This is a genomic window from Pseudoalteromonas citrea (genome assembly GCF_000238375.3).
Classification (GTDB): domain Bacteria; phylum Pseudomonadota; class Gammaproteobacteria; order Enterobacterales; family Alteromonadaceae; genus Pseudoalteromonas; species Pseudoalteromonas citrea.
The window spans coordinates 1-57,671 of record NZ_AHBZ03000027.1 but is presented as its reverse complement, the minus strand read 5'-3'; the positions used below and the strand labels follow the sequence as shown (position 1 = coordinate 57,671).

Here is a 57,671-nt window from a genome sequence, read left to right as displayed (position 1 = left end):
CAAACCAAACTAAAGTTGTGCCGAGTTTACTCTTGGATCAGTTGTGTCAAAGCGAGGGCGAATAATCTTTTATCGGTAAAAAGCGACTTCGCTCTATGATGCTTGCAGCAAATGTTTGAGCAACCCCACATTACACAGTTAACGGTTTTATTTATCAATTAGTAAGACCTTATGAAAAATCGGCCATCTCATATGCCTCAATTATACAATTAGATTGCTAACCAAATTTGCTCGTAGTCTACTCTGCTTGAGTGACCGATATTTAGTATCATATCTCGATCACTCAAAACCTTGCTAAGTCTTTAAAAGTTCTCGTACCTTGCTGAACTTTTACCAAACTCAAATATGTTAATTTTACCGCACTGTGCAAAGTGATTATTACTCGGGTAAGGCGTTTGTGCTTGGTTAATGTCACCTTCCCATCCTTGGCCATTTTTGATGAATGCTTTTACCTCAAACCAGCCATTTACAGCTTGCTCACAGTCAAGTTGTACATCTAACATCCAGTAATGCGCGCCAAAAGTATTTAAAGGACTAACGCCAAAGCCATCTTTGGCGACTGTACGCTCAGCACCCCAACTACGTGGCCAGTCATTTGTCGTCCAATCAAGAGGAGTCCCCTGTGCACCGGCCCCTTGCTCTACCTCAGCACCGCTCCAATCTAAGTAGCTGTCCCCTGCTTTCCAGCTTTTCGTCGTGGGATTATTAAGGTTATTGTGTGTCATACTCAGCGCGCAAGCAAACGGGTCGACGTCACAGTCTCTGCCCAACTCACGCGCATAATTATGATCAATTCCCCCTCGAATAAACATATCTTGCCCTGATGAGGTGTTTGCTTGAATGAATATGACAGTTCGCTGCTTAGTAGCAGGTGCCTGATCCTGTTCTAATTTAGTCTGGCGATGAACAGCCAATGCACTCATAGGCTCCACTGTGATCTCAGCTAAACCATTCTCACCTATTCGCAATTGCTCACCCGTACAATGAGACTTATCATCACTGAGTTTGCCCGTTAACGTATCGCAATAAACACCTGGCTCAAGGCCTGTTTGCAAAGCTGCTCGTAACGTATCGCTTTCTCGATTAATCACGACAAAGCCTTCACTCCCGCGAGAAAAAGCAATTTGGTTAGCACCATTATCCCACCAATTATTCACCCGCCAAGCACCCACGGTGTTATTCCTAAACGCCACAGCTCCTGCAATATAGGGGTTTCGATGCTCGCACTGCCACTGCTGCGCCGTGCAATTTAGTTGCCCATTATGATGAACTGGGACATTAGGTGCCCCCGCATCAGTATCACCATTAAACTCAAAACTCGACATCACTTTCGGATAGCCATATGGAAAAGCAAGCATAAACACATTGGCTAAATCATACAGTCGACCATCGGCATATGTTACAACATTACCCGCGCCTCCATGCCCTCTTTGATTGTCGTGGTTATCGATAAATACCACCGCTTTATCGCTTGGCATCAGGCCCCATGGCTCCCCAAAATTACTTAGCCATGCCAACTTACCATTTTTGAACGTCTCTCCAAGCTTAGTGGTATATTTGAACTCCGTGACCAAACCATTATTAAAGTATTCACTCGCGCCGACAGCCTCAAAACCTTGGTCAATAACTTCTTGAAATACCAGAGGAGTACCTGCTACATTCGCTAAGATAGAGGCAATATCAGATGCCGGCATATGCTTACTCGCATCTAACCTAAACCCAGCAACCCCCACATCAACTAAATGACTTAAATACCCTGACAATTGAGATTGTACATATGTTGAGTCCGTATCAAGGTCGGCTAAGCCCACTAACTCACAATGCTGTACGCGCCATGCATTATTGCCGTAGTCTGAACCGTTAATTGCACAGGTGCTATGAAAATCTTGCTCACTGTACATGGGGAAATTCTTGTAAGAAAACGTTGATCCTGCAACGCCCTGCCCGCTTCCTGCTGCCATGTGATTGATCACCGCATCAACATAAATATCAACACCTGCCTGTTTACAACGCTGTACCATGTCTTTGAATTGTTGAGCATTACCTCCTCTGCTTTGTAATTGATAACTGACAGGTTGATAGCGCGTCCACCACGTATCGCCCACAATATGTTCATTAGGCGGTGAGACCTGTACTGCAGCATACCCATTGGGCCCTAAGAATGTCTCACACTCATGGGCGATGTCAGGCCAAGACCACTCAAATAAGTGCACAAATGTTGTCGGTTGGGCAGCGACAGTGCCCGAAAGATTCATTAGTGTTGCACCACTAACAAGTAAACACTTTGCCGCGCTTGATCGAATATTACGAGATAATCGTGTTGTGAATAATGTTGTCATAATTGGCTCTTTTGTTGTCGAAAGTTTATTTACAAACCGATAACAATGTAGAGCATGATTTATTTATATCCTATTGAATACGTATGCAATAGGATATGTGCACTATTTTGATTTATTAATTTCTTCCTGTAACTGAGTTAACGAGTCGAGTATCGGCAACAACTTATAACCCAGTTCGGTAATGATGTATTCAACACGAGGCGGGATCTCGGGATAACTCATTTTTTTTAACAGGCCAAACTCAATATTACGCTTGAGGCACTGATTTAATACTTTGGTAGATAACCCTTCTGTAGCCCGGACCATTTCTCCCGGGCGATTAATCCCTTGTACCAATAATTGATAGACCGTCAAAGACCATTTACAGCCCACAATGGTCTCAACCATTCGTGCTGATTGCGCGGGTCCAATAATTCGTTCAATTTTTTTATCTTTATTTATCATAAATATATACCAGTAGGTACCTACCTAACCAAATTGTGCTTACTTTTTATAACTCGCTCTAAACCGTATTCTAGCGTTGAAACAGCGCGGTTGTCGCGTTTAATTAATCAGGAGTTATTATGTTACTTTCTCATTCAGGATACGCTATGGTCGTTGGTGGAAGCAGTGGTATTGGCCTTGCTACTGCTAAGCAACTCATTGAATATAACGTACCCGTCGTCATAATTGGTAAAGACCCCGTAAAACTAAAGAATGCCATTGCCCAGTTAGACTCCTCATTGGTGCAAGGAATACAGGCTGACCTTTACAAAGACACTGACAGGCAACGCATCGAAAATTATATAACTTCAAAAACAGAGGCTATATCGTATCTGGTGAACGCCGCTGGCTATTTTAGCCCGAAGCCTTTTACAGAGCATTCTTTTGACGATTATGAACAATACATGGCACTCAATAAAAGTCTATTTTTCATAACGCAAGCAGCAGTCAAACGCATGAAACAAGTTCAACAAGGAGTAATCGTTAACATCGGATCAATGTGGGCCCATCAAGCGATTAAAGCCACCCCATCTTCTGCCTACTCAATGGCAAAAGCGGGGTTGCATGCTTTAACACAACATCTGGCTATGGAACTCGCCGAACATAACATTCGCGTGAATGCGGTCGCACCTGCGGTTGTTAATACACCAATCTATAATCACTTTATTGAGCCAGCAGAAGTAGCCGATGCACTGGCAAGCTTTGACCAATTACACCCATTGGGCCGTATTGGTACACCAAACGATGTTGCACACAGTATTATTTACTTACTCAGTGAACAAAGCAGCTGGGTAACAGGCACCATACTCAATGTGGATGGTGGTGTAATGGCTGGCAGAAATTAGGTAACACCATGACTTCAACAATACAAAAATTAAATGTCGATTTTGCACAGCGTGTACAAATTGATACACCGGCTCAGCCTTGGTTGCCTAGCCCACTCAATGGTGTTGAGCGTAAACCACTAGCAAGGGAAGGTGCAGAGTCAGGCCATGCAACCAGCATTGTTCGATACGCACCCGGGGCGTCTTTCTCAGAGCACACACATCCTCTAGGGGAAGAAATACTGGTACTGGAAGGCACTTTCTCTGACGAACAGGGTGACTACCCTGCAGGCAGTTATATTCGAAATCCGCCAGGTAGTAAACATGCCCCTTTTAGCGATACTGGCTGTACACTTTTTGTTAAGCTCAATCAATTCTCAAGTTCAGACTCGCAGGCTGTGCGCATTAACACCCACAGCGCAAAGTGGTTAGCAGGGCAAGGGGGTCTGCACGTTATGCCACTGCATTCTTTTGGCACGGAGCACACGGCGTTAGTTAAGTGGCCAAAAGGAGAAACTTTCGTGCCACATCGCCATTATGGTGGTGAAGAAATTTTGGTATTAAGTGGTGTATTTAAAGATGAATATGGTCACTATCCACAAGGCACATGGTTGCGCAGCCCGCACTTAAGTACACATCACCCTTTTGTCGATGACAACACCATAATTTTGGTTAAAACGGGTCATTTACCTGAATAGTACTGACTTGAATAGTACTGACTTGAATAGTACTTACCTGAGTAGTACTACTTAGGTCATACACTTATTCTAGTGCCCTTGCCTCTAGGCATGTTACGTTCCATTTTCTAGTAATTAGGGGCTATACAAATACACGTCTTGAACACCAGCACTGCGCTATAACGTTAGCGCAGTGAAAAGGTTCATTGAGCAAGTAAGCTTAGATAACTCTAAACTGGCTACTTTGTTGTTCAACTGTTCATAACTAAGGTCAACTGCCAGCCACCATGATCCCTATCTGCCTATTATCTATGTATTTATGTATTTATGTAGTAAGAAATAATAGAGTTATATCTTATTGTAGCCTCGTGCAACACATCAAAAAAAGTTACTATATAACCTCAGTTTTGGATAAGGGTTTTGGAATAGAAAATGTTTTGAAAACAAACTTAACTACAATCCAATGATGATATTTTGTTCAATATCAAGGCGCTTTCATTTGTAATAGCGAGCTATTACAAATGAAAGCAACGCCGAGAGTGAGAAAAATAGCTTTATTGGACAAATTCGCTTATCCAGAGCTGAGGTTACATAGCTAAGATCGCACACTGTACCCTGCCATCTATTATTTAATCTCCATCCATGATCATTTTGCTAATCTGATTAGTACTGATCAAAATAAAAATAACGGCCTTTAATACATAAATCATGACTATAAATCCAAATTTACCACTCGTTTATCATCCAAACTACTCATTTAGTTTCGACCCAAAACATCGTTTTGTTATGAGTAAATTTGCCAACTTATATCACTATGTACAACAACAGGGTCTGATCACCAATAACCTATATCAGCCTGAGCTCGGTGCGCCTAGCCACTTAGAATTAGTACACTGTGAATCCTACCTATGGGATCTTTGGCACAATCAGCTGTCTGATAAAGTAATGCGTAGAATTGGCTTACCTTGGTCAGAAGCGCTCATGGCAAGAACTTTCACCGCACCGCTTGGTACTTTAAAAACAGCAGAACTGGCATTAGAGCATGGCATAGCATGCCATTTAGCAGGCGGTACACATCACGCACATTATGATTTTGGCTCAGGCTTTTGCATGGTGAATGATCTCGCTTTTACTGCAACCACGCTCGTTAAAAATAAGAAAGTAAATAACGTGCTAATCTTCGATTTAGATGTACATCAAGGCGATGGCACAGCGGCAATGTTAAAGCATGATCCCTACGTTTTCACCTGTTCTGTGCACTGTGAGAAGAACTTTCCTTTTCGTAAACACGACAGTGATTTAGATATTGGGCTGGCAAATAATTTATCCGACACCCGATATTTAGACATCGTAAAAAATACCTTAGAGGGGCTAATTTCAGATCTTAACCCAGACCTAGTACTCTATGATGCTGGCGTAGATGTATGGGAGCACGATGGACTCGGTAAACTTGATATTACTTGGCAAGGTCTGGAAAAGCGCGATGCTTTAGTACTTAGTACCTGCCAAAATGCAGGGATCCCCGTTGCAACCGTAATTGGTGGTGGTTATGACAGAGACCATAAAAGGCTAGCTCAAAGGCATGCGATTGTGGTTGAACAAGCAGCTCTTCTGTAAAGTAGACTCTATAACGGCTAACAGTAACAGCCCTCTACTGATGCACAACTAAGGCCCTACGTAACGTAAATTATGTCGTTTTAAAGCAGCTCGTACTTTTTCAACTAAGTCCCTATCCGTATTGTGACTAAAAGCGACACACGCTTTGTTATTATTGGTATTAGTGACCTCTAGTGCAATTTCAATTTTATTAAATGGCACATCAAGTGCTTTTAAGCTCTCAAAAGCGGTGTACTCTGTGGTCATTATCAAGTCTGTGTAACCTGCTAAAAGCTTCCTTGGACTCGAACTAGGATCTGCGGTGATATCTATATTAGTGCCATTTTCAAAGCCATTTTTTATTAAAAATTCATTTGATACACTGCCTCGTACCACTGACACCAAGTATTGTTTAGCATCATCTAAGGACGTTAAACTAATGTCTTTTCTAGTTTTTAATTTAAATAAGTATTCTTTGACGGGCTGTAATAACGGACAGGCCCATTGAAATAGTTTTTCGCGTTCAGGTGTGCGGTATATTGAATAAATCATGGTGTTACGATCCGTTTGTGCTAACTTCATGGATCTTGCCCACGGGTAGCTTTGAATATCGTAGCTTATACCTGCGTCTGCTAATACTTCACGGATTTTTTTTGTTGCCCGACCATCAATTTCACCATCATTATTAGTAAAATTATAAGGCACCCACTCCTCTGTCACCACTTGTAATTGCGGTTCATCAGCATGCGTAAAAAAACAACAAAGCCCAATAAGTAATGTTACTCGCATTAGTCCTACACCTGTACTCGCACATTATGAATTATGAGCTGTAATACACGTTAAAGCAAAATCAAAAGACAGTTTTACAATATCCTTTACATTTTACCTCTATCTGTAGCACCATGCATTCATTCAGTTTTTCGGGTATTTGCAATTATGAAACACATACTATTTCTTGTTACACTTTTATTATTTAATTATAGTGCGTTAGCGCAACAAACTACAGATTCAAATACCACTGATGTATACACTGTTGAACATGTTAAAAGCCCACTTTACCAACCCCTCATTGAGCGCTATATACTTGATGAGTTAAAAGCTGTTCGTCAAGACCAACAACAGCTACGTGAAGATGTGACTAAACAAGTAACCCATACCCAGCTCGACGCAGCTGACCGTGCACTGACTTATACTACTGATACTGTTAATAATATTTTATTTATTATCACTGCAACAGCCTCCATCTTAATGCTGGTAGGATGGAACTCTCTAAGGGATATAAAAAGTAAGGTAGAAGACATAGTTAATCGTCGTGTGGGAGATATTACCGATGAATACGAACAACGTTTGCAAGTACTTGAATCTAAATTAAAAGAACGTTCAGAAGAAATATTAAATAACCATAAAAAAATCACTATAACCAATGAGGTCCATTCATTATGGATGCGGGCAAATCTTGAAAGTGATATGAACTCTAAAATAGAGATATATGATGAAATACTCAAACGTAAACCAGATGAAGTAGAGGCTATCGCCTATAAAGCGGATGCACTCTTGGAACTTGGTCAAACTGGCATTGCAATTCAGCTGTGTAATCAAGCCATCGAGTTAGACAATGATTATGGCTATGCATTTTGGCAAAGAGCTTGTGCATTCGCCATGCTGCATCAGCATACTGATGCATTAGCTGACATCCGTATGGCACTTGAGTACGCACCGCACCTGAAGAACGAATTATTAAATGAAGCGGCATTTACGAGCTTGCACGATAACGAAGGTTTTAAAGATTTAAGTACATAGCCATTCTATGCACGTGCATTTCTCAGCTAGTAAGCGGTTATTACTTTTGGTAGCAGTAGTCTATCACTGGTAAGCTCTAATCAAACTTTACGCATGCATATTTAAAGTCGGTTTAAATATGCATCGATAGCATGTGAAAGCAACTCGTCGATCTGTTCTTCAAAATCACTCTTTTCTTTATCAAACTTGTCTAAAAAGGCGATAACCTGTGTATCTGAAAGGTTTTTATTACCAACAGTATACTCTCTTTCTGGTAAAGCTTTATCGTATCGTGGCACAAAACCAAACTGAGCATAAACAGGCGCTTTTATTTTCTTTTGAGCAAATTCACAAAAGCCCTCAACAAAATCAATACCGGTTGGCCCTAAGCATCCAGGTTCAACCCGATACAACAAGTGTAATCTCTTATCTTGACTCATAAAAATGTGCCTAATCTTTAAAAGGTTATCTGAAAAATACGACTTTACGTATTTTTCCATCCTCAATCTGGTAACTTGTTACAAACTCAGAATATTTATCAACGGTATTTTTATCCTTAAAGCACACCTGCGATGACTCATGATCAATAACAATATTCCCATGTGTAATGCGCTTTAATGACGTTGATTTTAAACACTTTGTTTTCTTAAACATTAGTCCATAGCGTTCAATCAACTTCTTTTTTCCAGTAAACATCAACGTCTGTGGATACATATAAAACTCGACATCCTCAGCGTATAATGCAAGAAATGCTTCAATATCTCTTTTATTGTAGGCCAAGATCAATTCATCAACAACTTGCGAAGCCAGTCGTTCTTGTTCTGTCGTCACCACATCGGTTGGGTTAACGGCATTTTCTAACGCGGGGTTTGCACTGCATAAAAAAGACGTAAAAATAACAGCAACGAAAATAATATATTTCATGATAACCAAGTAGGGTACAAATTCACGTTAACATAACAGACATATAGTTAATTTTAAAGCTCACCAGTACTGTTCGACGGTTATATGGCCAGATCCCACTCTTCTATGTCGAGTAAAGCCTTGTGCCAATAAAAGCTGCGTTGTGTCTTTAACCATTTCGGGGTTACCGCAAATCATAAAGTGACTATTGTCGGGGAATTGGGTCATTTTACAATGTGCTTGTAAGCTGCCTGAATCAATTAACTCTGTAACACGGCCTCGTAATCCATGTTCGGGGTCTTCTCTTGTTACGAGCGGTATATAAGTAAACTGCTTGAAAAGCGCGGCCGTGGCATGAATACTATCCTGATACGTTAAATCTGTATTATATCTCACTCCATGGACTAAAATAACACGCTCGAACTGCCCCCAAATCTTACCTTCCGCTAAAATAGACAAAAAGGGCCCAATGGCAGTCCCAGTGCTGAACATCCACAATACATCCGCTTTAGGCACCTCATTTAACGTAAAAAAACCATGAGCATCAGCTTCCACATCAACGCTATCCCCTATATCTAAGGTTGCTAAGTGCGACGATAACCGCCCGTCAGGCACTTCTATTAAGTAAAATTCAAGCAAAGGGTCTTGCGGTGCATTAACAAATGAGTAAGCCCTCGCCACCCGCTTTCCATCAATGTTCAGCGCCAGTTTGGTAAATTGGCCTGCTATAAACGGCTTTACATCCGCCGCTACTTTTATACTAAACAGGCTAGGTGTCCACCAGTTAAACTCTACAATTTTACCCGTAACCCACTGTGCCATAATGCTACTCGCATCTTTATTGTGATACTTTTAACCATGGCAGAAATGCGAATAAAGTCAAAGCTGTTCACACCAAGGTTTGCCAAGCTTTTCAGGCAATTTGTAAGCGCTAAATTTCACTGTTTTATTCTCTGGATATAAATCCTCGGCCTCTATATGCTTTAACTGGGCGACCATAGAATCACCAAAGCCTAGCTCTACAAATGTCACAACATGTTCCTTAAGCCATTGTTGATGCACCGCATTAAGGCTCCCTGCCTTATAGGAATAAGCCATAATATCTAACCATTCTAAATAAGCTAATAACTGGGGGTAATATTCACGCGCTTTGCTATCAAGACCTTGTCGATACTGCTCAAATATTTTTAGTTCATTTGCAGCCAATGCCACACTTAATATATTGCCTGTTACGCCAACTTCTGCACTACGATTATCTAAGTTCAAATATAGCTTGTGAGCACGCTCAAAACTTACGAGCGCTTCTTTAAAGTACCCAATCGACTGCTTTATGTTACCGCGTACAACCCAGTACCCTGCTTTGACGCGCTCTGATAACTTATCAATATCCACACTTTCAAGTAGTTGAAAAGCCAACGCAGGCTGATCTAATAAGCGAAAAACAATCGCCTGATTGACTTTCAACTGTGCGAGTTCAATATTGTTCGTCGCAGATGAGAAAGCACACTGATAATGTTTTTTTGCCTGTTCAAGTTGCCCATTTACTCGATAAGCAACCCCCACCTTAGACAATATTTGTAATCTTTCTTGATCAAAATAAACTCTGAGTTTTTCGGAAAAAATTTCATCAAGTATATTTAAAAACACAGGCCACTCTTTAGCCCTAGCTGCGGCAGAGAGCGCATGATAGTGCAACATCGCAACTTGCTTTGTATTATAGCTGTGGTAACGCTTAACTAAGATAGGGTATTCAATCAAAGCTTTCTTTGGATTATTAACTGACAACCCTTTGAAATCACTTAACTCAGCAATTGATATAGGCAACATTAACCAAGAAGATAACACCAAAAAAGAAACCGACATGCCTACCACTCTGAATTTTTAGTGATAAGACAATAATAGACACGAATGAACAGAAAATGAATAAAACAACGACACGTGATAGTAAAAGAGCAAAATAAGTAACACACGAAACATTAGAATGTAGTGCTGTATGCATAAAAGCATTAAGTGTATTTTAGGTATTTACCCCAATCCTCAACTTAAAATTTAGCGTACAAATAACGACTTCTCTTAATCATTATTTATATTAGTAATTGCTACTAACCTTAAGAAAGTATCCCAATTTTCAGTATACTCTATACATTTAAAGTAAAAAAAAACCGCACTAGGTGCGGTTTTTTGGGTGTGATTCGCTTTGTTTTAGGCGTGTCTCCAAAACTCTGCGATTACGTTACCAAGGAACTGGTTTGTTTACCGAATCATTTCAGTAAACATAAATTTTTAAATTGATTCTAATGCAATTTTTACCATTTCATTAAAGGTGCTTTGACGTTCTTCAGCAGGCGTCGCTTCACCTGTAATAACATGGTCACTAACGGTAAACAAAGCCATAGCTTTAGCACCGTATTCAGCGGCTACGCCATACATACCAGCAGTTTCCATATCGACTGCCATAATGCCAAGCTTATCTAGCTCTTTATAAAACGTATCATCCGCTTGATAAAACGTATCCGTCGTAAATACGTTACCTACTTTTGCTTCAATACCAAGTTTACGCGCAGAATTGATGCCATTTTCAAGTAACCCAAAATCAGCTATTGCTGCAAAATCATAGCCACGTACACGTGCACGATTTACATTCGAATCTGTGCTTGCACCTTGTGCAAATATGACATCACGTATTTTGATATCTTGGCTAATTCCACCACAAGTACCGATACGAATAAGGTTCTTAACGCCATAGCTCACAATAAGTTCACGAGCATAAATAGACATCGATGGGATCCCCATACCAGAGCCCATGATGCTCACAGGTTTACCATTATATGTCCCTGTAAAACCAAACATGTTACGTACACCAGTTACCTGGCGTGCATCTTCTAAAAAATGCTCTGCAATATATTTAGCGCGTAGTGGATCACCAGGCATTAATACCGTTTCAGCAAAATCACCACTGTTTGCGTTAATATGAGGAGTGCTCATCACCTATTTCCTTCTTTATGCTTTGTTAAGTGAAGTAATAAACCCTTCACCATACTCAAGCGCAGATAAATTAAACCACTGGGCAAGGGTTTGACCTATGTCTGCAAAACTTTGTCTTTCTCCCAAGGGAGTATTTTTCATACCCGGTGTATATGCCAATACAGGCACGTACTCTCGGGTATGATCGGTACCGGGTGCTGTCGGGTCACAACCATGATCCGCAGTTATGATAAGCAGATCATCAACACCGAGTTTACCTAGTATAGTTGGCAAATAGTCATCAAACTGCTTAAGTGCCTCAGCATAACCAACGGGCTTACGTCTATGACCAAATTTCTCATCGAAATCGACCAAATTAGTAAAGATCAAACTATGATCAGGTGCTTCATCCATCACCTCTGATGTTTTATCTAGTAAATTCATCAGCCCAGGTGCTTTATGCTTTTGTGTAATACCTTGATGAGCATAAATATCCGCTATTTTGCCAATACTTATAACTTCACCACCATCAGCAGCTAACTTATCCAATAATGTTGGTGCTGGTGGTAACACAGAATAATCCCTACGATTACCTGTACGAATAAAGTCGGCACTCGAAGTGCCTATAAACGGCCGCGCAATCACTCGTCCTATATTCATTTCATCAAGCAGTGCCCGTGCGATGTCACATACTTGATAAAGTTTGTCAAGGCCAAATGACTGCTCATGAGCAGCTATTTGAAAAACGCTATCAACTGAGGTGTAACAAATTGGCATGCCAGTATTTACATGCTCCTCACCCAGTTGCTCTAAAATAGTTGTTCCTGAAGCGTAACAATTACCCAGAATCCCGGGAATATTTGCGCGCTTACATAGTTCATCAATAAAATCTTGTGGGAAACACGGTGTCGTGTTCGGAAAATAGCCCCACTCGAATAAAACAGGTACACCTGCCATTTCCCAGTGGCCAGATGGTGTATCTTTACCGCTAGAAAGCTCTTTGGCGTAACCCCAAGCAGCTTCAGGTGCTTGACGTTGTGAAACGCTGCATACTTCTTTTCCTGCTGCTTCACAGGCATCTACTAATCCGAGCCTAGTCAAATTAGGTAAAGGAAGTGCATTACCAGTCTCTGTTTTATACGCTTGTAAAAGGTGAGCAAGTGTATTGGAACCTACATCGCCAAACTTTTCTGCATCCGGTGCAGCACCCACGCCCAGGCTATCTGCCATTAGTATGATTGCTCTTGCCATAAATCACCTCTTTAATAAACTATCTGAGTTTTGTATTTTGCGTAATTAATCCTGTAACGCTCTCAGAGATTGCTACTTTATTGTTGCACTGCAATAATTTACAGGACATAAGTCCGCTGTCATAAAAGCATAACAAAAATCATCAACTGCGGGGAATACCTTGTTTTGTCTCACAGGACAAAAGTCCTGTTTTGTCGGCGTCAAAGTCGCTAAATTTGCAACCTAAGCGAAGCAAAAGAGATTAATCGTGTCTTTTTTGCTATTGTGATCTTCCAACGTTAACGACAGCTGGGTGTGAACTTTAGTGACACGAACAATTATAGCTATTGCTGGGGCGTCTGCTTCTGGCAAATCTCTCTTTACACAAACAATTTATAATGAGCTAGTAAATGAGCTTGAAACAGGTGCTATTGCCATTATAGAAGAGGATGCTTATTACAAAGATCAATCGCATCTTCCGTTTGAACATAGAACGCAAACAAATTATGACCATCCGGATGCGTTTGAACATGATTTACTACGACAGCATTTAGAACAGTTAAGGCAAGGTCAAACAGTTGAAGTGCCTACCTACGATTATGCTCAACACACACGTAGTAGCGAAACGCGTACAGTAATACCTGCAAAAATTTTAATTATTGAAGGTATATTACTGCTTAGCGATTCAGCACTTAGTGAAGAATTCGATATCAAGGTGTTCATTGATACACCACTAGATATCTGTTTACTGCGCCGAATGCAACGAGATATCGAGCAGCGCGGTAGAAGCTTACCGTCAGTGGTTGAACAATACCAAGCAACGGTAAGACCTATGTTTTATCAGTTTATTGAGCCATCAAAGCACAATGCTGACTTGGTAGTAACCCGTGGCGGTATGAATCGCGTTGCGATTGATATAATTAAAAGTAAAATAAAATATTTACTGCAAGAATAAAACGGGACTTTCTGGCATGACAACAATAATGAGCTTAGTCGGCATGTTTATGCTACTAAGCGTAGCATATGGTTTTTCAACAGACCGTAGTGCTATAAATAAAAGAACGGTTAGTATTGCATTTGCAATGCAAGTACTTATCGGCGGCTTTATTCTGTTTGTAGAAGCAGGCAAAAACGTACTAGCCAGTATATCTGCAGGTGTATCGGCAGTCATTGGTTACGCTAACGATGGCATTGGCTTTTTATTCGGCTCGTTGGCTGATAAAGAAGCATTGGGCTTTATATTTGCAGTGCAAGTACTGCCAGTGATTGTTTTCTTCTCCGCTTTAGTCGCTGTGTTATATCACATTGGCATTATGGAGTGGATGATTAAGATACTTGGTGGTGGGATGCAAAAATTGCTGAAGACATCACGTCCAGAGTCACTATCAGCAACAGCAAACATTTTTGTTGGCCAAACTGAAGCGCCACTGATTGTAAAGCCATTTATACCAACAATGACCAAATCTGAATTGTTTGCAGTGATGGTTGGTGGCTTAGCAACCGTAGCAGGATCGGTTATGGCTGGCTATGTAGCGATAGGTGTTGAGTTAAAATATTTGATTGCAGCAAGCTTTATGGCGGCACCAGGTGGTTTCTTAATGGCAAAAATGATAGTGCCAGAAACTGAAACTCCTAAAGAAAACTTAGCCGATGTTAGTGCAAATGATGAAAAGCCAGTCAATGTTATTGATGCAGCTGCAGGCGGCGCATCAAGCGGGATGCACCTTGCCCTGAATGTTGGTGCAATGCTACTCGCATTCGTTGCATTAATTGCTTTATTAAATGGCCTGTTAGGCAATATCGGTGGCTTGTTTGACCACCCAACACTGACATTACAAGAGATTTTGGGTTACATCTTTGCGCCAGTAGCTTGGCTGATTGGTGTACCTTGGCACGAGGCGGTTACCGCAGGTAGCTTTATCGGCCAAAAATTGGTAGTTAACGAATTTGTTGCTTACCTAGATTTTATGAATTATCGAGATACGTTAAGTGAACACACACAAGCGATTGTCACATTTGCGTTATGTGGATTTGCTAACTTATCATCGATTGCTATCTTACTAGGCGGACTTGGCGGTATGGCGCCGAGTCGAAGAAAGGATATCGCACGCTTAGGGCTCAGGGCGGTTTTAGCAGGGTCAATGGCTAACCTAATGAGCGCCGCAATTGCAGGGTTTTTCCTCTCGCTAGCTTAGAAACTTAACGAGATAAACTGACACAGTTGCAAAACAATTGGTTGATAGCCTTAAGGGGTTAAGGCTATCACACTAACTTGAACGATACTTCACCAAAGGGCCGTAAGGCCCTTTTATCGTTTTAATCACTTGCATATTTACCCTGTAAGTTCTGCCATGCTTGACTAAACATGCCCGTCACAAACCCAACACCAGTAAGTATCAATATACCGCCTACCACAGTATAGCGAGTCAGGATCTCGCCAAGTACTAAATATCCCCATAACATACCAAATAATGGGATCAAGAATGTCACAGATAACGCTGATTGTGCGCCCATGGTCGCTATCAATTTAAAATACAAAATATAGGCCGCACCAGTACAAACGACACCGAGTAATAGTACTGGCCATAAGGTATCTGCATTAAAGGTTACATCATATGGAAATAGTAACAGCAAAGGAAAAATGAGTATCACTGAGCCCCATAGACTGCCATGAGCATTGTTTAAAGTACCACAGTCAGGCGCTAATTTAGTGTAATGTGAAGCAATAGCATAACTCAACGTCGCACCAAGTGTTGCACATATGGCACCAGCCGAATACCCCGTTGACACATCGATATCAGCCCAAACAAGAGTGATCACACCTAACAAGCCCAATAAGCACCCTAGTATTCTTACCTTACCCATTTTATCTTTAAAATAAATGGCACCGATCAGCACCCCCCAAAATGGGGCTGTTGAATTTAAAATCGCTAACAGTGATGCGTTTAATGTTTGAGCTGCGTAAGCAAATAATAAAAAAGGCAATGCTGAATTAAAGCAGCCCAAAATCAAATAATGTTTTTTATAATGCCACAACTGCGGCTGCTGTTTTAAGAGACCTCCAACAACACACAGAAATAGCGCTCCGAGCAAAACGCGTAACTCCATCAATAAAATTGGTCCGAGATCTGTCACCAATATGCGTATAAATAAAAATGATCCACCCCAAATTGCTGCCAGCAATAATAAGCCAAGAATACTTTTCATGGGAAACTCCAAAAATCACGTGGTACCCACATTGTCATGGATAATGACTTAGTTCGCGCCATAACTGGAAGTAACTATCAAAACACACACAAATAAATACTTATAACTGATATGATTGATAACACTTAAGAACTGAAAGCATACTTAATAAGTCGTTAATATTACTCATGAGCTGCTATTGAATGCGCCGATGCGTATGAGCCGAGATCTACTGTGCTCTATAATTGAGGAAGTTGAGAGAGTTGAGTATGCACTGTGGATATTCGCCCATCCTCAGCCGGAAAAGAGGTTATAAGCCGCTATTATGAATAGCAGCTTGTAATGTATGCTCTACTACGATAGTGAATGGTTATTAACCTCGAGCAAGCAATGGTCAGTTAAACGGGTAAACGCTCAAGCACCGCGATATAAAAGCCATCATAGTCAGAGCTATAACCCGGTAATAAACTTTGCGCTTCTAACAATTTAAAGTGCTCATTCACAGCTAAAAATTGTGCTATTTGTTGCTCATTTTCACTTGGTAATACAGAGCAAGTTGCGTAAACCAAGCGACCCCCTGGCTTACACATCTGACTGTAGCGCTGTAATATTTCTGCCTGTAAGATAACCAGGTTATCAATACTCTCATTATTCAAATGCCATTTAGCATCTGGGTTGCGCCTTAAAACTCCAGTACCAGAGCAAGGCACATCTAATAAAACACGATCAAATTTGTCTTTTAAGCGCTTAACTGTTTTGCTATTTTTAATCACACGGGTTTCTAACGTATGAATACCCGCTCGTTTAGCACGCTTTTTCAATGTATCTAGCTTATGTTGGTGGATATCCATCGACAACACATAACCCTTATTTTGCATTAGCGCCGCGATATGAAGGCTTTTTCCACCGGCACCTGCACATGCATCAACAACACGTTGCCCAGGTTTTACATCTAATAATGTGGCCACTTTTTGTGAACCCGCATCTTGCATTTCAAACCAGCCATTTTGAAATGCATCGCTTTTAAATAAAGGGCCATATTGTGTTATCTCAAGGGCGTCACTATCTGCAATTTGCTGTGTTTCAATATTTAGCTTTCTTAAAGATTTTTGTAATGCCGCAACATCAGTTTTTAATGTATTCGTTCGCAAGTAAGTTTTTGCAGGCTGATTAAGCGCATGTGCCACATTTGGCCACTTATCAGCAAGCTCGTTTAACCCTCTCTCCCATAACCAATCGGGATAAGAGAGCTTTTGTGCATCACTGGCCATTGATAAGTTACTATTTAACACTTCCAATGATAGCCCTTCAAATTCAGACCAACTTGGCATCGGTTTTTCACCAAGCAGTAATGTCATGGCCCCCCAAAGTTGCCATGCATATGTCTGTGCATCACGACTACGCATATCGCCCAAAGCCGTCTCTAATTTACGATGAAACCGCAGCACATTATAAACATCTGTAACATAACACTCTTTACGCTTTAGATCCCAATATGGATACTCTGAAAGCGTATGCTCTATCACTTTATCTGCGTATTGCTGCTGAGAAAAAACTTGCATTAAAGTAGTAACAATCGCTTCTACAGCTTGACGTTCAACGTGCACAGAAAACCCTTAACTCAAATTAAAAACCGACCGTAATTGTAACTTTTTTTAGGATTTACAGCGAGTACTGTTCGGCGTCATTTTCTCGTGCTTGTAACAGTTTCTTACAACAATTGAATTGTTCGTCATTGGTTTTTAATCAATACTCAAACAATAATAATAACAAAGGCTTTACTGGTGAGGATCATGACACGACTTTTATTTACAGCGATATTAATGCTAACAAGCTTTATATCTCTGGCCTCTCAACCTATCGCAATTAAAACTCAAAAGCCGTTAGTCAGTACTCAGTCAGAGATCCTGTACGCTTTTGATAATGAATTAAAGAAACTGGCTATCGTCGACGTAAAACATCAGACCAGCTATGAACTTTCGATGCCTAAAGATGCCATTGGGTTCGATTATGCGACATCGGCCAACCACTCAACACCACAGGCCTGGGTGTTAACCCCTGAAGGAGTGTTTAGTAGTCACAAAAAGCACTACACACCTTTAATTTCAACATCATCGCTCTTTACACATTTAAAAATGAGAAATTTTAATAAAGTAGAATTTGTGCTGGATGCCAATAACGATGGGTTGAGTGATATTATGCTGCCAGGGATCAGCGATGCCACGCTCTATATTCAATCTAAGACGGGGCAATTTACACCCCATACTTTCGCTAAGCAATCAGACCTTTCTGGTTACTTTAAAGGCAACCAGCTAGAAGTTGAAATTGAACTCAATCCAAAACCTCAAGTCATTGACCTAAACCAAGATGGCATGTTGGATTTATTGTTTCATACCCGCTATCAAGCCCAAGTACTTTATGCTACCAAAGAGGGCTATGGTGCAGAACTTACACCATTACAATTACCCGTTAAATTAGGACAGCTTGAAGATGGAGGCAAGCGGCGCATCTATGCACTAAAAGACATCAACAACGATGGGTTTGTTGATTTAATAACACGCCAAGCGCCTCGCACAAAAGGGATGGATGCCATAAAAGTAGAGACCAGTTACGCACTTTACCCAGGCAAGGCGATGGGTCAATTCCACCTAGAAAAATCATTTTTACCAGCCACCAATGGTACCGGTCAGCTCAGATTCGATTATGACTTTGATGGCGACGGAAAAATGGAATTACAGCGGTTTGAAGCCGATTTTGGATTTACCACGATTGCCGCTATGGCTTTAAGTGGTGGAAGTACAGATATTGATATTGACGTCGGGTTTTATAGGCAAAGTAATGAGTATTACCCTGCAGAGCCCACTCTTGAAAGAGAAGTCGAAATGGAGATCAACATGAACGGCAATGATAGAATTATGTCTTTCTTTATTGGTGATGTGAATGGCGATGGTAAACATGACATTGTACTTCGCAACTCTCGTAAAACCTTAAGTATTTACCATGGTCAGGAAGACACATTGCTGAGTAAAAAACGTACCAAAATAAAACATCGCTTACCAAAAAATAGCAACGACATTCTACTGGTTGATATCAATGCCGATGGAAAAGACGATTTTGTATTGAAATTCACTGATGATGAAGGAAATAGTACCGTGCAAACCCTAATAAACTGATCCTATTTATCAGTTTTAATAATAAGCCGATATTGCCCTATCGGCTTATTTTATAATAACAATTATATTTAATTACGGTAAAGCTTTAATAAACTTCCAAGGGCCTGATCCTTGTTTAGGTATATTACCTTGCGTCCACCATTTCGCTTCATAAATGGCGTTTTCATAACTAACCTGATCACCTTTTAAATAAACTTTGGTGCTATTCCAAGCAGCCACTCCACCGACAGGCGGAACATCCACAGGTGGATCAATATGAGGCACTACGCGAACTTCAGGCCAGCTTAGGTGCGAACCATAAAAGTTAGTGACACATTTTTCATAATCACCCGCTTCGAGCGCTGAATATGCGGTTTGATAGCCAACCAATTCACATTCAAAAGAAAAACCACCAGGTCTATCAGCATGATATTTCCAATTTCCGTCCCAGTTGGTAAATAACACGTCAGTTGCACCATCTAAGTTCAAACCACCATAAGGCGTTTGTTGCCAACAGGTATTCTCTTCATCTGCTTCAATTGGGATATTGTAGTAGCTTGATAACCCTTCCCAATAGCGAATGCGATTTACTGGCTGCCCTTTATTCTTATTCTGTTCACCGCACTCTATGCCGCCATTGATAACGTTGATGGTTGTACCAAAACCATAACCAATCCCAGCTGCAGTTTCTCTTTGCGATGGCACCCACGTTCTATCAATAACATGCAACATTGCTGGTTTTGGCGCTTGTGGTGTTAAGAAGAACCAAATAGCCGATGCTAAATTCAACCATGAATCAGCAACAAGGCCTGGGTTATTCAATAATACAGTTGCATCACCATTGAACATCACTTCTGAAAATGCACCATAGTTAAAGTGATATGATAACTGTTTTGCACCTCGGCCAAAGTAACCCTGACCCGCAGCGCATGGCCATCGGCGATTCTGCCAATCGTTTTGACCACACCCTGTTGTGTAACCTGGTTGACCTTCAGACCAGCCCATCTCTCTTACATGTACTAATGCTTGCTGCCATTCCTCTAGTTGCTGAGGATTATCTGAAATATTATCTTTTGCAATGTGACCGCCAGTTTCTTGCGCAAAATGAGCAAACGCAGTGACAATTGATTTTTCACAAATTTTATCAGCATTGCGACCATCGGTATAATCACCACAAAATGCGGGGAATTTACCTATGGCTCTTAAAAAACGCGTATAGGTATATTCGGGTGCGGCCATACCGGTTAAAAAATCCCATTGTGCTTGAGGAAAAACCCGCTCTACACGCTTTACGTTCACAGGATTTGCCGCTGCGTTAGGGACAATGGCCTCAACAATCGAATTGTCTCTTGTCTCTAGCGCCTTCGCCCATACGTCGTACATTGGATCAAGCGTTAGTCTGTTTTCAGCTGCGGTTAACTCAGTTCCTGATACGATGTATCCGGTCGGATTTTGAGGGTCGGGTTGAATGGTCATTGCTGAGGCACTCGTAGCCAGTGCAATATTTACAGCAACCGCCGTTAAGATTAATTTATGCATTTTTATTTCCTTTGTGTCATGTTGTATTGACTTGTACCCGATTCGAGAAAAGCACAAGCAATTTACATTATTAACACAATGACATCGCTGTCAATAAGCCAAAATGATTGAGCTACTTAAAAAATGCTAATGTTGCAGCCTATACAACATGAAATTTCTTTCTAATACATTGATTAATTTAGTAAAATAAAAAAAGGTGAAATTAACCTGTTTATCACAAAAATATTAAAGATTTATTATCAAATTATCGGTATGGTTAAAATATAATGTCTATGGAGATCCATTGATGACGATTACCCCATTAGAGCGTGAACATTATGATTGCGTGGTCACATTAGCCAATTTGGTTCATGGTGAAAATTATTTAGACGCCGCATTGTTAGAGGAAATGCGCGAAAAAGGCACAAAACATGGAATAAATGCTTGCTTTGTGGCGCTTGATGATGAAAACAAGTTACTCGGCTTTAGAACCAGTTATGCCGCACAACAGTGGCCAATTGATAAATGGTGTACTCCAGCACAATGGCCTGTTCTACCCTCTCAAATGGCTTACTTTAAATGTATTGCTATTGAGCCGAACGCACAAGGTCAAGGCATTGGTCCTAAGCTATTACAAGCATCAATTAATGCATTACGACAACAAGGTGCCTTAGCTGGTGTCGCGCATTTATGGCAACAAAGCCCTGGTAATGGTGCAGTTAAGTACTTTACCAAAGCCGGAGGCCAACTTATTAAAATTCATGATGAACGATGGTTAGAAAATTGTATTAATGACGGCTATATTTGCACTATCTGCGGTAATAAATGCCAGTGCCAAGCCGCAGAAATGGCGTTGATGTTCTAGGTTTTACCCATGAAAAAATACTATGACCCTCTCACTCACCCCCATTGCCAAGCTCAGCCATATGCGGCCAGTTATTGGGCGAGTAGCACCACGCTGCCTACCCCCAAACCACCACCAGCCTCATCACAAACTTTTGAAGTAGCCATCATTGGTGGGGGCTTTAGCGGATTACTCACCGCATATTACTTAGCATCTCACTATAATATAGATTGCTGTGTCATTGAGGCCAATCAGGTAGGGTATGGCGCAAGCGCGCGCAATGCGGGTTTTGTATTAAAAGGTTCAGGTCGGCTTAGTTACCCAAAAATTGTCAATAAGTGGGGCATGTCGGTCGCTAAAGGGATATATTCTGAATTCAGTGAATCAGTTGAACGTGTAAGTAACTTAATAACAGAGCACTCAATTGCATGTGACAGCCAAGAAAGGGGCTACTTAAAAGTCGCGCACTCTCTTAATGCAATGCAAAGTCTTAAAGAACAAACCAAACTTTTAACCGAGTTAGGCGATAGTGCGACGCTCTTATCTAAAGAGCATTTAAAAGCACATTTCATGAACCATGCTCAAGCATATGGTGCAATGCGACTGTCTGATGGGTTTGGCATAAATCCACTAAAATTGTTACTCGGGTATAGACAAATAACGCTTAACGCAGGAGTAACGTTATTTGAAAATAGCTTGGTGCGCTCGTCACACTCTACAAGTAACGGACATGAACTTGTTATTAATGATACGTCTATTTCCATTCGTGCAAAAAATATTGTTTTCGCTGGAAATGCCTATAATAACAAAGTAACTCACCCCATTATTAACAATCGCTATATCCCAATAATGAGCAGCATAATGGTGACGCGCCCTCTAAACCAGCTCGAATTAAGCTTAACGGGGCTAAAAACACACCAAGTCACGATGGATACACGTACATTAAAATATTACTATCGTTTGCTCCCTGACAAACGGCTTTTATTTGGTGGAAGGGGCGCTGTGTTTGCGTCTCAACAGCAACATCCAAGGTTCTTGAAAGGCCTGAAACAAGGGCTAACCGATTGCTTTCCTTGCTTGAATGGGATATCACATGACTATTACTGGAGTGGATTTGTTGCGGCGACGTTAGATGATATGCCCCATGTTAATTTTAAAGACAGTATTGGGTATATCTTAGGATATTGCGGCGCAGGTGTAAGCTTTAGCGCACAAGCAGCCTTTAGACTCGCACAGCAAATTTCCGGCCAGTCTCCCCCTAATTTACCTTTATATAATACGTCACTGCCTTATGTTCCCTTTCCAAAATTTAGGCGCTTAGGCCAGCTCGCCTTCTATCAATATGCAACTGTAGCCGACAGGCTATAACTATATTTCACACGGCAATCATTAATATAAATTAAATAAATTGTAACTAAAAAGTACACATGTTCACGTTTTAATACTTGGGAACTCTAATAACATTAAAAGGATATGAATATGAAAACATTAGCACTTGGCTTATTTGCCGTACTTTCAACTGCAAGCGTCGTAGCACAATCAGACATCATCACTCTAAACTCAGCAGTAGATACTGTCAGCTTCGACAAAGCGGAAGTTGAACTATTCGACAAAGATGGTGTTTTTTCAGCAAGCTCAACTACTTACTATGGTCCTAAAGTATGGGTAAATGGTCGCCTTCAATCATTTTTTGTTGGCTCTACCAATGGTAATCAGTTCTGTGAAGAACGTGGCCATAATCAAGAAATTTCAGGTAGCACAATCAAATGCGGTGAAGATGAGTCTTCATATGCGAATTTCGACTGGTATGGCAAAAGCTGGACTTATAAGAGTACTGGCAGCAAAAATCAATGCTATCAGCTTTACGCTACAATAAAGTGCCAATAACAAATATCACATAAATATGGCGGGGTACCCTCGCCATGATTAACCTCTATTTTTTGCCGTCAGTTTCGCTAAACGACCTTGACCCCCCATGCTGACGCTCAGAACAAAAAAGTACAATACAACTCCCAAATAAACACCCAAGATTATCGCTTCTTTATTTTCTATTTTAGTAAAAACCGACTATACCTTAGAGGTGTAAATACTGTTCAAGCGATTTGTAGTCACGGTACTCTAAGGAATTGAGACATGGATAAAAAAAGTCCTTCAGACACAGCTGAGTTTAATATTTCCGCTTATGATCAGGCTGAGTTTAATGATTTACTTTTTGAAAATATGCCCGATTATGCATTCGTCAAAAATGATAGTTTTAAAATAGTTAAAGCAAACTCAGCTTTTCTCTCGATGTATCCCACTAATATCAGAGATAAAGTCATTGGCTACACAACCGTTGAGGACTACCAGCCAAAAGAGGCCGAACTCTTTTTGGCTAGGGATAAAGAAGCGTTCGAGCAAGGATATAGTGAAACTGTAGAAACAATCACATTTCCTGATCACAGAATAAGAACGCTACTCACCCGTAAAAAGCGCTTTGAAGCCATTGATGGACGTACCTATATACTCGGCATAGCGACAGATGTTACCGAACGAGAAGAGTTAATTGAAAAACTGAGAAAGTCTAATGATGATCTTGATCAGTTTGCTTATATGGCCTCTCACGACCTCAAAGCCCCCTTAACTGCTATAGCAAAACTCGTATCATGGATAGATGAAGATCACCGAAGCGAATTACCTGTTGGTGCGATTGAAAACTTTGAACTGATCAAAAGTCGTATCAACCGGATGACACAGTTGCTCAATGACATGCTCACTTACTCTCGCGTAAACCAAACCCCGCATGAAAAAGAAGAGTTTTCTTTCAAAGACCTCGTACTCGAACAATTTGACATGATATGTATAGATAAAGAATTTAACCTATCGTGTTGTGAATTAATCGTGTCATTACAAAAAGATGCAATCGCTATCGTGTTACGCAATTTATTAGCAAATGCCATCAAGCATCACCACCTTGACCACGGGAACATTGACGTAACAATAGAAGAGAAAAAAGGCTTTTACTTAATCAAAGTCACCGATGATGGGCCTGGTATAGACCCTCAGTACAGCTCAAAAATCTTTGAAATGTTTCAGACTCTTAAGCCAAGAGATCAGCAAGAAGGATCTGGGATTGGGCTAGCGATTTGTAAAAAAATTGCAAATCATTACGCTGGGGATATTACATTAATTGACCAACCTAATGGCACCTCATTTTTAGTGACTTGGCCATCTGTACCAACTCAACAGCCTCCATTCAAAAGGATTAAATAATGAACCATGACTTGAATGTATTGCTCGTCGAAGATGATGATATTGATTTTATGAGTATTGTGAGAAGCTTTAAAAAACGCAAAATATTAAACAAGATCACACGAGCAATTGATGGAGTACATGCATTAGAACTACTTCGAGAAGAGACCATAACCAAACCATTTATTGTATTACTCGATTTACAAATGCCGCGTATGAGTGGCCTAGAGTTTTTAGATACTATCCGTAATGATGACATGTTGAATGACATTGTAATATTTGTACTAACCACCTCCGATAATGAACAAGACATTGTTAAGAGCTATAAGAAACATATTGCAGGCTACTTTCTTAAAGACCGCGTGAGCGATCAATTTTTGGATGTGGTCGATGTCTTAGATGGGTATTGGCGCATTCTACAATTGCCTAAAGGTTAGCCGTATTATGAATATACTTTTAATCGACGATGACATTGTAGACAGCAAGTCTATTCAGCGCTCACTCAACTCAACAAACAATAGTGAGTCTCTCACCGTCGTAAATACCGCTGAACAGGCACTTTATCTCATAGAACACGATCATTTTGATATAATATTACTAGACTACATGATGCCAAAAATGAATGGCATTGAAATGCTAGTAGAATTAAAACGTCGCTCTTGGATAAATAAAGTGGCTGTCGTGATGATCAGTAATGAGCACTCCGAATCTATTATTCTAAAAAGTATTGATGCGGGAGCGCAAGATTTTTTACTCAAATCAGAAATTAACGCAAGCCAGTTGAAACGCGCATTAATGCAAGCTAAAAAACGCTTTGAATTAGAGAACAAACTTATTGATAGCTATCAAAAAGTAAAAGAGCTCGCAGAGAATGATCACTTAACAGGCTTATACAATCGATATTATTTTGGCGAAGCACTGCAACGCGCGATCATTGCGAATAGAACTTACAATGCAAACTTGGCAGTTTTACAGTTAGATTTAGATAACTTCAAAAATATTAATGACAGCTTTGGACACGACATTGGCAATGTATTACTTCAAGAAGTTGCGCTGCGATTTAAAAGCGTGCTACAGCAAAATGACCTTGTGGCGCGCATTGGGGGTGATGAATTTGCTTTTATACTCACCTCATTTAATTCTCCGCTATATATAGAACGGCATGCAAATAGGATCCTTACCCTAGTCAATCAACCGGTGATCATTGACAAGCGCTGTATTCACGTCACTGGCAGTATTGGTATTGCTCTGCACCCACTAAATGGCCAAACTGTTGAAGATTTAATGCGTTATGCAGATATAGCCATGTATAGAGCGAAGCAATTAGGGAAAAATAAAGCCTGTCTCTTTGAAGATAATATGGAACAAGATTTTCAGAGAAAATACCGTATTGAGGTAGATTTGCGCCAAGCATGTGAGCATCAAGAATTAGAAATGTATTATCAGCCCATCGTTGATACACAAAGCCGACATGTTGTATCGTGCGAAGCACTGATACGCTGGCCCAAAGCTAAATTGAACACTAATCCACAAGAGTTCATGAATATTGCCGAAGAGTCTCGTCTAATCGATGCCTTAGGTCGCTGGATCATTGATACGTCAATTTATCAACAAACGGTCATAAGTCGAAAGCTAGGTTATACAATTAAAATGGCAATTAACTTATCCCCGCTGCAGTTAAGAGATGTAGACCTCCCAGCTTTCATACAAAGTGCATTAGAGAAATATCAGGCAAAAGGAGAGAATATTGTTTTTGAGCTTACGGAAACGGCTTTACTCGGATCAGATGATGCGGTTCATGACAGTGTAAATGCAATCAAGGCATTAAATTGCCTTATTGCCTTGGATGACTTTGGCACAGGATACTCTTCAATTTCACACCTACTCACTTTTCCAATAGACATAGTTAAACTGGATAAATCATTATTAGATAAAGTACACGTACTACCAAGGTACTATCATATTCTAAAAGGCCTCAGCAGTATGCTACATCAACTGAGAATTTCTGTTGTAGCGGAAGGCGTTGAGTCTGCACAACAGGTTGCAATATGTTCAGAACTCGACATCGAGCGTATACAAGGCTATTACTTTGCAAAACCCACATCTAAATGTAATTTATTTATGCTTATTCAAGAACTAACTGGCCTAACTACTGATTTGAACTAACCAGCATAACATCCTGTGGTGTATCAATAAGTACATTGAGCTGCTCAATATTTACCGTTTTATAAAAGTAATTTCCAAGTAAATGGTCACACCCCATAGCTTCTAATAAAGTTGCTTGGTATGACGTTGAGACTGTCACAGCGCAACACGTAAGATTCAGGCTTTTCGCCAACTTAACTAATGAATAAGTCAATGTTTCATTGTGCTGTTCAGTTTCCATTTGCGATGTTAACCCCTCCCCCAGAGTCACGGAATCTAACGGCAGTAAATTTAAAAAGTCCAAAGAGATACTATGTACACCAAATTCACTCACATCTAGACGTAGGCCAAGTGCTTTTAGTCTGCTCACCGCATCAATAACCGTCTTGCTGCCATGGCATAATACAGACTCTTGAAAGCTCAATACCAATTTACTCGGATTTACATTTAAATCTTTGATACTGGATTTGAGGCCATGATAAAATTCATCACTGAGAATCTGCTCGTCATTTATACGAACAATAATATCCCTAACACCATGCGTAGCTACCTCAGATAAAACATGGTTTAACCCTAAAAACCACAAATCGTTTATTTGAGAAAACAGGCTTTGTTGTCGAGCCAAGACGAAAACATCTAACCCTTTATGTTCAGGCAGCCATCTGCCTTGGTCAAAATCAACAACAATACCTTGAATACTATGATCAACAGCTCTAATTAAAGGTGTCATAACGAACATATCTTCACTTCTTTTGTGATTTTCGTTAATTAACCCCTGTAACTGCACATGGCTCAATGAGCTTTGCATTGCGGACTGGCTATAAAAGCTCAAGCGGTTTCTGCCATGAGATTTAGCTTGGTACATGGCTTCATCTGCACGTTTAAGTAAAGTATCTGGCTCAAGACCATCTTCAGGAAAAACACATACCCCGATACTAATAGACACAGACACACTTTGTTTGTTTACAACAATAGGTTCACTAATCGCCCTATTTAATTTTTCATAAATTTGGGAAACCGCCTGTCTATCGGTAACGCCATGCAATAATAATAAAAACTCATCTCCTCCAAGCCTCGCAGCAGTATCACTGGATCTCAAAATAGTATTTAACTTTTTGCCTAAAGTTTGTAAAACAACATCGCCACAATCATGCCCGAACGAATCATTGATATGCTTAAAATTATCGACATCAACAAAAGCAACGGCAAATGTTTGCGGAACTCGAGAGTGTTTGCTACATGCTTGATACAGACGATCCAGTGCTAATGTTCTATTGGGTAATCCAGTCAATGCATCATGCTGCGCTAGATATGCCATTCGATCATTACTGGCAACTAACTCAGTCACGTCTTGAAATACCATAACGACACCTTGAAGCTCTCCTTTGGAAGTTACAATAGGTGTTGTTTTATCTTGAATGCTGTATTGCACACCAGACTTGCTAACAAGTATTGCATCTTGTTCAAAGGTATACATTTCCCTGCTATCGAGTACTTGCCTTATAGGGCACGGTAGACGCGTAGAATCATGCCTATCAATTAAGTGAATATAATGCTCTGCTGGTTTATTCAAAGCCTCTCCCGCGCGAACACCTAATAGACTTTCCGCGATTGGATTAACAAAACGCGTCAATCCATTCACATCGGTAGCAACAACCCCATCGCCAATTGACATAAGCGTTGTTTCTAGTAACTCACGTTCTTGTGCCAACCTTTTAGTTAATGTGATCTCAGTTGTTACGTCTTTTATGACAGCTAAAGAGTTAAAGTACTTACCACCACGCAGCGATTCAGGCTCCATAACACTAGTTAGTTCTACATCAATAATATGCCCATCATAGTGATGCATCTGATAACGGATCCGCTCGACTTTACCCAACTTAAAAAATTCAGGTAAAACATAATTAGTCGCATAATCTCGAGAAGCAGGCGTAAGGAAATCTATTGCTCGGCGACCTAACACAGCCTCTCTTGGATACCCTAACAAGCTCAACCACTGTTCACTTACTGCATTAATGACCCCCTTATTATCAATTGATAACATTGCAACAGGGGTATAATCGTACATACGCTGAATTGTTTCATTTGCCGATGTGAATTTGTTATGAGCTAATTTATATTTATTTATTGTGATCGCAAGTAAGATCGGTGTTAGATAAGTGATGAGCATAGGCAAAAGGAAAAACAGTTCTGAATTTTTGCCAGGCAGTAGTGTGATTATGCCAAGAGAAACAAATAACACACTTATTATACTGTTTAATAAAATATTTAGTGCAACACCTAAAAATGGCATAAACAATGTTGACAATACCAATGCGAGCGACGTATAGGCATAGGGGTACGGCATGTATATTAGCGCACAGACGTTAACCACAGCCGTTATCATTATAAAGACGAGTGCTCCTGGCATCTTGAAATCATGCTTCACCCAATCTGATTGCTTACTGATATAGAGGTAATAACCAATAGGAAAAACCGATATAGCTCCAACAATACTACTCAAAAATGTACCAACAAATACCTCAAGTAGCGCATTAGTTGAGAAAGTAATATCGAGTAATGCTTTAGCAATACCCCCAAGTAATGCAGGCAATAATAAAACATTAAATAACACCACAGTAAAATCAAATACACTTTGGTGACTTGGTTTTTTCGATGTAACTTGTTTCATTAAAACAGCCACAACTATGGCCTCGAAGACATTCACAATAGAGGAAGTCACAAGATGTGATGACAGTGGAAATACACTCAGATAAAGCAGTAAGTTAGTGCCTAAGATGGCTGCGCATTGTTTACCCCAATGAAGATAGCTTTGCTGCGATAACAACAACCCAAACACCATACTCGCATACCAAATATCAAGTCCATGTGCACGAGTAGACAAATAAAGAGAAAGCCCACCTAATAAACTATATATAATAACTGAAGTGAGGATTGGGAAACGATACGTCCATTGTTTTATCACTGCTTTACTATTCACATTCTGCCGCTCCGTGCTGTTGTGACTAAATATAACATGTTCAGTATGCCCTTGAATAGTTCACACTTAATAACTAGTTTGTGGTTACTAGGCTAGTTCAAAGCTCGACTGCCAGCAAGCTAAATCTTTATGATATCAATCACTTCTTTCTTCAGTATATGTGCATATTCGCCAAATGTACTTGCTTCCTTTCTATTTTCTTTGCTACTTTAAAGTATACAAAAAAGGACTTTTATGAAAAAAGAATATTAGCAACACTGACCTTTTGTATAAGCTTGAGTGCTTGTAAGCCCAGTCATATTCAGCAGCAAGAAATCACACTAAACACCGCGATACAAAAGCGTGATTTAATAGCGCAATACGAAGCGCTCGTAATATTAGCCGGTCATGACTCAGCAAACTGGAGTACCCAACTTGCTCAAGTAAAAGACAACCTTATTAAACTAGAAAATGCAAAATCACTATTCATAGAAAATAAGCCTATAAATGCATATAAAGTCTTACACGAAATAAAAAAAGGTTATAACTACCAGCAAGTCAATCAATAATTAAAAAAGTTAAAAAATCACAATCCATTGCTCCCCTTAATCACCGCAGTTCACAATTACAACGAATATGTTAAGTTAAACCCTGTAAAATCGCTATTGGAAATACATGCATCTCAATGGAAGATATTAATTCTTAATGAAACATACAGTGAATTAGTAAATCATCATAGAACCATTGCAAAGCTCGCCGATGATGTAGAGAAAAGAAACTATACGAGCATAAAAATACAAACCTTTATTCAAAATGTTAAGCACCAAACATCGGAAATTGAAAATGTTATTTCCTCATTACTACAAAAGCAACTTTCAGAATTCTCTGCTTCAAGCGCTACAAAGCTTGAAAGCTTATACGTTACAACTACGGACAACCTCACACTATTTGATAGGCGTGTAGTAATTCCAATGATGAAACCGATGATAAAAAAAAACCATGAGCAGTTAAAACATTGGACTGAGTTACTTAACAATACCCGACTCACGTTAAATACTCTCAACTCGCCACTTGAACCACACATACATAACGTCTATCAAGCATTTATTCAGTTAACAAGTCAAACTAATCAATATGCAACCTATGCCATTGATGGAAAGAAAAGCCTAAAGGTGATAAAGCAACTACGAGTCACTCCTAAACACATGTCGGAGCCAAAATTAATCCCTATTAGTGAAGACCTTAGAATACTTTCTGAACTATTAACTGAATATGCTTACCTTTATCGTTTTACCTCTAGCAAATCAGTTTAATGTCTATAAATATACCGTCAAAGTTTAATCGCCATGCATTGGCGTTTACAGCCCTTTGTTACTTATAGCAGTAACTTAACTTGATAAATAATATGATTAATCGCTATCTATATGCTCTTATTTATAAACTTAACGAGTGGGCTATCAGTAGTATGTCATTAGTACCACGTCAGCATTCGAATACCGTTGACGTACTTTGAATGACGAGAGGGCCTCAATGGACATGTCGCGATTAATGCCGCTAAATCAGCTTCATATTGCTCATCAGTTTTAAGTTCAAGCAACACATACGCGCCCAGAGAAACCTGTTTGTGCAGGTTTAATTTAGCATGATAACGTTGGTCAAACACATGCATATCTTGATCAAAAGTTGCTCTTATTCGCCGACATATAGACTCAAAATATTGCCTTTGATACCGACAAATCAACACCGGCATTTGTTCATTACCCCATAATATCTGACCTCTGTGTGGTAATGAACGATAAGCATCACGTAAAATACTGGGCCACTGCGTTTTATTCTTATTGAAATCAAAATCTAATCCAAAAGTGACTTTGTACCCTTTCCCCGCTTCTCGGTGTTTAAATTCAAGCTTCGCATTATTAACATCTGCTAAATCATCATACCAACGAATACGCACCTTCTTACGAAAGCTAATACCACTTAAGTTCTCTTCGTAGCGCTCTAGATGTGCATCATCCAAATATAAACTATTAACGAATCTATCTGAGTAGCGCTTTTCAAAGCCCAGCGCATGAGTATTTAACCATGCTTGTACAGTGTGCAAGCGATTTAGCGGAATAGGTATTTTTACCTCAAAACGTCTACTGGGCTGCGTCATTTTGGCTTATCCGATTTCATTACTGTTTGATATAACCCTTTTACACTCAAAGGCTGTGGTATTACTTTCTTACCATTAACTGATAAATCACTGCCTATTTGTGTTACGACTTTTTGGCCACAGCCAGTATCCAAACACGTAAATTCTGAGACCGACATGCTTCCAGGCCCAAAGTATGGCTTTTTACTGTAGCTCATCAGGGCATAATGATTTACTTCCTGAACAGCTAAGCGGCTGCCTTCAATACGAGAGTCATCTTTGGCAACCAACGCAAAATTAATTTTCTTAAACTGGCTATCGTATACTGATAAATGACTGCGTTCGCCAGCAGAAATGGCCTTATCACGTATATTGGTAAACTGTGTTCGACTGATCTTGAGCTTAGACCCACTCACATCAATACCATCTCCACCAGAACGAGCTCCAACATCATTAAACCTTGAATCAGCCACTTCTCCTGTGCAGAAATCACAATCAAATGCATCAGAGAGTGCATTACGAATCGATAACTGAGTGATATTTACATCGCCATTTATAATATTTAGCGCATCCTCAGAGTAGTTATCACTAATACTTAGCCCTTCAATATTAACTTTCCCGCCAATAAAATATGCAGATCCTCTGGGTTGCCATAAGCCCAGTTTAGGACTGCTCGCGTGACTTAATTGTACATGTTTTACAAAAGATTCAGTTTTCGAATTATGATTAAATACCGTGATCCCTGCCCAATATGGCACCCCCTCTGAACGTGTTATCACAATAGGGTTATTGTCACTCCCTTGGAATGTTATTTTACCAAATATCATCATTCCTGAGCCTTGAGTAAAGCGTAAGTGAGCGCCCGCATCAATTATCAGGTTTATATCAGCAGGCGTTACAATGTAATCTTCTATTTCCCATTCCCCACTGGGTATTTTCCAAGTATTTCCACTTACCTCTATAAAGGCGTAAGGTGCAACATTGGCAACTTGATTAGGGCGTGGAATAAAACTTAATGGCTTAACATCTTTTATAAAGGTAAATTGTGCTTTCTTTTTACCCGTTACACCCGCTGTTACCTTCACCTGCGTTAGCTCTTTGGGCAGCAAAAGGGTTATTTCAGCGTTTTGTGCAAGTTTGAATGGCATTTGGGCATTAACATCCTCTAACGGGAACTGTAACTCAAATGAGTTAATACCCGTCAGTCCTTTTATTTCAAGGGGCTGAGACCCTGGATTACGTATCTTAAATTCCGACGCCTGATCAGTGTATTTTAACTCACTGACAAGATCCCAACTAGTTTGTGCCACCATACTGCTCATGTGCCGATGCAATTGAGGGTCCATGGGCATAATATTCTGGCACGGTGTGTCTAAATAACCTTGCACAATACACTGTACTTGCGTTTTTAATAGGTCAAGGTCAAATGCATTCACTAACGGCGCACTCATATGTAATTGCTGCATAAAATTAGTTTGATACGCACCTAATTTTTTCAGTAACGTGCCACCATTAAATTGTGCTGCTAATTCTGAAATTGCAGCATCGTATGCCTGTTTTACAACCGGGTCTTCAAGCATTTTTTTACTGATCAAAAAACTTTGCGAAGGTGGCTGCATAAGCCAGTGATGTTCAGCCGGAGTAACCGCCACATCACTTTGAATAGGCTCCAACTTAGCAGTATGTGGATTGTAGTACCAACGCCAATTATTCCATGTGAGTGCATGCCATGCCCCCCAAACATCAACGGTAGCTAAATATTGCCCTAACCTTTGTGCATCAAATACATCGCTCGCGATCCGTTTATCGTCTATAAAATCGTTCACTAAGGCTAATGCTATTTGCCGCTGCTTGCTTAGGCTTTCATTTTTTAATATTGTATTGCGTTGTATTACCCTTGGTTTTAATACGCGCTGTAATTGCTGAGTTTCAGAAGCGGTTTGTTGATATAAGTCTAACCTAACAATCATGCCTTCAGTGCGGTTATTTGTTGCAAGCATATCTTGACTAAAGGCTTGCTCAAACATCATTAGGCCCCAATCTTGACCATTTAAAATAACCCGCACAGGCTTGTACGTCGGCGAAATAATATCAAACCCAGCGAGGCGCATAGTTTGCGCAAATAACATTGGGCCTTGGTGAATTCTCACGTTAGAGCTCAACAAAGAAAAGCGTCTTGCTGAAAATAAAGCCTGCTTTTGCTTTAATTCTACTCTTAGCGACCAGCGGTTGTGTGATGCGACATGATCAAGCATGTCTCCTTGCAACCTAACACTGGCTTTAAATTTCTGATTTTCAAAAAATACATTACCAGACACTTGTGCTCTTTGATCTTGAATTTGACCCTTTTTTAAAGCCGTATTTCGGTCTTGCTCTAACAACAGCCAATCTTGATATTTTATATCCAGTTTAATAACTGGAATATCTGTCTCCGCTAACGCCCAATTTACCGGGGCTTCTATAATATCACTGGCTAACTGGGCTGCTTTGGCTTGGCCACTTTGATGCAAAGACACGTAGCCACTTTGGATCAGTAACGTTTTTAGCATATTGACAGAGGGCAGCAATAATATAACGATAATACATATGGCCACTATCAAAGCCAACTTTTCAGCTTTTGATGTCTGCGCTTGTATCGAATCTAAACGCATGGCTACACACCTGTTATGTTATGCTGCTCTAACAACGAAATATTAATACCTGAATACTGTGACTTAAGTTCACTCACTAGCTGGTCAACGTCTTGAGCCCCTTTAATTGAAATAAAGAATGTCGCATCAAAACGCACATCATCTGTGTCGTATCGCCGCATTTCCATTCGCACTGAATGTCGCTCAAGTGTCGATTTTAATGAATTTAAAGAAATGTCTGATTGAGTATTTTCATCTGTTTTTACGTAACTCAAAGATAAAAATAGGCCACTCTCTTCGTATGACTTAGCATGGCGTTTTTTAACCAAAGTAACGAGTAGCAATGTGACTGTACAAGCAACAATCGCCGCCAATGTTTGACCGGCCCCTAATGCCACCGCTATACCTATATTTAAAAACAAATAAATCAACTCTTCCGGCTCTTTAATAGGCGTTCTAAAACGGACAATAGACAATGCGCCAACCAGTCCTAGCGCAAGAGCAAGCGAGGCTTTCACAACCGTAATAATCAAAATCACGGTCAGCATCAACAGCGGAAATAACCGCGAAAAGTCTTGTCTGTTACAAAATGCAGAAGAATATTTACGAAAGTGATAACCAATAACTGATGCAAGTATAAACCCGAGTATTAGATTAAGTAGCAAAGCCCCCAATTGAACACTCGCATACGGGAAAAACATAGAACGAATATCTTTGGGTAAAAATGCAATTAACAGGGGATCTACTGACTCCATAAACATTTCCTTTATTTTGTATTTAAAATTATTTTAGGTACTACTACGCATTGTTTTACCAAGTAATACAAAAACTACATCTAGCCATAAGCATAGAATGAAGACAGCGAACTGCAAAAATATCTATGTGAATATTTATTTAAACAAGCCCAACTTTGCTCAAATAAAAGTCTGTGTCTAATATAAAGTAAATAACCACCGTTAAATATTGCCAATATAAAAACAGTAAACATCTATTACAGTCTGAATTAAAGGAAAGTATGAAGATATCTACAGCGGCTATATACACTAAAGAGTATCGAAAAAAGTCTATTTACCTGTGTTTTATTATTACGCTCACTGGCTGTAATTATAGCCCTGATGACTCCCAAGATAACGAGTCGCCTAGTGACACTGTTGATGACCCAATCATGGTCACATTACCCACGGTTCCTTTATGTAATGGCCCCTGTAGCTGCGATGACATTATTCTCAAAGGTAATGACACTGGCATACGCTATAGCGCCGACTACCCAACCGAAAACTTATCGCTTTGCAATCTGCAAGCTCCTTTTATGCAAGACTGCCAGATAGGCCGAGATCAGCAGGCCCTAGCAGGCACACTCGAAAAAGTAGGGTTTGGTAATGCTGGCTTTGATTACTCTAAAATATCGAACAATGGCGAACTGCTGCCGAATGACGCGCAAACGTGGCAATGTATTCAAGATAATCACACGGGACTTATTTGGGAGGTGAAAGCACCACAATCGAGTGGGCTCGCTAACGCAGCCGATCAAACCTACAGTTATGCAAATCCTCGTTTTCTCGACTATTCTAGCGAAAACCTAGGTGTCTGTAGTGTTGAAGGGGCCTGTGATACACACAAGTATCTCACGCTCATTAATAAGCAAGCACTCTGCGGTTTTACAGATTGGCGGCTGCCTTCTAAAATAGAATTACAAGATTTAGTTGATTATAGCGCGGTTCAACCCGCGATTGATTTAACCGCATTTCCAAATACAAAGGTAGGAAACTACTGGACAGATACCATAGATACCGATGATACAAACAGCATTTGGGCGGTTAACTTTAATTTTGGTACCGCTGCGGGGGGAGTCAGTGCCAATAAACAAATGATAAGACTGGTCAGAGGCAATGCTTTTGTCAGCCAGCTCCCAGCAGAGAATGACTTGGAAATAAACAGTCAGCTAAGGAATGAAGTCGCACCAAAACAACGCTGTAATCGCATAGTTGATGCGACAGCACCGATTGGGCGATTTAAAAGGGATAATACTGGCAGTGTACTCGATACATTTACAGGGTTGATTTGGCAAGCATGTGTGGCAGGAAAAAACGGTGAAAATTGCATCGAAGGAGAAGCGAACTTATACACATGGCAAGAAGCTCTCGAACATGCGCAAGAGATCAGCGAGCAAACTCAAATGCCTTGGCGGCTGCCAAATTTAAAAGAGTTACAACGTACCATCGAAAACCAATGTGAAGAGCCTGCTTTGAATCCATTTGCGTTTCCAAATGTCCCTATGACGCAAGTTTGGAGCGCAACGCCACATAGTAAAGAGACAGATAAATCGTATCACTATCAATACCAAAACAGCATTATTTTTTACGGTACAAGAACCGAAAAGCACGCAGTACATTTAGTACGAGATTGTTACTTTCAGTAAAGGACTGATCATTTATGAGATGCACAATAAAAGTATTACTTAATCTTGCTTTAATAGGTATGTTAATTACATACACGAAAGTACACGCCAACGATCTAGACTTTTATAAGTACCATATTGGTGTAAAAACCAGTTACCTGAACGTGAATAATCAAACTAATAAACCGGAACAGAATCTACTTTTAGAGGACTATGGTGCAAGTCTTGGGGCTTTTTACAGCGGTCAATACAACTCGTATATGTCTTTTGCTGTGGGCATAGATTTTATTTATATAGAAGACAAACTGCCCTTCTCTGAATCAGTTCGTAACGAATTTACAGGTGAGCTTTCGAGCAAAGAATCAAGCATTTTTGGTAAAGCCATTTATGCTGAAGGTGGAATATTCTATCCTTTCCTTTATCAAAACCAGCTACAAATTGGCCTATTAGGAGGGTATCGATATAACGATCTGACTCGCACAATATTCCGCTGTGAACAATGCCAAGAGCAAGAGCTCTATCAATTTGAAAACTCAACGTATGTTAAACCATTCATAAAGTACAAATTCAGTGCACGCTTTAGTTTACAAATTGCATATAGTCATTACTTTAATGAGATGGGTTTTGACAACTCAATTGACCTGCAAGTAACACTGGTTAAGTTTTAACCACACGGCTTTAGCGATGTAAAATCCTTTTTTCGGTACCTTTTTTACATTCGAGGTGTCGCTACCACGCGATTTCCTCACCTTGATAACTATAAAATCCACCACTTTGAGCGTCTTGCAAATTATCTATCACCTGCTTTAAGCCTTCTGCAGACTCTTGAGCACCAATCAAAGCGTTAGGGCCTCCCATCGATGTTTTCACCCACCCAGGATGTAACGACACCGTTTTTATCCCTTGAGGCAATAAGTCATTAGACAAACTTTTAATCGATGAGTTAAGCGCCGCTTTAGAGCTGCGATAGATATACCCGCCTCCTTTGGTGTTTTCTGTGTGACTCCCTACACGTGAGGAGATAGCAGCAATGGTTTTTAACTCACTTGCTTTAATATGAGTGATAAATGCTTCAGCCAACTTTATTGGCGCGATCACATTGGTTTCAAATACGTCTTTCCAGGCTGTTTCATCGCATTCTCCAAACTTGTATCCTTTTGGCCCATATATACCCGCATTATTGAGCAAAACATCGATCGCCTGACCCCTGAGCTGCGTCGCCAGCTGGCTTACTTGAGTATAGTCAGTAACATTTAACGTAAAGATGGTTAATGAACGATAGCGTAATGTCAGTGCTTGCAATTCTTCAGCCTGGCTTGGCTCCCTGCATGTCGCTAAAACTTGCCAACCCGCTTTTAAATACACTTTAGTTAAAGCAAGCCCTATACCTCGGTTTGCGCCGGTGATCAATAACGTCTTCACACGCATAAACTCCTTAAAGATATACAAAATATTCTTTGCTACGGACAGCTCAACGCGCTGTTAATTTATCCGCAACATATAGTTGCATAAATACAGACTCAGGATCTGGTTGATAAGTTCCGTAACTTTCTCGCTCGTAAAAACCAAAGTGCCGATACAGTGCAATGGCTTCATGTTGTTTTGCGCCAGTTTCTAACATCACTTTATTCAGTCCACGATCAGTAACCAGAGATATTAAGTAACCCAAAATTGCTTTTGATAAGCCTAATCCACGAAAGTTTGGTTTTACATATATTCGCTTTAATTCGCCATATGCGCCGTCTGCATCTTGATTGATGACTACAGCCCCACACGCAGCTAAACGATTCTCTAGATAGATCCCATAAAACTCGACATTATCTTTATCAACTTCTGTTGTAGGCAACAAAATATTTAGTTCTGCTGGATATAAGCCATTCATCAATTCATCAATTTCGGAAAAAATCTCAATAACCCCAGGACTAGACGAGGTCAACTTCTGTATTTTTCGCTTCATCTACACTCCTCATACTAAAAACCAAAGTTACTATAATGGGTACTCTGTTTCAAGCTAGATATTGTAACAACTCGGAGATCTTGGACACTCATTACCTCGAGTACAGATCACACGTACCTCATTGTCCATTCCTCGTTCAATCCAGTTGATATTTAAAATGCGTGCAACACTCAGTAACTGAGCCCTGAGCGAGCGAGGGATGACACTGGATCCACCATGCTTTATGCATAATTTCTTCAGCTGCGACACAATTATTTGCGGATCGCCACCTTGCGCTAGTATCGCAGGATTTAAATCAATACCTGCACACAAAATATGTCCATTTCCGGCTAGGTCATCAACCTGAACAGATTCACAGCAATACAATCGCGCTTCACCACCAACAGTCAATATGGAGAGTTGAGCACTACTTTCACCACTGCTATCCGCAAACTTTCGAAATACAGCCCAATGCTGACAAGGGTCCTCAACACTGCGCATATTCCCCCAGGGTAAAGGGATCCCATTTCCTCGATACACCGCTTTTAACTTACCCGGTTTGTAAGCATCAAAATAATGCCAATGCGGATAAGACGACACCACCGTCATTCTTCGCATTGCAACAGATGCCGAGATATTTAGTTGCTTATGTACCTTTAAATCGTAACCTGTGCGATCTAAAAGCTGACGGAAAGGCGCTTTGGGGCACAGTAAAGCACCAGCAAAAAAGCTTGACTCAAAATCCCGCCATGCATTCAATGTATCTTGCGCACTTGGCGTACTTGCTTCTCGGATCGCATCCGTGTCATGCCCGCCAATTTTTAAAGTACATTGCAGTCCCTCCAAATTATGTAATACAGCATGTCCAATATGAACAGCTAAATCATATTTCAATCGACTTTGCCTTTGTTGCAAAACATAATTTAGGTTAACAATATTCGGCGCAGAAAAATAAGATGTTACGAGCGCCTTTGGCTGCTCACTATCGTTTTCAGTTTCTTCTATATTGGCTTGTTCAAACCACTTAATAACTAGCCCCTTCTCATGGGCAATCTCTATTAAATCATCGCTGGTCAAATACAAATTTTTTTGCCCAACCTCCTCTGCAGCTCGTTCTAAATCAGGAAAGTGATTTTGATGATGTTCTTGATATGCGCGGATCAGTAACTGCGCAAATTGACGGCCACTGATCCCTGTCTGAGACAGCATTTCAGGAATAGCTATTTGCAAGATATCGTTAGAAAATAGAAAGTTCGGCTCAAGTGCCATACCTTCTATACCCCCATGGTTACCTTTTACTGGTGTGATGGTATCGGGCTCCGGTTCATTGTCTAAAAACCACTCCAACGGCTTTTGAAAAACCTCGGCTAAATTATCGAGCATATCAAGGCTTGGCGTTCTTTTTCCGCGCTCAATCATAGATAAATAGGACACAGAAGGCGCTGATTGTGCATCCACTCGAATACATCGTGCAGATAAATCCTCTAGGGTCAGGTGATTACGCTTTCTAAGGTTACGTATTTTAGTGCCCGTAAAATGGGATTTTCGTATCAAACTTTGGTCTTTTTTCATCAGATCATGCTACTTGAGTCAGAGTGAATACAAATTAACCATAGCATTTTTTGTGAAATTTACACTGTAAAATTCTTTTTGTGAAATTTTATAGTTTTTTCACCTACACTGAATTCGTACTCTCACTACAACACATTACGAAGAGAATGAGGAAAATATTATGACTGCACTTACCCGTTCAAACCTTGAAGACACGCCTTTAAGCTGCCAAAAACTTGAATTAGCAAAACGCTTACTTGATGAACAATGTCCACTCGACAATGGTTCACACTCGCAAACAACGCACTACGTTGTTTATTACAATCATCTAATGGCGTTTTTTGCTGATGGGTCGCATTGTGGGTTAAAACATCCAAACCAGTTTGTGGCACTGTGTGGCCATAAAGATGATCCCACGGCAATCTTATTAAAGAAAAGCGATGGGCTGCATATTGAGCTTACATTCAATCGATGTGGCAACACGGGTAAATGCGACAATGCCCATATTGACGATATTCAAATTGAAACCCAGTTGAGTGCCTTAAATAATGAGGATGAACAACCACAATTAAAGCGCTTATGGGTGAGCTTTTTAACGGGTGTGCAACACTCTTTGTGCGAAACCTCAAGTATGAAACAATATACAGATAAACAAGGTAACGATTATCAACTCAACGCTTATTGATACACGCCGATTAATGAATGCTCAGGCTATGCGCATGTCTGCATGGCCTAGACGAACCCCAAACTCATCTTCAAATAATACGATATACACAACGCTTTAATCTAAGTTTCTTCTTTATTGTGTCTGCGAATGCTTGTTATGCTTAATTCATAGACTAGTCAATAATCAGGGATCACAATGAGCTGCCCGTACAATAATAAACCAGATACGACAACACCTCACAGCAATTACAGAGCGATGGAAGATAATATTCATACTGACTTTAAGGATGATATGTCTTACGGAGACTATCTAAATTTAGAGAAAGTACTCAGTGCCCAGCACCCTTTGTCTGAACAGCACGATGAAATGTTATTTATTGTGATCCACCAAGCCAGTGAGTTATGGATAAAACTCGCAGGACATGAACTCAATGAAGCCATAAACAACATAAAAACTGGCGATTTCGGCCATGCATTTAAGGTCATTTCACGAGTAAAACAAATACTTGGGCAACTTACTCAATCGTGGGGGATCTTATCTACGTTAACGCCTGTCGACTACTTGAAATTTCGCGATACACTCGGTCACTCATCTGGCTTTCAATCCTATGGGTATCGCAAAATTGAATTTTTGTTAGGTAATAAAAATAGCCAATTACTTAAAGTCCATGAAAGTAACCAAACCGTGCATCAAGAGCTGTCTCACATACTTCATCAGCCGAGTTTATATGATGAAACCCTCATTGCTTTAAAGTCCCATGGCCTCAATATTGATGACAATGCCATAGCCAGAGATTTCAGCCTGCCATATCAGACCAATGAAAGTGTTCTAACTGCATGGTTAACCGTATATCAAAATGCTGAACAGTATTTTCACCTTTATGAGTTAGCGGAAAAACTTGTTGATATTGAAGATAGCTTTCAACAATGGCGATTTAAACATATGTACACAGTGCAACGTATCATTGGTAATAAGGTAGGTACCGGCGGCTCTTCAGGGGTCGGTTTTTTAAAAAAAGCCCTCGATATTAGCTTCTTTCCAGAGTTATTCGAATTACGTACCCAACTCTAAACCACTTTTATTGGAGTAAAACAATGGCGGAAGAACTGGCTTATAAATTACAGCCTCATTATCAAGACTTTAAAGTTCATGAGCGTATACTTTTGTCTGGTCATTCACATCAAGCATGGCCAGACGTTGCTAAGGAAGGTATGTTAGCATGCTACCAAGATGCAACTGAACATATCGATGATAAATGGCAACTTGCATTTCAAAAAGCTGACCGTGTAAAAGCATTTTATGCCTCTTTACTCGGTGAACCTAACGCCCAAATTACCTTAGGTGGGTCAACCCACGAACTGATATTAAGGTTTTTATCGGATTTGCAGTGTTTTAAGTCACCCACTAAAAAATCAATCCACATCGTAACAACCGACGGCGAATTTCATTCCCTGCGCAGACAGCTTAACCGCTTAAAAGATCTAAACGTTCAGATCACGACCGTTCCTGTTTATCCCGCACATACGTTAGCCCAACGACTCATTCAAAGTATTAGCCCTACTACCGATGCCGTTATGGTATCTGCCGTATTTTATAGTAGCAGCGAAATATTCAACGATGTAAAACATGTCGCCCAACACGCACACTCAGTCGGTGTTCCTTGCTTGGTAGATGCCTATCACGCATTAAACGTTGTCCCTTTCAATATAAAACAGTGGCAATTAGAACATGCTTTTGTTGTGTCAGGAGGGTATAAATATTGCCAAGCGGGTGAAGGAAACTGCATGTTAAGAATACCAAAGGATCATCAAGGCAGTCCGATCATCACTGGCTGGTTTGCCGAGTTTAATGTGCTAGAACAAGCTCCTGGAGAGGTGGAATATGGTGCTGGCGACGCTGCTTTTTCAGGTTCAACCTATGATCCGGTAAGTCATTACCGCGCCGCAGCCGTTTTTGACTTCTTCGAATATCATCAGCTTACTCCTGAGAAGTTACGTGAGTCGAGTCAGCAGCAAATAAAATTCCTAACTGACGGAATTACGTCACTGCCAAACCTCAATCAACATTTCACTTTTTTAGATCATACACTCCAAAAAAATGCCGGCTTTTTAGCTCTGACGACACCACATGCCAGTCAATGGGCCGCCCAACTCAACTTACATGGTGTGTTATGTGATAGTCGAGGACAGCAATTAAGGCTCGGTCCCGCTCCCTATGTCACACAAGCTCAACTTACCGAAGCACTAACTATAATGGATAAAATTAGCCTCACTCTGTAAGTTTGAGGCTAATACAGCCACAAATTTATCCGTTTAAATTAGGTAAATTGTTATTCAATTTATCACCCTAATAGACTGCAATTTCGTCAATATACAAAGGTAACTGGAGTATTTGTAGATCGTGAGAATTTTTTAGCATTTTCTGCCACAACACGGAGATACCTGATTGCCACTTGTGTAAAGGTAATATCTAAGCGTGGGCCCTAGATCTCTTCTTTTGATAAGTTTGCTAAACGTTGCCAGCTTCTTGCATCATTTGACACTAAAACTGAAACACTTTTTGGCGGGTGTAGCTGCCGATGCCTTCCCGCATCAACAATCCTGTGGTATTTTTTTATAGCACAGGCAAAAACCTCTCCAGATCGTCTCTATCATTTCTGTGCTGTCTGTTCAATTACTCATCGCATATTCTCTCCTCAGTATATGCGTTTATTTAGCTTGTTAATCAACAGGCAAGCTCTCCGCGAATAATATTTCAACATAGAACTCTAAATTTTGACCAGGTGTAATAAATACGGTGTAATGTCTCACTTATAAAGACACTACATCACTCCTAAACCTTGCCAAACTACAAACTCAAGCATCAAAAACACAAGATCAAAAAACCTAAAACCACCTAAAAAAACACTTAAAAAGAACAAAATAAAAACAATTGACACATTTTAGAAACAAAAATAAAGTAGAATATGTCAGTAAAATTTTATATTCAAAATAATAAATCAATCACGGGAACTATAATAAGATGTTTAAAAAAGCAGTTTTGGCATCGCTGATTTCAGCGATATGCTTGCCAACGCAAGCACAACTCATTATTTCTGAGTACGTGGAAGGAAGCAGTAATAACAAGGCTATTGAGCTGTATAACACTGGTGCTGAACCAATCAACTTAGCTGGGCATACCCTGTCATATTACTTTAATGGTAAAACAACGGCTGGCAGAACTATTGACCTAGAGGGCACTATCGCACCAAAAAGCACCTTTGTGGTCGCTCACTCGAGTGCCACCGCTGAACTTGCAGATAAAGCACAATTGCTATCAGGCGGCAGCTGGTATAACGGTGATGATGCGGTTGTTTTGAGCCAAGGTGATAATGTTATAGACAGTTTAGGGCAAAAAGGGGTCGATCCGGGCAGTAGTTGGTCTGACTCAGGCGTGAGCACAAAAGATAGCTCGCTATTACGTATGAATACAATAGTAGAAGGCGATACTAACGATACTGATACTTTTGTTCCTTCTGAACAGTGGACCGCATTAGCAAAAGATGACTTCTCTAATATTGGGCTGCACAACAGTGAACAACCACCAGAACCACCCGTACTTGTTTGTAATGACAACAACACCCTTATAAGCAGTGTTCAAGGTGCTGGTGCAGAAAGTCCACTGGTCGGAGAGTATGTAGAGCTTCAAGGTATTGTGACTCTCAGCTTACAAAACAGTGAGCAACTTAAAGGCTTTTTCCTACAAGAAGAGCGTGCTCAATATGATAACGATCCACTTACTTCTGAAGGTATATTCATATCATTCGCTGATACCTCTGTGGTCGCAGGAGATATCATTAAAGTATCAGGTATCGTACAAGAACAATATGGGCAAACTCAGCTTGCATCAATCAACGGCATCATTAACTGTGGCACAGCACCCGTAATAATTACAGATATCACAATGCCAGTTTTACCGAGCCTCGAAGCCTATGAAGGAATGCTGGTTAATGTAACCAATGAGTTAGTCGTCAATGACACCTATGGCTTAAAGCGCTATGGCGAAATTAAATTAGCCAGTGAGCGTTTATATCAATCAACTCAACTTGCTTTACCAGGTGAAGCTGCCAATACGTTAGAAGCACAAAATAAGCAAAAAGAGCTCACACTAGACGACAGTATTACAACGCAAAACCCGGACGTGATCCCCTATCCAACCCCAGAACTTGACGCATATAACACGTTAAGACTCGGGGATAAGGTCAACAACATTCAAGGTGTAATTGGCTTTGGTTATAGTCAGTATCGTGTTCACCCAACACAGCAACCTAATTTCACCCAGCAAAACCCTCGCACTGAAGCCCCTCAGGTAACAGAGCGCGGAGACTTACGTGTTGCTAGCTTCAATGTGCTCAATTACTTCAATGGTGATGGCCAAGGCGGTGGTTTTCCTACATCTCGAGGCGCAGACAACCAAGAAGAGTTTGACCGCCAAAAGGCAAAAACAGTCAATGCCATACTTTCACTTGATGCAGATATTATCGGTCTCATAGAAATGGAAAATGACGGCTTTGATGAACTCAGCGCATTGGCCGACTTAACTTCTGCTCTTAATGAGCAAGACAGCACCAATCAATATGCTTATGTAAGTATAGACACCACGCAAGTGGGCGGTGACGCCATCATGTCTGCACTTATTTATCGCAGTAATACAGTGAAAGAAATTGGCACAGCCGCGTTCACAGAAGCCGTGCCTTTTGACTATGGCAACCGTCCACCCGTCATGCAAACTTTTGAATCACTCTCAAGCCAAGAAATGTTCAATGTAGTGATCACTCATTTACGCTCTAAGGGAAGTTGTAGTCGTGCAGAAGGCTTAGACCAAGATCAAAATGATGGCCAAGGTTGTTGGAACCTGACTCGTATCAATGCAGTAAAGGCGCTTTCATCATGGATCTCGACGGAGCCAACAGGATTATCTGACCCTGATACGTTGATCTTAGGTGATATTAATGCCTATGGACAAGAAGACCCTATTCGCACTTTTACAGAGCAAGGGTATATCAATATTAAGCAGCAATTGAATGGCAGCACTGACGATTACTCATACGTTTATAAAGGCCGTATTGGTAGCCTTGATCACGCCTTTGCCAGTACTGAAATGATGAATAAAGTCATCGCAACCTCTGATTGGCATATTAACGCCGATGAGCCAGCGGCACTTGACTATAACACCGAGTATAAATCAGACAAGCATAAAGCCAGCTTGTATGCAGAACATGCATATCGTTCATCTGATCACGATCCAATTATCATTGAACTTAATACCGCACCAGAACAAGATGTTATTGAAGGTGAGTTTACTGATATCAATGGCTGGTTATGGTGGCAGCGCTTTTCTATTGAATTACCTGAAGGCTACAAAACGCTTGAAGTAAGTATAGAAGGGCAAGGAGAAGCTGATTTATATGTTCGTCACAATCAAAAGCCCTACTTTTTAAGCTTTGATTGTCGTCCATATCTGTGGGGGAGCAACGAGCAATGTACCTTAAATAACGCACAAAGTGGCACATGGCACTTTGGCGTACGCGGTATATTCCCCTATAAAAATGTTACTTTAAAATACAAAGCAACTAAGTAACCCCCCGTTTGATTAAAACACTGTAATTAACGAAGCTGGGTTACTTAAACCCAGCTTCTACTGTTATCAAATAAGAAATAACTATCTACTACTTTAAAAATCCATCAGCTTTGATATAAACCATCACCAGCTTATTTTACATAAATACGCAGCTGGTCTTGCTCAGCACCACTGTACCGTGTGTTTATATAAGGCCAAATATCAAATTTAGTGGCATGCTGATACAATGATGCACCAACCGTAAGGTATGCATCTGCTCTAGAAGTATATTGAGTACTCAATGAAATGTAAGAGTAGTCAAGCCCTGTACTACTGCAACCACTTACCTCATCATGCCATAAATATGCAGTATCGTAAGGCACTACGGGGTAACTTAAACTAGCAACATCACTAATCTTTACGCATAAGCTACGCTGCAGTTTTTTCTTACTGATAAAAGCAACCTTGTTATTTTCATCAACTGTCATAATACCGATTTGCATTGACGTCAAAACACTTTGCCATTTATCGTCTGTAAGCACTCCTAACTCTGTCGGTTCAACAAAGTTTTTGGTAGCGAGTGAGTCTTGTGCATCCTTGTGATTGGCAACAAGAGTCCACCCTCCGTCAAGGTTAGTCATGTCACAATATGCATTAAACCCATTACCTTTATGTAAGCTTGAAGGTTCTAAATAATATACACCATCTGACGCATTAGGTGTTTCTGCGTAGATTGATGCACAAGTAATAGCATTAGGATCTAGCGGTGTTGGCTCACTTAAATCAATTTGACCCTGTACAAACTTACCATAATATTCCAATTCACCAATCACGATAGCATTATGACCATAATTAGATTTAACAACCAACCTAACGTATCGTCCAAACGCAGGTTCATCCAAAGTGACGACACTTTGATTAACATTTTGTAAGGTAAAGCTTTCATGATCCTCAAACGTAATATTGTCATTTGAAACTTGAAGTGTTATTTCCTGAGGCGCCATCCCCCCTTTTCGTGCTCCTTCATAAACGAATAATTTGAAGCCCGAAATATAAGCAACTTGCGTAAAAGCCACTTGCAACTGTAACTCCCCCAAAAAATGAAACAGTTCATAAGTAGAATTTTCCATTAACTAAAATAGGAAAATTTACGATGAGAAAAAGTAAGTTCACCGAAACTCAAATTGTCAGCATGATCAAAGAAGCTGAATCAGGTATTCCAGTGCCTGAAATTTGCCGTAAACATGGCATAGGCCAAAGCACATTTTACAAATGGCGCTCAAAATATGGTGGTATGGAAGCATCTGATGTTAAACGCCTTAAAGAACTTGAAGAAGAAAATCGTAAGCTAAAAGATATGTTTGCAACGCTGAGCTTAAAGCACTCGATGCTTGAGGATATCATTGCAAAAAAGCTGTAAAGACAAGTAGACGCAGAGCTTGGGTTGAGCATTTGAGAACTCAATTTAACGTCAGCGTCGCATTTGCTTGTGAAGTGGCTGGATTAAGCCGCTCAGTTTTTTATTACAAACATAAACGGCCATCAGATGATGAAGTTATCGACGCATTGCTAGCATTGATCGAACGTCACCAAAGGTGGGGGCTGCCCAAACTATTTAAAAGGCTTCGCAACAAGGGTAAACCTTGGAATAAGAAGCGTGTTGAACGTGTTTACAACATGCTTAAACTCAACTTAAGACGTAAAGGAAAACGCCGTGTACCAACGAGAACGCCAGAACCATTAAGTGCCCCACTGCAACATAATGAATCTTGGTCAATGGACTTTATGAGTGATGCATTAAGCTATGGACATCGGTTCAGAACATTGAATGTACTCGATGACTTCAATCGACAAGCATTAGCGATTGAAGTTGATACCAGTTTAACGGCTGAGAGAGTAATTAGGACACTAAAGCAGATCATTGCTTGGCGCGGCAAACCAAAACAAATTAGGGTAGATAATGGCCCAGAGTTTACTTCCACTATGCTTGAAACGTGGGCGATGGAAAACAGTATTAAGCTAGAGTTTATAAAACCTGGTAGCCCTTATCAAAATGGCTTTGTGGAAAGGTTTAACCGAAGTTACCGTGAAGAAGTGCTAGATTTATACTTGTTTGAGTCACTACAAGAAGTACGTGAAATCACAGATGAATGGTTAGATATTTATAATTATGAACGACCCCATGATTCACTTGGTGATATGACACCAATTAGTTATCTTGAGGCTGCATAAAATTCTACAAAAGAGCTGTACTAAATTGGGTGGAGTTACACAACCATTGAGGGGTATTTTTTTGATAACCAAGCCAAGCACCATTACTTACTTTTCCTAAAGAATCAACATTAATCTTAGTAGCACTGTCATAGCCATCAAATGCACTCGCAGGTGTATACCCAGGGTAGAACGTACTTGCACTATAGTGACTTTCACTGAGTCCATTAGTCTTGTTAAGTGCTATATTTTTGTTTGTGCCGGTTTCTTCTGCGGGAAGAAACGTTAGCCCGGGGTACAAGTTTTCATTTCTAAAACTGAAAGTATCCCCGCCGTATGTCGTATTACTGGTCGCAAATATCTTACCTTCAAAATTTAAAATACTGACCGATTAATTTACATGTGTCACTTCGCTGTCAGCGGTACGCTCTTCGTGAATAAATAATCGACTGTCGTTAATCCTTGTACCACTGTGATTTAGTAGCTCAGTGTTTACAATTAGTGACTCCCCATTAGGCATAGTTACATTGCTTGATGGTGAATAAATGGCTAAGTAGTTAACAGATTCCGCAGTAAAGTTAGAACTAACATTCTCAGCATAATCTAATGTAATTTTATAACTCTGCCTTGTTAAATCTGATGTCCTGACATTAAATGCATGAGCTGAATTATTGCTCGTGGCACTCAAAAATAGCTTTGGAACTTGAGGGAATTCTTCTTGAAACACCAGCAGTTTATTCTTACTCGTTAAATTCAGCGTCCCCGCTTCCAGTATAGTGCCATCGTCTAATGTATAACGCCCTTGATCTATAGCCAAATAAGGAACAACCTCTATATCATGGTGTTCATCTAACGTACTCCATTCTCTAAACTTTACAGAAAAATCATTACTCGCTGTTTTCTGAACACTTATAACCCCAGCTTCTTTGTCTTTATAAGAAGGTACTCCCATAATAAGGATTGGCTCACTAATTTCGTTAATGGTAAGCTGATATGCCTTATCAGTTACTTCAACGGTACCTACTGAGTACTCCATACCTGTACAAGTGCCAACAAACATAGCACCAATAAACATACACCTGTCTAACATACCTTTCCTTATTAACATTCATTTTATTGTGTATTAAAACTCTAAATGTACTCGAACATAGCTTTTACATTGACATCAAACGCTAATTTCACCTTTCAAATAGTCTATGGCTTGACCCGATAATATTACTTTATCTTCTTTTACATTACATACAACAGTGCCTGTTCTTGCAGAAAGTTGCTTACCGATAAGTTTAGTTTTATCTAGAAAACTAGCCCAAAAAGGTGCAAGTTCGCAATGTGCCGAGCCTGTCACTGGATCTTCGTTTACACGTAATTTAGGAAAAAAACAGCGGCTCACAAAATCCACCTTGTCGCCCTTTGCTGTGACCACAACTCCGCGTTTATCAAGACTATGCCAAGCACTAAAATCCGGCACTAACGCTTTTACCGCGGCTTCATTTTCGAGTACCACAACATAATCAAACCCCGCCCTAACTTCCCTTGGTTTACAATTCCCTAAGCCCTTTAATAAAACCTCTGGCGCTTCTATCACATCGATTTCTGTTGCCGGAAAGTCCATTGCATAGCCTTGCGGGGTTCTGCGTACGTATAGCGAGCCGCTGCGCGTTAAAAAGCATACCTGAGCCTTTGCATATCCCAAATGCCTAAACAATACATGCGCTGCCGCAAGCGTTGCATGGCCACATAAATCAACCTCTTCCATAGGCGTAAACCAACGTAGCTGAAAACTTTCTTCATGCTGAACAAAAAATGCTGTCTCTGATAAATTGTTCTCTTCAGCAATTTTTTGTAATAAGTCATCTTCAAGCCATGTATTTAATGGGACAACCGCTGCTGGGTTGCCCTCAAACGGATTACTTGCGAATGCATCAACTTGATATAATGGTAATTTCATTAAACTTTCTAACCTCTTCTAAAATAATGACGTTTTTGTAAAAAAATTTTTTATATAGCCATTTTCACACTATGGAGATAATACTGACTCAAAAGCTTCCACTCCACCCCTTACATTTATGTCGATTCTGATTAAACAGCCTTGAATTAATATAAAAACACAACCCTCGTTAAGTTCAGGTCTACAAGACATCAGTAATCTATTGATTTTAATAACAAAAACCCCCATTCAGACCTTCCCCTGAAAAAAGAAACATAAATGTAACCTGCTGTAATTACTTTTTTGTTGTGTATGAGCTAAGGTTTATAAACTCGATAATTGTAAATAGAAAGTAACCAGAAAATTAAAGCGTCAATGATTAACACGTGAACAATAAGTAAAAGGGCGTAAATACTTCCGGGTATTTACTCTTACCAACCATATAAGGAACTATCATGACCCACTATAAATTCGGTAACGAGATAAAGTCAAAAACGATCCCTAAATCGGTTAAAGTAGCCATTGTTGGTGCTGGTATGTCTGGCTTATATAGTGCTTGGCGTATTGATAAAGAACATAAAACACAAGACTTCGCAATATTTGAACGCTCCGATAGAACAGGAGGTCGGCTAGACTCTGATTTGATCAACTTTAAGAATCAACATACTGGTCCTGATGAACCTGAAATCATCACCGTTAAGGAAGAGCAAGGCGGTATGCGCTTTCTATTTGAAGGCATGGATGACTTAATGGCATTATTCCTATCACTCGATTTACAAGACCAGATTGTGCCTTTTCCAATGAATAGTGATGGCAATAACCGCCTTTACTTTCGGGGTGAAAGCTTTTCAGTTACTGATGCGCAACAAGATGACTACGCAATTTGGTCTCATTTATACAACCTAGCTCCTTCAGAACAAGGCGTTAACCCAAAAGACATTATCAATGTGGTGTTTAATCGTATTTTGCAAGCCAACCCTCATTTCGATGCTCGTCCAGAGGTTCGTGGTCCTGAGTTTTGGCAATCATTTAGGCTCGACTGTCAGTGGCAAAATAAAGGTCTAAATGAGTGGACGCTATGGGATTTATTTTCGGATATGGGTTACAGCCAAGAATGCATCACCATGTTGTATCGAGTACTCGGCTTCAACGGTACCTTTTTATCAAAAATGAACGCGGGTGTTGCCTACCAGTTACTTGAAGACTTCCCAGCCGATGCGCAATTCAGGACCTTTAAAGACGGTTTCAGTACTTTACCAAACTCACTCGTTGATCAGATTGGTACTGAACGTATTCACTTACAAACCAGCATTGAAGAAATCGATCATGATGAAGCATCTGGTAAATACATTCTGCACTACATCCATATTGATGAACAAGGCCAAGAGCACTGTGGCCAAGTTCATGCAGATAAAGTCATTTTAGGCTTGCCACGATTAGCTCTAGAGCGTTTATTTGTAAAATCAAACGCATTTAATCGCATGGAGAAAAGAGAGAGTGAAAAGCTTTGGAACACACTGCAAACGGCTTCGGATCAGCCTCTGCTAAAAATTAACTTATATTATGACAATGCATGGTGGGGCCAAGGGATAACAGGGCGTCCAGCAGTCGAATTTGGACCTAACTTTGCAGATTTACCAACCGGCTCCGTTTATCCATTTTATGCAGTGAATGATGAGCTCGCTGCCGCACTAATGTATGAAGAACGTGATACCAATCCGACGCAAACGATTCAACATAAACTCGACGCTATTAATAGTCAAAAATATAAGCGCCCCGCTGCTCTAACCATCTATTGCGACTATTTAAACATTAACTTTTGGAGCGCACTGCAGAGTAAAGGAGAGCTTTATCACAATCCAAAGCAAGAGCAATCGGTTGAAAGCGTACCCAGTGACATGTACCCAGCATCAGTGGCCGTCGTTCAACAAGCGACAAAGTTTTTCAAAGAAATTTTCAATACGCATTACGTACCAGACCCTATTTTAACCAGTGCCCGTATTTGGGAAGGCAGCGTGAACTTTGATACACCAACGAGTCAAAACTTTGGTTATGGCGTTCACCAGTGGGCTGTTGGCGCAGATGATAGACAAGTCATGGAAGATTTAGTTGAACCACTGCCTGGTTTATTCACCTGCGGAGAAGCATTTTCAGACTATCAAGGCTGGGTTGAGGGCGCACTGCGTTCAACTGATTTAGTACTTGAGCGTGGGTTTGGGTTAGCCCCTTTAAGTAAAGTATATGAAGACAATGCACATGTTTCGCCATCAACGACCATCAAGGCCGTCTATGAAGAAAACTCAGCGCAACTGATTAACCAGTATCTCGATGACCAATTCAGTGCTAATCAAGCACCTGTCAATAAATACTTTGATGAAAACACTGTGATTGGTGTCAATCTAACCTACTTTGATAAACCTTAACCACACACTACCAAGGCGGTTTACAGTAATCACAAACCGCCTTTTTTGATCCCAACAAAGGAATTACTATGAACAGTGTTATTAATGAATTCTGCGTTGCTGATTACCTCAAGGCACGTTTAGAAGAAGCTGGTGTTGAGCAAATGTTTGGCGCACGCCTTGTAACAAGCCAACAGGCCTACTCAGCAGTGGGGGAAGATGAAATTAATAACCCAAATTGGCCACCTGAAAATAAATTTTAATAACGGTTTATAGAAATACGCTAGATTATTACTGCCCTCTTTAGAGAACGAGCATATCTAACCTTAAAGAGGGTAGCTCAATTACCACCCAAACAACCATATTCACCGTATTTTTATGAAATTCACCTTACATCACTACCTCTAACGCGCAGAAAAAGTTATATTTCTTCAACTGTACCTGTTAGGAATAATTATGACATTCAATAAAAAAATTCTCGCGTTAAGCATTGCTGCGTGTATGAGCACAACATTTTATAGTGCGCACGTCACTGCAGCCGATAAAAATGCGACAAAAGCGGAAGAAAAAAAACAAAAAACAATAGCTGAAATCACTAAAAACCACACTCAACATGACGGCCTATTCACGTTGTTTCAGAATAAAAAGTCAGGTTCAGTACTGCTTAAATTAAATGAATCGCAACTCAACAGCGAATTCATTCATTTCTCTCAAATAATGGATGGCTCTGGTGACTTTGGTTTTAGAGGCAGTTACCGTGGCAGCTCGGTTTACACTTTCAACCGTGTTTTTGACCGCATTGAGATCCGCGCAGAGAATCCACATTTTTACTTCGACCCAAGTAATGCAATAAGTGGTGCTAAAGATGCCAATATCAACCGACCAATTATCGCCAGTGTTAAGATAAAAGCACAAGATGAAAAGAGCGGTGATATCCTCATCGATGCCAAAAGCATCTTTTTAACTGAAGCGCTTGATCAAATTAAGCCATCAAAAAATCCAAAACAAAAACCGGGTCAGCGCCGTACTTTAGGTAAACTAAGTAAAGATAAAACAAAATACTTAGCACTACACAACTACCCGCAAAATACTGATTTAAGTATTGAATATGTTTACGACAGTGCAGCACCAATGAGACCAAGTGTTTCACGCCCAAGTACCGCTGATTTTGCATTCACAGATGATCGCAGCATCAATCTGCATATACGTCATAGCCTAGTAGCTATGCCTGAAAATAACTTTAAACCGCGTTTTGACGACCCTCGCGTCGGTTATTTTGGTCAAACTAAATACGATATGACGGCACTACAAGATCCAACACCATATCGTGATGTTATTAACCGCTGGCATTTAGAAAAGAAAGACCCTAGTGCAACGCTATCTGAGCCCGTTGAGCCTATCGTGTGGTGGATTGAAAATACTACCCCAGTTGAATACCGTGACATCATTAAACAAGCAACCCTAGCTTGGAACCCTTCATTCGAAAAAGCGGGCTTCAAAAATGCGATTGTAGTTAAAATCCAACCTGATGATGCCACTTGGGATGCCGGCGATTTACGTTACAATGTATTACGTTGGACATCGTCTCCAAAAGTACGCTTTTCGGGTTACGGTCCTAGCTTTGCCAACCCTAAAACTGGCCAAATTTTAGGTTCTGATATCATGTTAGAACTTGCTGGATTTACACGTCGTTTAAATTCACTTGATTTGTTTAGTGGTGAACTCAGTACAAACGCAGCTGAACATCATCATGATCATTCTGCACTGGTTGAATCTGCACAATTTGGTCAAGCAGCCTTAAATGCCTCAGGGGCAAGCGCTGCAGACAAATCTCGTTTTATTGATGAGTACTTGCATTACCTTGTATTGCATGAAGTAGGTCATACGCTAGGCTTAAACCACAACATGCGCTCAAGCCAATTGCATTCAAAAGACAAAGTACAATCAATTATGCCAAGTGACAACTTGCCATTAACGGGCTCTGTAATGGAGTACCCTGCGATTAACTTTGCACCTAATGGTAAAAAGCAAGGCTTATACTACACCACGATGACTGGTCCATACGATGACTGGGTCATTGAATATGGTTATTCTGAGTCACTTAACGACGCAAAAGCTGAGCAACAACGCTTAAATAAAATTTTAGCGCGTTCAACTGAGCCAGGAAATGCCTTTGGTAACGATGCCGATGATATGCGTGCACCAGGTAAAGCCATTGACCCTCGTGTAAATATTTATGATTTATCAAGTGACGCGATAGGCTATGCCAATGACCGCTTAGACAGAGTGAATACCTTAGTATCTGATTTACTGAAGCGCTCTGTAGTTGAAGGTCAATCTTATCAAGGTCTCGTTACTGATTATGCAGTACTCACTCGCGAGTATCATAACAATGTAGGCGTCGTATCACGCTATATTGGTGGTGTCTATGTAGACCGTGGATTTGCGGGTCAAGAAAATGCTCAAACACCATTCACACCAGTACCAGAGCAAGAGCAAAGACGTGCAATGCAAGTACTGAGCGATTTTGTTTTTGCACCAGATGCGTTTTCTGTTGATCAAGAACTGGCACAGCATTTACAAATGCAGCGTCGTTTCTTCTTTAACTACTCAAAAACAGAAGATCCAAAATTCCACGATATGGCATTACGCACACAAAAGTCAGTGCTTAACCACGTAATGCACCCTGTTGTGTTAAAGCGTATTGTTGATACTGAACTTTATGGTAACGAGTTTAAGTTAGATGAAGTATTTACTGAGCTGACCAACGCCATTTTCAAGGCCGATGCAAGAAAAGATGTAAATAGCTTCAGACGTAACCTGCAACGTGAATACGTGAATCGTCTAATTAAGATTGCAAGCAACGACAAACGTGGTGCAAGTGTACAAAGCATTCAAGCATTAGCACGTTATAACTTAAAAGAAATTAAAGATATGATTAAGCGTCGTAAAGGTGACACCGTTAGTGCGGCACATAAAGAGCAGCTTATTTACTTGATTTCAAAAACACTCGATCCAAATGGCAAAGCATAAAATTGCCATGATGGGTTAACTCTTTCGCTGCTAAGTGAAAAGAGAGATAACAATCAAAACGGTGCTATTTAGCACCGTTTTTTATTACTGTCGAAATTCAGTTGAAGATGATTTTGAGAGTATGCATATGTATTAAGATGAGCTTAAATTTAAACCCATCTCGCCGTCACCCTAAAACCAAGGGGCTAGGTGTTTGGGCGCTACTCTTAACCAAATACTCGCTTCGCTCTTTATAAAAGTCACCGTGTTACATTTACTGGATCCTGAACAAGCTCGTGCCTCACTTTTCAGGAAGACGAAATATGTAACAGCATCTCGATTACAAAGCATTTGCACTAAATTCAGCTCAAAATCTCCCCCAGCCGTCATCCCAAAACCAAGGAACGAGGTGTTTGGGATCCATATTTGGCCTAATCACTGCTTCGCTCAAAAAAGGAGAGTGAAAGTTTCTGGATCCGAACAAGCTCGTGCCTTGCTTTTTAGGACGACGAATCGGTTTACAGTTTAGCCGCGTGCAAAGCTGAGCCACACTGTAAGATGCACTTAAATACAAAAGCAAAAACAACGAAGCTGCATGCGCATACACTTAAGCTAAAACCCACCCCGCCGTCATCCCAAAACCGAGGTACGAGGTGTTTGGGATCCATATTTGGCCTAATCACTGCTTCGCTCTTTATAAAAGTCACAGAGTTACGTTTTCTGGATCCTGAACAAGTTCGTGCCTCACTTTTCAGGAAGACGAAATATGTAACAGCATCTCGATTACAAAGCATTTGTACTAAATTCAGCTCAAAACCTCCCCCTGCCGTCATCCCAAAACCGAGGAACGAGGTGTTTGGGATCCATACTTGCTTAAATACCCTTTCGCTCAAAAAAGTAGAGTTATGTTTTCAGGATCCTGAACAAGCTTGTGCCTTACTTTTAAGGACAACGAATAAGTTTACAGTTTAGCCACGTGCAAAGCTGAGCCACACTGTAAGATGCACTTAAATACAAAAGCAAAAACAACGAAGCTGCATGCGCATACACTTAAGCTAAAACCCACCCCGCCGTCATCCCAAAACCGAGGAACGAGGTGTTTGGGATCCATATTTGCTCAAAGAACCTTTTCACTCAAAAAAGGAGAGTGAGGGCTTCTGGATCCTGAACAAGCTCGTGCCTCACTTTTCAGGACGACGAATCGGTTTAGAGTTTAGCCGCGTGCAAAGCTGAGCCACACTGTAAGATGCACTTAAATACAAAAGCAAAAACAACAAAGCTGCATGCGCATACACTTAAGCTAAAACCCACCCCGCCGTCATCCCAAAACCGAGGAACGAGGTGTTTGGGATCCATACTTGCTTAAATACTCACT

The 57,671-nt window shown here is 40.4% G+C and carries 49 protein-coding genes (1 of these 49 running past the window's edge); 26 read left to right on the top strand and 23 right to left on the bottom strand.

What is annotated here, in order from left to right; translation table 11 throughout:
• Positions 1 to 65, top strand: the 3' end of a protein-coding gene (locus PCIT_RS18520) for a tetratricopeptide repeat protein (protein ID WP_010365749.1). The gene continues 943 nt to the left of window position 1, outside the view; only the last 65 of its 1,008 coding nucleotides appear in the window; its start codon lies off the left edge, out of view; it ends in the stop codon at positions 63 to 65.
• Positions 66 to 302: 237 nt separating this feature from the next.
• Here the strand turns inward: PCIT_RS18520 and PCIT_RS18515 are convergent, their stop codons facing one another.
• Both PCIT_RS18515 and PCIT_RS18510 read right to left on the bottom strand, forming a co-directional pair.
• Positions 303 to 2,339, bottom strand: coding sequence for an alpha-amylase (locus tag PCIT_RS18515; protein WP_010365747.1), 2,037 nt, complete (start codon positions 2,337 to 2,339; stop codon positions 303 to 305).
• Between the two features lie 102 nt (positions 2,340 to 2,441).
• Positions 2,442 to 2,783: a winged helix-turn-helix transcriptional regulator gene (locus PCIT_RS18510; RefSeq protein WP_010365745.1), complete on the bottom strand. Its 342-nt coding sequence runs from the start codon at positions 2,781 to 2,783 to the stop codon at positions 2,442 to 2,444.
• A gap of 119 nt (positions 2,784 to 2,902) precedes the next feature.
• On the opposite strand from PCIT_RS18510, the gene PCIT_RS18505 reads away from it, so the two are divergent.
• From PCIT_RS18505 to PCIT_RS18495, 3 genes are all read left to right on the top strand, one after another.
• On the top strand, positions 2,903 to 3,667 hold the full coding sequence (locus PCIT_RS18505; RefSeq protein WP_010365743.1) for an SDR family NAD(P)-dependent oxidoreductase: 765 nt from the start codon (positions 2,903 to 2,905) through the stop codon (positions 3,665 to 3,667).
• Positions 3,668 to 3,675: 8 nt separating this feature from the next.
• Complete coding sequence (locus PCIT_RS18500; RefSeq protein ID WP_010365741.1) at positions 3,676 to 4,344, top strand: cupin domain-containing protein; 669 nt, start codon at positions 3,676 to 3,678, stop codon at positions 4,342 to 4,344.
• Positions 4,345 to 5,031: 687 nt separating this feature from the next.
• Positions 5,032 to 5,940, top strand: a complete 909-nt coding sequence (locus PCIT_RS18495) for a histone deacetylase family protein (RefSeq protein WP_010365739.1) — start codon at positions 5,032 to 5,034, stop codon at positions 5,938 to 5,940.
• Between the two features lie 48 nt (positions 5,941 to 5,988).
• Here PCIT_RS18495 and PCIT_RS18490 read toward each other — a convergent pair whose 3' ends face one another.
• Positions 5,989 to 6,708 (bottom strand): substrate-binding periplasmic protein, encoded by a 720-nt coding sequence (locus PCIT_RS18490; RefSeq protein ID WP_010365738.1) that lies wholly within the window; start codon positions 6,706 to 6,708, stop codon positions 5,989 to 5,991.
• A 147-nt stretch (positions 6,709 to 6,855) separates the two neighbouring features.
• Here PCIT_RS18490 and PCIT_RS18485 point away from each other — a divergent pair, with 147 nt between their 5' ends.
• The gene (locus PCIT_RS18485) at positions 6,856 to 7,719 is read left to right on the top strand and encodes a TPR end-of-group domain-containing protein (protein WP_010365735.1); all 864 of its coding nucleotides are present in this window, start codon (positions 6,856 to 6,858) and stop codon (positions 7,717 to 7,719) included.
• Between the two features lie 101 nt (positions 7,720 to 7,820).
• Here PCIT_RS18485 and PCIT_RS18480 read toward each other — a convergent pair whose 3' ends face one another.
• From PCIT_RS18480 to PCIT_RS18455, 6 genes are all read right to left on the bottom strand, one after another.
• Positions 7,821 to 8,144, bottom strand: a complete 324-nt coding sequence (locus tag PCIT_RS18480; RefSeq protein ID WP_040696094.1) for a hypothetical protein — start codon at positions 8,142 to 8,144, stop codon at positions 7,821 to 7,823.
• Positions 8,145 to 8,163: 19 nt separating this feature from the next.
• Entirely contained in the window at positions 8,164 to 8,622 is a 459-nt protein-coding gene (locus PCIT_RS18475) for a nuclear transport factor 2 family protein (protein WP_010365732.1), read from the bottom strand.
• Between the two features lie 60 nt (positions 8,623 to 8,682).
• Positions 8,683 to 9,423, bottom strand: a complete 741-nt coding sequence (locus PCIT_RS18470; RefSeq protein WP_010365730.1) for a ferredoxin--NADP reductase — start codon at positions 9,421 to 9,423, stop codon at positions 8,683 to 8,685.
• A 57-nt stretch (positions 9,424 to 9,480) separates the two neighbouring features.
• Positions 9,481 to 10,464, bottom strand: a complete 984-nt coding sequence (locus PCIT_RS18465; protein ID WP_010365728.1) for a tetratricopeptide repeat protein — start codon at positions 10,462 to 10,464, stop codon at positions 9,481 to 9,483.
• A gap of 420 nt (positions 10,465 to 10,884) precedes the next feature.
• Positions 10,885 to 11,586, bottom strand: coding sequence for a purine-nucleoside phosphorylase (deoD, locus tag PCIT_RS18460; protein WP_010365727.1), 702 nt, complete (start codon positions 11,584 to 11,586; stop codon positions 10,885 to 10,887).
• Positions 11,587 to 11,601: 15 nt separating this feature from the next.
• Entirely contained in the window at positions 11,602 to 12,816 is a 1,215-nt protein-coding gene (locus tag PCIT_RS18455) for a phosphopentomutase (RefSeq protein ID WP_010365724.1), read from the bottom strand.
• A 304-nt stretch (positions 12,817 to 13,120) separates the two neighbouring features.
• Here PCIT_RS18455 and udk point away from each other — a divergent pair, with 304 nt between their 5' ends.
• The gene (gene udk / locus PCIT_RS18450) at positions 13,121 to 13,750 is read left to right on the top strand and encodes a uridine kinase (RefSeq protein WP_010365722.1); all 630 of its coding nucleotides are present in this window, start codon (positions 13,121 to 13,123) and stop codon (positions 13,748 to 13,750) included.
• Between the two features lie 16 nt (positions 13,751 to 13,766).
• Positions 13,767 to 14,990, top strand: a complete 1,224-nt coding sequence (locus PCIT_RS18445) for a NupC/NupG family nucleoside CNT transporter (RefSeq protein WP_010365720.1) — start codon at positions 13,767 to 13,769, stop codon at positions 14,988 to 14,990.
• Positions 14,991 to 15,111: 121 nt separating this feature from the next.
• Here the strand turns inward: PCIT_RS18445 and PCIT_RS18440 are convergent, their stop codons facing one another.
• Positions 15,112 to 16,002, bottom strand: coding sequence for a DMT family transporter (locus PCIT_RS18440; RefSeq protein WP_010365718.1), 891 nt, complete (start codon positions 16,000 to 16,002; stop codon positions 15,112 to 15,114).
• A gap of 377 nt (positions 16,003 to 16,379) precedes the next feature.
• Positions 16,380 to 17,588, bottom strand: coding sequence for an RsmB/NOP family class I SAM-dependent RNA methyltransferase (locus PCIT_RS18435; protein ID WP_010365716.1), 1,209 nt, complete (start codon positions 17,586 to 17,588; stop codon positions 16,380 to 16,382).
• A 186-nt stretch (positions 17,589 to 17,774) separates the two neighbouring features.
• Between PCIT_RS18435 and PCIT_RS18430 the strand changes: the two genes are divergently transcribed.
• Positions 17,775 to 19,154 carry an FG-GAP repeat domain-containing protein gene (locus tag PCIT_RS18430; RefSeq protein ID WP_010365713.1) on the top strand — a complete coding sequence of 460 codons (1,380 nt, stop codon included), beginning with the start codon at positions 17,775 to 17,777 and terminating at the stop codon, positions 19,152 to 19,154.
• A gap of 72 nt (positions 19,155 to 19,226) precedes the next feature.
• Here PCIT_RS18430 and PCIT_RS18425 read toward each other — a convergent pair whose 3' ends face one another.
• The gene (locus PCIT_RS18425; protein ID WP_010365711.1) at positions 19,227 to 20,672 is read right to left on the bottom strand and encodes a chitinase; all 1,446 of its coding nucleotides are present in this window, start codon (positions 20,670 to 20,672) and stop codon (positions 19,227 to 19,229) included.
• A gap of 286 nt (positions 20,673 to 20,958) precedes the next feature.
• Here PCIT_RS18425 and PCIT_RS18420 point away from each other — a divergent pair, with 286 nt between their 5' ends.
• The 6 genes from PCIT_RS18420 to PCIT_RS18395 all read left to right on the top strand — a co-directional run bounded on the left by PCIT_RS18420 (position 20,959) and on the right by PCIT_RS18395 (position 26,892).
• Entirely contained in the window at positions 20,959 to 21,516 is a 558-nt protein-coding gene (locus tag PCIT_RS18420; protein ID WP_010365709.1) for a GNAT family N-acetyltransferase, read from the top strand.
• 9 nt (positions 21,517 to 21,525) lie between these two features.
• Positions 21,526 to 22,863: an NAD(P)/FAD-dependent oxidoreductase gene (locus PCIT_RS18415; RefSeq protein WP_010365708.1), complete on the top strand. Its 1,338-nt coding sequence runs from the start codon at positions 21,526 to 21,528 to the stop codon at positions 22,861 to 22,863.
• 111 nt (positions 22,864 to 22,974) lie between these two features.
• Positions 22,975 to 23,382 carry a hypothetical protein gene (locus PCIT_RS18410; RefSeq protein WP_010365706.1) on the top strand — a complete coding sequence of 136 codons (408 nt, stop codon included), beginning with the start codon at positions 22,975 to 22,977 and terminating at the stop codon, positions 23,380 to 23,382.
• A gap of 246 nt (positions 23,383 to 23,628) precedes the next feature.
• Entirely contained in the window at positions 23,629 to 24,747 is a 1,119-nt protein-coding gene (locus PCIT_RS18405) for a sensor histidine kinase (protein WP_010365704.1), read from the top strand.
• A complete protein-coding gene (locus tag PCIT_RS18400; protein WP_010365703.1) occupies positions 24,747 to 25,163 on the top strand; it encodes a response regulator in 417 nt (138 codons plus the stop codon). Before PCIT_RS18405 ends, PCIT_RS18400 begins: the two co-directional genes overlap by 1 nt.
• Before the next feature lie 7 nt (positions 25,164 to 25,170).
• Positions 25,171 to 26,892 carry a two-component system response regulator gene (locus PCIT_RS18395; RefSeq protein ID WP_010365702.1) on the top strand — a complete coding sequence of 574 codons (1,722 nt, stop codon included), beginning with the start codon at positions 25,171 to 25,173 and terminating at the stop codon, positions 26,890 to 26,892.
• On the opposite strand, the gene PCIT_RS18390 is transcribed toward PCIT_RS18395, so the two are convergent.
• Positions 26,876 to 29,851 (bottom strand): sensor domain-containing protein, encoded by a 2,976-nt coding sequence (locus tag PCIT_RS18390; protein ID WP_010365701.1) that lies wholly within the window; start codon positions 29,849 to 29,851, stop codon positions 26,876 to 26,878. The two genes, PCIT_RS18395 and PCIT_RS18390, sit on opposite strands and share 17 nt — an antisense overlap.
• A 275-nt stretch (positions 29,852 to 30,126) precedes the next feature.
• Here PCIT_RS18390 and PCIT_RS18385 point away from each other — a divergent pair, with 275 nt between their 5' ends.
• Entirely contained in the window at positions 30,127 to 30,399 is a 273-nt protein-coding gene (locus PCIT_RS18385) for a hypothetical protein (protein WP_010365700.1), read from the top strand.
• Between the two features lie 96 nt (positions 30,400 to 30,495).
• The gene (locus PCIT_RS18380; protein WP_157592752.1) at positions 30,496 to 31,143 is read left to right on the top strand and encodes a hypothetical protein; all 648 of its coding nucleotides are present in this window, start codon (positions 30,496 to 30,498) and stop codon (positions 31,141 to 31,143) included.
• Positions 31,144 to 31,301: 158 nt separating this feature from the next.
• Here PCIT_RS18380 and PCIT_RS18375 read toward each other — a convergent pair whose 3' ends face one another.
• Genes PCIT_RS18375 through PCIT_RS18365 form a run of 3 tightly spaced genes read right to left on the bottom strand, consistent with a single transcriptional unit; the run spans position 31,302 to position 35,349 of the window.
• The gene (locus PCIT_RS18375; protein WP_010365696.1) at positions 31,302 to 31,985 is read right to left on the bottom strand and encodes a polyphosphate polymerase domain-containing protein; all 684 of its coding nucleotides are present in this window, start codon (positions 31,983 to 31,985) and stop codon (positions 31,302 to 31,304) included.
• Positions 31,982 to 34,615: a CotH kinase family protein gene (locus PCIT_RS18370; RefSeq protein WP_010365693.1), complete on the bottom strand. Its 2,634-nt coding sequence runs from the start codon at positions 34,613 to 34,615 to the stop codon at positions 31,982 to 31,984. Before PCIT_RS18370 ends, PCIT_RS18375 begins: the two co-directional genes overlap by 4 nt.
• Positions 34,616 to 34,617: 2 nt before the next feature.
• Positions 34,618 to 35,349, bottom strand: a complete 732-nt coding sequence (locus tag PCIT_RS18365) for a DUF4956 domain-containing protein (protein WP_010365691.1) — start codon at positions 35,347 to 35,349, stop codon at positions 34,618 to 34,620.
• Between the two features lie 260 nt (positions 35,350 to 35,609).
• On the opposite strand from PCIT_RS18365, the gene PCIT_RS18360 reads away from it, so the two are divergent.
• Positions 35,610 to 37,013: an Lcl C-terminal domain-containing protein gene (locus PCIT_RS18360; protein WP_010365689.1), complete on the top strand. Its 1,404-nt coding sequence runs from the start codon at positions 35,610 to 35,612 to the stop codon at positions 37,011 to 37,013.
• 14 nt (positions 37,014 to 37,027) lie between these two features.
• On the top strand, positions 37,028 to 37,660 hold the full coding sequence (locus tag PCIT_RS18355; protein WP_010365687.1) for a hypothetical protein: 633 nt from the start codon (positions 37,028 to 37,030) through the stop codon (positions 37,658 to 37,660).
• A 61-nt stretch (positions 37,661 to 37,721) separates the two neighbouring features.
• On the opposite strand, the gene PCIT_RS18350 is transcribed toward PCIT_RS18355, so the two are convergent.
• From PCIT_RS18350 to PCIT_RS18340, 3 genes are read right to left on the bottom strand one after another with little or no spacing between them, the layout of a single operon-like run.
• Positions 37,722 to 38,420, bottom strand: coding sequence for an SDR family oxidoreductase (locus tag PCIT_RS18350; RefSeq protein ID WP_010365685.1), 699 nt, complete (start codon positions 38,418 to 38,420; stop codon positions 37,722 to 37,724).
• Between the two features lie 43 nt (positions 38,421 to 38,463).
• Positions 38,464 to 38,949, bottom strand: coding sequence for a GNAT family N-acetyltransferase (locus tag PCIT_RS18345; protein WP_010365683.1), 486 nt, complete (start codon positions 38,947 to 38,949; stop codon positions 38,464 to 38,466).
• Positions 38,950 to 39,003: 54 nt separating this feature from the next.
• Positions 39,004 to 40,500, bottom strand: a complete 1,497-nt coding sequence (locus tag PCIT_RS18340; protein ID WP_040696073.1) for a DUF3612 domain-containing protein — start codon at positions 40,498 to 40,500, stop codon at positions 39,004 to 39,006.
• A 112-nt stretch (positions 40,501 to 40,612) separates the two neighbouring features.
• On the opposite strand from PCIT_RS18340, the gene PCIT_RS18335 reads away from it, so the two are divergent.
• The 4 genes from PCIT_RS18335 (at position 40,613) to PCIT_RS18320 (ending at position 46,765) form a co-directional block, all read left to right on the top strand.
• Positions 40,613 to 41,164, top strand: coding sequence for an aldolase/citrate lyase/malate synthase family protein (locus PCIT_RS18335; RefSeq protein WP_273542026.1), 552 nt, complete (start codon positions 40,613 to 40,615; stop codon positions 41,162 to 41,164).
• 177 nt (positions 41,165 to 41,341) lie between these two features.
• A complete protein-coding gene (gene kynA, locus PCIT_RS18330; protein WP_010365677.1) occupies positions 41,342 to 42,217 on the top strand; it encodes a tryptophan 2,3-dioxygenase in 876 nt (291 codons plus the stop codon).
• Between the two features lie 23 nt (positions 42,218 to 42,240).
• Positions 42,241 to 43,425 carry an aminotransferase class V-fold PLP-dependent enzyme gene (locus PCIT_RS18325; protein ID WP_010365675.1) on the top strand — a complete coding sequence of 395 codons (1,185 nt, stop codon included), beginning with the start codon at positions 42,241 to 42,243 and terminating at the stop codon, positions 43,423 to 43,425.
• 742 nt (positions 43,426 to 44,167) lie between these two features.
• Complete coding sequence (locus PCIT_RS18320; protein WP_010365673.1) at positions 44,168 to 46,765, top strand: ExeM/NucH family extracellular endonuclease; 2,598 nt, start codon at positions 44,168 to 44,170, stop codon at positions 46,763 to 46,765.
• 131 nt (positions 46,766 to 46,896) lie between these two features.
• On the opposite strand, the gene PCIT_RS18315 is transcribed toward PCIT_RS18320, so the two are convergent.
• Positions 46,897 to 47,874: a fibrinogen-like YCDxxxxGGGW domain-containing protein gene (locus PCIT_RS18315; RefSeq protein ID WP_010365671.1), complete on the bottom strand. Its 978-nt coding sequence runs from the start codon at positions 47,872 to 47,874 to the stop codon at positions 46,897 to 46,899.
• Positions 47,875 to 47,897: 23 nt separating this feature from the next.
• On the opposite strand from PCIT_RS18315, the gene PCIT_RS18310 reads away from it, so the two are divergent.
• Positions 47,898 to 48,976 (top strand): IS3 family transposase gene (locus PCIT_RS18310; protein WP_238347981.1). Its coding sequence is split into 2 segments (ribosomal slippage): positions 47,898 to 48,159 and positions 48,159 to 48,976, totalling 1,080 coding nucleotides; the frame shifts between segments, so codons are not numbered across the junction.
• Positions 48,977 to 48,980: 4 nt separating this feature from the next.
• On the opposite strand, the gene PCIT_RS18305 is transcribed toward PCIT_RS18310, so the two are convergent.
• The 3 genes from PCIT_RS18305 to PCIT_RS18295 form a co-directional block, all read right to left on the bottom strand.
• On the bottom strand, positions 48,981 to 49,256 hold the full coding sequence (locus PCIT_RS18305; RefSeq protein ID WP_010367671.1) for a hypothetical protein: 276 nt from the start codon (positions 49,254 to 49,256) through the stop codon (positions 48,981 to 48,983).
• Positions 49,257 to 49,346: 90 nt separating this feature from the next.
• On the bottom strand, positions 49,347 to 50,045 hold the full coding sequence (locus PCIT_RS18300; protein ID WP_010367673.1) for a hypothetical protein: 699 nt from the start codon (positions 50,043 to 50,045) through the stop codon (positions 49,347 to 49,349).
• A gap of 75 nt (positions 50,046 to 50,120) precedes the next feature.
• Entirely contained in the window at positions 50,121 to 50,903 is a 783-nt protein-coding gene (locus PCIT_RS18295) for a PhzF family phenazine biosynthesis protein (protein WP_010367675.1), read from the bottom strand.
• 434 nt (positions 50,904 to 51,337) lie between these two features.
• Here PCIT_RS18295 and PCIT_RS18290 point away from each other — a divergent pair, with 434 nt between their 5' ends.
• The 3 genes from PCIT_RS18290 to PCIT_RS18280 all read left to right on the top strand — a co-directional run bounded on the left by PCIT_RS18290 (position 51,338) and on the right by PCIT_RS18280 (position 56,317).
• The gene (locus PCIT_RS18290) at positions 51,338 to 53,305 is read left to right on the top strand and encodes an FAD-dependent L-amino acid oxidase (RefSeq protein ID WP_010367677.1); all 1,968 of its coding nucleotides are present in this window, start codon (positions 51,338 to 51,340) and stop codon (positions 53,303 to 53,305) included.
• Positions 53,306 to 53,373: 68 nt separating this feature from the next.
• Positions 53,374 to 53,547, top strand: coding sequence for a hypothetical protein (locus tag PCIT_RS18285; RefSeq protein WP_010367679.1), 174 nt, complete (start codon positions 53,374 to 53,376; stop codon positions 53,545 to 53,547).
• Between the two features lie 193 nt (positions 53,548 to 53,740).
• On the top strand, positions 53,741 to 56,317 hold the full coding sequence (locus PCIT_RS18280) for a zinc-dependent metalloprotease (RefSeq protein WP_010367681.1): 2,577 nt from the start codon (positions 53,741 to 53,743) through the stop codon (positions 56,315 to 56,317).
• Positions 56,318 to 57,671: the final 1,354 nt, after the last annotated feature.

Bases quoted from the DNA above. Each gene is read 5' to 3' on its own strand.
- PCIT_RS18495 (WP_010365739.1), top strand. From the start codon at position 5,032: ATGACTATAAATCCAAATTTACCACTCGTTTATCATCCAAACTACTCA.
- PCIT_RS18470 (WP_010365730.1), bottom strand. From the start codon at position 9,423: ATGGCACAGTGGGTTACGGGTAAAATTGTAGAGTTTAACTGGTGGACA.
- PCIT_RS18365 (WP_010365691.1), bottom strand. From the start codon at position 35,349: ATGGAGTCAGTAGATCCCCTGTTAATTGCATTTTTACCCAAAGATATT.
- PCIT_RS18345 (WP_010365683.1), bottom strand. From the start codon at position 38,949: ATGAAGCGAAAAATACAGAAGTTGACCTCGTCTAGTCCTGGGGTTATT.
- PCIT_RS18505 (WP_010365743.1), top strand. From the start codon at position 2,903: ATGTTACTTTCTCATTCAGGATACGCTATGGTCGTTGGTGGAAGCAGT.
- PCIT_RS18320 (WP_010365673.1), top strand. From the start codon at position 44,168: ATGTTTAAAAAAGCAGTTTTGGCATCGCTGATTTCAGCGATATGCTTG.
- PCIT_RS18445 (WP_010365720.1), top strand. From the start codon at position 13,767: ATGACAACAATAATGAGCTTAGTCGGCATGTTTATGCTACTAAGCGTA.
- PCIT_RS18375 (WP_010365696.1), bottom strand. From the start codon at position 31,985: ATGACGCAGCCCAGTAGACGTTTTGAGGTAAAAATACCTATTCCGCTA.
- deoD (WP_010365727.1), bottom strand. From the start codon at position 11,586: ATGAGCACTCCTCATATTAACGCAAACAGTGGTGATTTTGCTGAAACG.
- PCIT_RS18465 (WP_010365728.1), bottom strand. From the start codon at position 10,464: ATGTCGGTTTCTTTTTTGGTGTTATCTTCTTGGTTAATGTTGCCTATA.
- PCIT_RS18420 (WP_010365709.1), top strand. From the start codon at position 20,959: ATGACGATTACCCCATTAGAGCGTGAACATTATGATTGCGTGGTCACA.
- PCIT_RS18290 (WP_010367677.1), top strand. From the start codon at position 51,338: ATGACCCACTATAAATTCGGTAACGAGATAAAGTCAAAAACGATCCCT.
- PCIT_RS18455 (WP_010365724.1), bottom strand. From the start codon at position 12,816: ATGGCAAGAGCAATCATACTAATGGCAGATAGCCTGGGCGTGGGTGCT.
- PCIT_RS18315 (WP_010365671.1), bottom strand. From the start codon at position 47,874: ATGGAAAATTCTACTTATGAACTGTTTCATTTTTTGGGGGAGTTACAG.
- PCIT_RS18430 (WP_010365713.1), top strand. From the start codon at position 17,775: ATGACACGACTTTTATTTACAGCGATATTAATGCTAACAAGCTTTATA.
- PCIT_RS18425 (WP_010365711.1), bottom strand. From the start codon at position 20,672: ATGCATAAATTAATCTTAACGGCGGTTGCTGTAAATATTGCACTGGCT.
- PCIT_RS18285 (WP_010367679.1), top strand. From the start codon at position 53,374: ATGAACAGTGTTATTAATGAATTCTGCGTTGCTGATTACCTCAAGGCA.
- PCIT_RS18475 (WP_010365732.1), bottom strand. From the start codon at position 8,622: ATGAAATATATTATTTTCGTTGCTGTTATTTTTACGTCTTTTTTATGC.
- PCIT_RS18370 (WP_010365693.1), bottom strand. From the start codon at position 34,615: ATGCGTTTAGATTCGATACAAGCGCAGACATCAAAAGCTGAAAAGTTG.
- PCIT_RS18360 (WP_010365689.1), top strand. From the start codon at position 35,610: ATGAAGATATCTACAGCGGCTATATACACTAAAGAGTATCGAAAAAAG.
- PCIT_RS18400 (WP_010365703.1), top strand. From the start codon at position 24,747: ATGAACCATGACTTGAATGTATTGCTCGTCGAAGATGATGATATTGAT.
- PCIT_RS18300 (WP_010367673.1), bottom strand. From the start codon at position 50,045: ATGTTAGACAGGTGTATGTTTATTGGTGCTATGTTTGTTGGCACTTGT.
- PCIT_RS18340 (WP_040696073.1), bottom strand. From the start codon at position 40,500: ATGAAAAAAGACCAAAGTTTGATACGAAAATCCCATTTTACGGGCACT.
- kynA (WP_010365677.1), top strand. From the start codon at position 41,342: ATGAGCTGCCCGTACAATAATAAACCAGATACGACAACACCTCACAGC.
- PCIT_RS18415 (WP_010365708.1), top strand. From the start codon at position 21,526: ATGAAAAAATACTATGACCCTCTCACTCACCCCCATTGCCAAGCTCAG.
- PCIT_RS18355 (WP_010365687.1), top strand. From the start codon at position 37,028: ATGAGATGCACAATAAAAGTATTACTTAATCTTGCTTTAATAGGTATG.
- PCIT_RS18295 (WP_010367675.1), bottom strand. From the start codon at position 50,903: ATGAAATTACCATTATATCAAGTTGATGCATTCGCAAGTAATCCGTTT.
- PCIT_RS18280 (WP_010367681.1), top strand. From the start codon at position 53,741: ATGACATTCAATAAAAAAATTCTCGCGTTAAGCATTGCTGCGTGTATG.
- PCIT_RS18500 (WP_010365741.1), top strand. From the start codon at position 3,676: ATGACTTCAACAATACAAAAATTAAATGTCGATTTTGCACAGCGTGTA.
- PCIT_RS18405 (WP_010365704.1), top strand. From the start codon at position 23,629: ATGGATAAAAAAAGTCCTTCAGACACAGCTGAGTTTAATATTTCCGCT.
- PCIT_RS18485 (WP_010365735.1), top strand. From the start codon at position 6,856: ATGAAACACATACTATTTCTTGTTACACTTTTATTATTTAATTATAGT.
- PCIT_RS18440 (WP_010365718.1), bottom strand. From the start codon at position 16,002: ATGAAAAGTATTCTTGGCTTATTATTGCTGGCAGCAATTTGGGGTGGA.
- PCIT_RS18510 (WP_010365745.1), bottom strand. From the start codon at position 2,783: ATGATAAATAAAGATAAAAAAATTGAACGAATTATTGGACCCGCGCAA.
- PCIT_RS18410 (WP_010365706.1), top strand. From the start codon at position 22,975: ATGAAAACATTAGCACTTGGCTTATTTGCCGTACTTTCAACTGCAAGC.
- PCIT_RS18395 (WP_010365702.1), top strand. From the start codon at position 25,171: ATGAATATACTTTTAATCGACGATGACATTGTAGACAGCAAGTCTATT.
- PCIT_RS18350 (WP_010365685.1), bottom strand. From the start codon at position 38,420: ATGCGTGTGAAGACGTTATTGATCACCGGCGCAAACCGAGGTATAGGG.
- PCIT_RS18515 (WP_010365747.1), bottom strand. From the start codon at position 2,339: ATGACAACATTATTCACAACACGATTATCTCGTAATATTCGATCAAGC.
- PCIT_RS18325 (WP_010365675.1), top strand. From the start codon at position 42,241: ATGGCGGAAGAACTGGCTTATAAATTACAGCCTCATTATCAAGACTTT.
- PCIT_RS18490 (WP_010365738.1), bottom strand. From the start codon at position 6,708: ATGCGAGTAACATTACTTATTGGGCTTTGTTGTTTTTTTACGCATGCT.